A 57,671-nucleotide genomic window follows, 5' to 3' on the forward strand; every position below is an offset into this window, starting at 1 on the left:
GCCTATGCCTAAATGCGCGTATCGCATCTGGGGACATGCTCATGCCGAGCCGATTGGCCGCTTATCTCGATTCGATCCGGGCTCGCGATCCCGCTCCGCATTCGCGTGCGGAGATTTTGCTGTACCCCGGTGTCTGGGCGCTGGCCGGGCACCGGGTCGCGCATCGGCTGTACAAGTCGCGGGCCTTCTTCCTCGCACGGCTGGTCAATCACTTCACCCGCTTCCTGACCGCGATCGACATTCACCCCGGCGCCAAGATCGGCCGCAACTTCTTCATCGACCACGGCTTCGTCGTGATCGGCGAGACGGCGGAGATCGGCGACGACGTCACCATCTATCAGTGCGTGACCCTGGGCGGCACCAGCCCGGACAATGGCGTGGCGGGCAAGCGCCATCCGACCCTGATGGACGGTGCGATCGTCGGATCCGGTGCGCAGGTGCTGGGTCCGATCATCGTCGGTCCGCGTGCCCGGGTCGGCGCGAACGCGGTCGTCACGCGCGACGTGCCCGAGGGGGCGGTGATGGTCGGCATTCCGGCTCGCCCGACGATCGTCGAAGGCGGGGCTGCGCCGGAGAAGCGCTTCGTCCCCTACGGCACGCCCTGTTCCGAAATGTTCGATCCCCAGACCCAGAAGATCGAAATGCTCCGTTGCGAGCTGGAGACGATGCGGCGGCGGCTGGACGCGGTGCTGGCCGAGCAGGGCGAAGAGCGCGACCGGGCCTGATGGGGGTCGTACCCTTTCCCAAGACGGCGGGTCAGGTGGGGTTCGACCGCACGGAACTGACCCGTATCCTCGACCTCTATGGCCGCATGGTCGCAGCCGGGCACTGGCGCGACTATGCGATGGACATGGGCCGCGATGCGGCGATCTTCTCCGCCTTTCGCCGCGCGGCCGAGCGCCCCGAATTCCGGATCGAGAAGCGCCCGGCGTTGCGCAACCGTCAGGGCATGTGGGCGCTGATCGGCGAGGGCGGGGCGGTGCTGAAGCGCGGGCATGAATTGGGGCCGGTTCTGGCCCCGGTCGAGCGACGCCTCATGAAGCTGGTCGAGGAATAACCCGTCCTCATGAAAAGCGCCGGTCCCCGTGTCGGGAACCGGCGCCATTCTTACAGCCGGGTGAGAGGCCGATTACTTGCCGCCACGCTGACGGCACTGGTCATACTGACCCTTTTTGCAGATCGGATAGCTCTTGAGCGGCGCCGGGGCCGGATAGGCCTGGGACGGGCTCGGCGCCTGCTGGAACACGACCGGCGCGCCGGGGGCGGGCTGCGACGCCATGGGCGGCTGGGCGGGCTGATAGCCGCCGGCGGTCATCGTGCCGGCGGTCGCGGCGGCATTGGCCTGCATCGAGCCCTGAGCCGACGTGTCGGTCTGGCTGGTGGTCGTATCGGTCTGCGTCGAGGCGCCAGCCTGCATCCCCGCCTGGGCGGTGGTGTCGGTCTGGGTCTGCTGGGCGAAAGCGGGCGCCGCCATCAGAGCGGTGGCGGCCAGAAAAACGAGCTTCATGCGAATCTCCTGTTCAGAAGCGCAAGTGCGTTAGCGCGTCGGGCAGAACGCCCCATGCCGCACTTGGCTCCCTCGTTTCGCTTGCGACCCGATCCTGACAGGCTTTTAATCAACCACCGGCGTCGAGCGAATAGCCCGCCGAGCGCACCGTACGGATGATGTCGGGGCGGTCCCCGATGTTGATGGCCTTGCGCAGGCGACGGATATGCACGTCGACGGTCCGGCTTTCGATATCCGAGTCATGCCCCCATACCGCGTCGAGCAGCCGCTCGCGCGAGAAGACCCAGCCGGGATGCTCGAGGAAATGCTTGAGCAGGCGGAATTCGGTCGGCCCGAGCGAGACGACTTCGCCCGCGCGGCGGACCTTGTGGCCGACCGTATCCATCTCGATATCGGCATAGGTCAGCGCCTCGCCCGCCAGCGCCGGGCGTACGCGGCGCAGCACCGCGCCGACGCGCGCGACGAGTTCACGCGGGGAAAAAGGCTTGGTGACATAATCGTCCGCGCCCGTCTCCAGCCCGCGTACCCGGTCCTCTTCCTCGCCGCGCGCGGTCAGCATGATGATCGGCACGTTCGCCGTCTCGGCCGAGCGGCGCAGGCGGCGGCAGACCTCGATCCCCGAAATCCCCTCGACCATCCAGTCGAGCAGGACGATGTCGGGCGTGCTCTCCCGCGCCAGCAGCAGAGCCTCCTCGCCGTCGACCGTGTGGGTGACGTCGAAATCCTCGCGCTTGAAATGGAAGACGAGCAGTTCCGCCAGCGCGGCGTCGTCTTCGACCAGCAACATCTTTACCCGTGCCATCGTGCCTGTTCCCTCAAGAAGGCAATGTGCCGCCGCGGTCCCGCTCACCCATCTGGGTGCCGGTGGCGGCGAAATAGACCATCTCCGCGACGTTCGTCGCATGGTCACCGATCCGTTCGAGATTCTTGGCGATGAACAGCAGGTGCGCGACCTGTCCGATCGTCTTGGGATTCTCGACCATATGGGTGACGAGCGTGCGGAAGATGGAATCGTAGAAATCGTCGAGCGCGTTGTCGCTGTCGCGGACCCGGATCGCCGCCTCGGCATCGCGCGCGGCAAAGGCGTCGAGCACGTCGTGCACCATCGCCGAGGCGATCTTGGCCATGGCGGGAAGGATCGAGACGGGCTCGATCCGATCCTCGCTCTCGATCATCGGCACGCGCTTGGCGATATTCTTGGCATAGTCGCCGATGCGCTCGACGACGCTGGCGATCTTGAGCGCCGCGACCACCTCCCGCAGGTCGTTGGCCATCGGCGCCCGGAGCGCGATGGTCCGCACCGCCAGCCGCTCGACCTCCGCCTCGATCAGGTCGATCGCCTTGTCGTCCTCGCGGACCTTTCGCGCCAGTTCCAGGTCGGAGCGTTGCAGCGCCCTGATGGCATTGGCGATCGCCTCCTCGGCCAATCCGCCCATCTGGCTGATCAGCCCGCGCAGGCGGCCGATATCGTTGTCGAAGGCTTTTACGGTGTGGTCCATGATGCTCGTCCTCAGCCGTAACGGCCGGTAATATAGTCCTTCGTCCGCTCTTCCTTCGGGTTCGTGAAGATATCGGACGTCTTGCCGTACTCGACCAAGGTGCCGAGGTGGAAAAAGGCGGTGCGTTGCGAGACGCGGGCGGCCTGCTGCATATTGTGGGTGACGATCGCGATGGCGTAGCGGCCGCGCAGGTCGTGGATCAGCTCCTCGATGCGCGCCGTCGCGATCGGGTCCAGCGCGCTGCACGGCTCGTCCATCAGGATGACTTCGGGGTCGACGGCGATGGCGCGGGCGATGCACAGCCGCTGCTGCTGGCCGCCCGACAGCGCAGTGCCGCTTTCCGACAGGCGATCCTTGACCTCGTTCCACAGGCCCGCGCGGGTCAGCGAGCGCTCGACGATGGCATCCATCTCGCTCCGCGAGGTCGCCAGGCCATGGATGCGTGGACCGTAAGCGACATTTTCGTAGATCGACTTGGGGAAGGGGTTGGGTTTCTGGAACACCATACCGACGCGCGCGCGCAGCTGCACCACGTCCATCTCGGGCGCATAGATGTCCTGCCCGTCCAGCCGCACATCGCCCGACACGCGTGCCGAGGGGATGGTGTCGTTCATGCGGTTCAACGTGCGCAGGAAGGTCGACTTGCCGCAGCCCGACGGGCCGATGAACGCGATGACGTGATCCATGTCGACATCGATCGAGATGTCATGGATCGCATGCTTGTCGGCATAGGACACGCTGACGTTGCGCGCGGTTATCTTGGGGGTATTCACCAGCGTGTCTCGAACCGATTGCGGAGATAGATGGCCAGCCCGTTCATCGCGAGCAAGAAGACGAGCAGGACGATGATCGCGGCCGAGGTCTTTTCGATAAAGCCGCGGTCGACCTGATCCGACCAGAGGAAAATCTGGACCGGCAGCACGGTCGCCGGATCGGTCAGCCCGTGCGGCGGCGCGGCGATGAAGGCGCGCATGCCGATCATCAGCAGGGGGGCCGTCTCGCCCAGCGCACGCGCCATGCCGATGATCGTGCCCGTCAGGATGCCGGGCAGGGCGAGCGGCAGGACATGGTGAAAGATCACCTGCACCCGCGAAGCGCCGACCGCCAGTGCGGCATCGCGGATCGAGGGCGGCACCGCCTTGATCGCATTGCGCCCCGCGATGACGATGACCGGCATGGTCATCAGCGCCAGCGTCAGGCCGCCGACCAGCGGGGCCGAGCGCGGCAGGCCGAAGCTGCCCAGAAAGACCGCCAGCCCCAAAAGTCCGAAGATGATCGAGGGGACTGCCGCCAGATTGTTGATCGACACCTCGATCATGTCGGTCCAGCGGTTCTTCGGCGCATATTCCTCCAGATAGAGGGCGGCGAGCACACCGATGGGGAAGGCCAGCGCCAGCGTGACGAGCATCGTCAGCAGCGAGCCCTTCGCCGCGCCCCAGATGCCGACCCGCGTCGGGTCGGTGGCATCGGCGTCGCGCAGGAAGCCCATGTCCCATCCCGTCGACAGGACCCCGCGCGCCTGCAACTGCGCGACGACGCGCTCGGCCTCCGGCGTACCGACACCCTTGGCGGCGACGTCGTAGCTGCTGGCGATCGGCAGTTCGAAGCGGACGGTGCGACGGAGCAGGCCGGGATCGGCCTTGATCGCGTCGCGCACCACGATCCAGGCGCCGGGCGACAGCAGGTCGGTTCCCATCGGGCCGAAGGCGGTCGTCGCGGCGCTCTCCACCGCATCCTCCAGCCCGGCCCCGGCCAGCGCCAGATCGGCCCCGCGCCCCTTCAGGCGGGCCGGCTCGATCGGCAGTTCGGCGGCGGCGAGGTTGACCGGCATGGCCACCCGCGTCTCGGTAAAGCCGCGAAGCCCCTGCGCCAGCATGGTGATCAGCAGGAAGGCCAGGAACGCCGCCGACAAGGCGACGGCCGCCGCGCCCAGCCGCCGGAAGCGACGCTCGGCGGCATAGCGCCGACGCAGGCGACGGGCCATGGCGGGGCTGTTCCAACCCGTGGCCGGAGGCTGGGAGGGCGGCTTACTCATAGGTTTCCCGATACCGCTTCACCACATTCAGCGCGACGATGTTGAGCAGCAGCGTGATGAGGAACAGCGTCAGGCCCAGCGCGAAGGCGGCCAACGTCTTGGGGCTGTCGAACTCCGCCTCGCCGGTCAGCAGATCGACGATCTGGCGGGTGACGGTGGTCGTGCTGGCAAAGGGATTGGCGGTCAGCGTGGCGACCCCGCTGGCGGCCATGACGACGATCATCGTCTCGCCGATCGCGCGACTGACGGCCAGCAGCACGCCGCCGACCACGCCGGGCAGGGCGGCGGGCAGCATGACGCGGGTGATCGTCTCGGACGGGGTGGCCCCCATCGCCAGGCTGCCGTCCCGCATCGAGCTGGGCACGGCGGCCAGGCTGTCATCCGCCATGGACGATACGAAGGGAATGATCATCACCCCCATGACCAGCCCGGCGGCCAAGGCGCTTTCCGACGAAGCCCACTCGATGCCGATCGCAACCGCGAACTGCCGGACGGCGGGGGCCACGGTCAGTGCGGCAAAATAGCCATAGACGACGGTCGGGATACCCGCGAGCACCTCCAGCACCGGCTTTATGATCCGGCGTGCACGGGGGGCTGCATATTGGGTCAGATAGATGGCGCTCATCAGCCCGAACGGGATGGCGACCGCCATGGCGATGACCGCCCCGATGAAGAAGGTGCCCCAGAACAGCGGGACCGCGCCCAGCGACGCGCCGGGATTGCGCGGATCGATCGACTGGGGGCTCCAATGCGTGCCGAACAGGAAATCGGTAACCGGCACGACCGAAAAGAAGCGACCGGCCTCGTAAAGCAGGGAGGCGACGATCCCGGCGGTGGTCAGGATCGCGATCAGCGACGCACCCAGCAGCAGTCCGAGCACCACCCGCTCGATCCGGGTGCGCGCCGAAAACTCCGGCCGGACGTGCAGATAGGCATAGGCACCGCCCGCCAGCGCCAGCAGCAGGACGATCGCGGTGGCGATCCAGTCGATCCGCGTCTGCGCGGCGTCATAGGCGGGGGCGAGCGTTCGCGACAGGGCATGGAACGCGCCATGCGCCTGTCCCGCCGCCAGCGCTCGCGCCTCGGACAGGATCGCCGCCCGTTCGAACCCGGGCGGGGGAAGCTGTACGGCGGCCGGGGCCTGAAGCACCATGTCGGTGACGAGCGCGGGGGAGGTCGCGGCCCAGATGGCAAGGAAGATCAACGGCGGCACGGCCGTCCACAGCGCGACATACCAGCCGTAATGATGCGGCAGCGAGCTGGTGCGCGTTCCCGACCGACGGCGGAAACCGAGCGCATGCATCCGCGTCGAGGCCCAGGCGATGATGCCCAGCCCGACCGTCAGGATCAGAAGGACGACGCCGTTCATGACGGCAGGCTCGCTGGATCGAGCGTGATTTCACGGGCAATGATGGCGCGCGAACGAGCCTGGATCGCCTCAGGCGAGGCGATCAGACCCCGGCGGACCAGTGGCCCGTCCTTGCCCCAGTTTTCGGCATAAAGCCGCAGGAAAGCGCGCAACCCCGGAATGGCATCGAGATGCGCCTTCTTGGCATAGACATAGAGGGGACGCGATCCCGGATAACGGTCGGCGGCGATGGCGTCATAGGTCGGCTGCACGCCGTTGATCGTCACCCCGTCGACGGTCTGGCGGTTTTCCTCGAGATAGGAATAGCCGAAGACACCCAGCGCATCGGGATTGGCCTGGAGCTTCTGGACGATCAGATTGTCGTTCTCGCCCGCATCGATATAGGCGCCGTCTTCGCGCACGCGCGTGCAGAACAGGCGGTGCGCTTCGGGATCACGAGCGGCCAACGCGGGTGCGCCCGGCTCGACCGCATCACACCCTTTGGCCAGGATCAGCTCGGCCAGTGCGTCGCGCGTGCCGCTGGTCGCGGGCGGACCATAGACCTGGATCGGAATGGCGGGGAGCATCGGATTGACGTCGGCCCAGGTGCGCGCGGTATTGGGCTTGCCGCCGGGATGGGCCGACAGCGCGCGGTAGATGTCGACCGAGGTCAGCGCCATGTGCGGCCCGCGCTTGGATTCGGCAAAGGCGATGCCGTCGATGCCGATCTGAATCTCCAGCAATTCGCCCGCGCCGTGCGCCGCGCAGTCGCGATATTCGCTGGGCTTCATGCGGCGCGAGGCATCTTCCAAGTCCGGATGCCCCGCCCCGATCCCGGCGCAGAACAGCTTCATGCCCGCGCCCGTACCCGTCGACTCGATCACCGGCGCCTTGGCATCGGGATCGGCCGCGACGAAACGCTCGGCGATGATCGTGGTGAAGGGATAGACGGTCGACGAACCGACAGCCGTGATCTGCTCCCGCACGCCCGCGCCGCCGCCATTGGCCTGATCATGGCAGGCCGCCAGCGCGAACATCGCGGCGAGAAGGCAGGGCAGACGCATCGAGATCCTTGGAAACACCGGAACGGGTGCGAACCGGCGCTGCCACGCTCGCCATACTCCCGTGTGACATTTTTATTGTGGTTTTGTGACAGCGCTCTCGGAAGCGTTCTTTTCCGGTGTCTTCAGCGCAGGCAGGCGGACCGTCACGGTCGTCCCGACGCCCACCTCGCTGGCGATTTCCAGCTTTCCACGATGCCGCTCGACGATGTGCTTCACGATGGCGAGGCCTAGGCCCGTACCGCCGATGCTGCGGCTCCGGCCTGAGTCGACGCGGTAGAAACGTTCGGTCAGGCGCGGCAAATGGCTGGCGGCGATGCCTTCGCCCCGGTCGGCGACGCTCAGGCGCAGCATGGGCCCGTCGCGATCCAGCCTGACACGCACCGGCGTCCCGGCCTTCCCGTATTTCATCGCATTGCCGATCAGATTGTGCAGCATCTGCGACAATTGCGCACGGTCACCCGCAATTGGCGGCAAATCTTCCGCCAGTTCGCAGCCAATGTCGTCGGCACGCGACGAACCGGAGTCGAGAAACTCCTCCCAGACATGGTCGACCAGTTCGGCCATATCGACGGGCTGGGCGGGCTGGCGATATTTGTCGGCCTCGATCCGGCTGAGCGAGATCAGGTCCTCGACCAGCCGCTGCATCCGCCGCGCCTCGTCGAACATCACCTTCAGGAAGCGCGCGCGGATTTCAGCATCCTCGCCCGCTTCGTCGCCCAGGGTTTCGATGAACCCGAGGATCGAGGCGAGGGGGGTGCGCAATTCGTGGCTGGCATTGGCCACGAAGTCGACGCGCATCCGCTCGGCGGCGTCGTGCGCGGTCTGGTCGATCAGGTGGACGATACGCTGGCCGCTCGTGGTATCGGCGACGCGCATTTCCCAGCGCTGTTCGAGCGACCCCAGTCCGACGAGCGAGATCGGTTGGCCGGGATCGGTCACGCCTTCCTTGGCCAGCAGACGTTCGGCGGCGGCGGGGTGGCGGATGGCAATGCGCGCATCCTCGCCGACGATATGCTTGCCGAGCAGCCCGCGTGCCGAACGATTGGCCAGGATCACGCGTCCGCCTTCGATCAGCAGCACCGGCTCGACGATCGCGTCCAGTGCTTCTTCGAGCAGCGGAGAGAGGCCAATATGGCCCTCCTCGGCAGCGAGGTCGTCCTCGACGTCGTTCGGCACGCCCTCACTGGCGACCAGGGCGGCCGCGATCCCGCCGACCAGCGCGATGATGGCGGGCGCGGGTCCTGCCGTCAGGAACACGACGGCGGCGGCCACCACGACGACGACGATGGCCCATAAGGTGCGAATGCCGAATCCCATGACGTGTCGATGTAGCGGCGCACGCGCGCCCTGTCTTCACCGCTGAATGGCGGACTTCCCCGGACCCGGCTTCCAGTTTTGGGAAGCGACTGGGCTCGCACAGGTTCTTGTGGCGGGCCGACGAATATGGGAGATCGCTTCGTCATGGACGACACGCCCTCCGAACCCGGCCCCGCATCGGGCTCCGCGCCCGAAGCGCAGGCCGATGCGCCTGCCTCCAGCGTGACCAGCCGCCGGATGCTGATGCTGGGCGCGGTCGGGGCGAGTACGGTCATTGCCGTCCGCCCGGCGCTGGCCCAGACGACGGCATCGGTGCTGAACTGTCAGATTCCCGTGCCCGGTCCGGGCGATGCCGGAAAATACATCGACAGGAACGGCAATGTCGTCAATCCCGGCCCGCTGGGCGCGGCGGGGGCGCTTTTCGGCGGGCCTTATCCCCCGCCGCCGCGTCCCTTTACCGGCGAGGAAGTGCGCAATGCGCTGTACAAGGGCATGTCGCTGCCCGGCACGACCTATTATTCCAACGACGCCTACCTCAAATACATCAAGAAGCTGAGCGGCGGCCAGAGCGGCTATACCTGTTTCCTGTCCGTTCAGAATCCCAGGACCTGATCCGGTGGCCGGTCCGCGCTACCGCGCGGCGGCGGCGGCGCTCTTGATCGTCGAGCCGCTGGATATGTTCACGGCCGTTTTCCATCGCCCGTCCGGCGTGACCCATTTGCTGAACGAACCGGCGCCGCAGATATTGGAGGCACTGGCGGACGAACCCTTGGATAGGGACACGTTGCTCGCTCGGTTGGCGCAGGATTACGACCTGGGTGACGCGGACGGTTCGGCGGTGCTGCAGGCTCGTCTGACCGAACTGGAGGCGGCCGGATTGGTCGACCGGGTGTGAGGCACCAAATCACCTTGCGCGTCGGGCCGGTCGGTTTCCGGATCGGATCGGATTGGCATGCGCCGATCGCGACGCTCGATGCGCTGTATCGCGACTATCCGCGACCCGAATTTGCCGACTACAGCGTCCGGCTGGAGGCCGTATCGCCCTGGCGACGCCGGGTGCGGCCATCCGTTCGGGTGGCGGGGGATTACTGGCTGCCCGATGCGTCGCCATTGCCGTTGGCGCAAGGCGTGCTGGCGGCCGAGATGGGCATGAACCTGCAGGTTGCGCTCGGACATCGCCGTCACCTGCTGCTTCATGCCGCCGTGGTCGCGCGCGGCGATCGGGCGATCCTGATGAGCGGCGTGTCCGGCGCAGGCAAGTCGACGCTGGCGTTGATGCTGTCGCGGCGGGGCTGGCGCTTCCTGGGCGACGAGTTCGCCATGATCGATCCGGACACCGGCCTGACCCATCCCTTTCCGCGTCCGGTCAGCCTGAAGAACGAGAGCCTTTCGCTCATTCCCGAAGGCTATCGCACAGGTCCGTTGCTGACGGGCACGCCCAAGGGCGATGTGCGCCACGTCGCGCCGCCCGCCGCTGCGATCGCTGCGATGGACGAGCCTGCACGGCCTGCGCTGTTGGTCTTTCCGCGCTTCGGTTTTCCCTCCGCCTTGAGCGGCCTCGCGCCGACCGAGACCTTCATGCGACTGACCCAGGCGTCGACCAACTATGTCGCGATGGGGGAGGCCGGGTTCCGGACGCTGACCCGTCTTCGCGCGCAGGTCCCGGCGGTGGCGCTGGATTATCCCGACGGTGAAGCGGGTGTCGCCGCCATCGAAGCCCTGTGGGAGGCGCTGTGAGCGCGGTCCGGACATTGGTCGCGCTGCTGCGTGATCCCGAGCGGGCTGGGGCGGTCGATCCGGCGCACTGGACCGAGGTGCTGGCCGTTGCGCGGGCGGAGACGCTGGCCGGAACCTTGGCGTATCGGTTGGAGGGGCTCGCATTACCCGGTTCGGTCGTCGGGGCGCTGGCGGAGGCGCGGATCGACGCCGCCGAGGCCAGGCGGACGGCGCTGTGGGAGGCGAACCGCGTGGCGCTGGCGCTTCGGCCCCTGGGGCACCCGGTCATCCTGTTGAAAGGCACCGCCTTCGTCGCGGCCGGGCTGGCGGCGGGGCAGGGGCGTGGTATCGGCGACTGCGATATCCTGCTTTCCCGACCCCTGCTTGACCATGCCGAGAAGCTGCTGGTCGATGCCGGATGGGAATGGATGAAATCCGATCCCTATGATGACCTCTATTATCGCCAATGGATGCACGAGCTTCCGCCGCTGGTCCATGGCGAGCGGGGGCGGATGGTCGATGTGCACCACACCATCCTGCCGCTGACGGCGGGGCCCACACCGGATGCGCAGGCGCTGATCGACGATGCCGAAGCACTGGGCGGCGGCTTGGCGGTGCTGTGCCATACGGACATGATCGTCCATGCGGCGGCGCATCTGTTGGCCGATGGCGAACTGGCCGGTGGCCTCCGCAATTTGTGGGATATTCATGCGCTGATCGAGGAAAAGGGCATGGAGGGGCTGGAGGCGCGGGCGGCGCATCACGGCCTTTCGTCCGCCGTCGATCGTGCGCTGCGGTTGACGCATGCGCTTTACGGCACGACCGTTCCTGCCCGGTGGCAAAGGCTGACCATGATCGATCGCCTTTACCGAAGCCGCATGATGGCGCGTGACGGATGGGGGCGGGAACGGCACAAGGCGTTACGGACCGTCTTTTATATCCGCTCGCACCTCATCCGAATGCCGCTGCCGATGCTCATCCGGCATTTGTGGATCAAGTGGCGGAAGGCGAAAGCCGCGTCAGGGTCGGGATAAGCTCGGCATAGCTGTCGATGATCGCATCGCCCCCGAGGGCCTCGACCGACTGGCTCAGGAACCCGAAGGAGCAGGTGATGACCGGCAGTCGCGCCGCACGGGCCGCCTGAACGTCGAAGATCGAATCGCCGACGAACGCCGCTTTTCCCCCGCCGCACTGTTCGACCAGCGCCTGGATCGGTCTGGGCGAGGGCTTTGCGACGCCCAGCGTATCGCCGCCGATGATCGAGGCGAAGCGATCGGTCAGGTCCAGCGCCCCCAGGATCGCCCGGGCGAAGCGCTCCAGCTTGTTGGTCATGATGCCCAGCGTTACGCCGCGCGCCGCCAATTCATCCAGCGCCTCGATCGCGCCGGGGAAGGGCGCGGTATGCACCGCCAGATGCGCCTCGTAATATTCGAGCAGCAGATGGTGCAGCCGATCCAGCGTCTCGGCATCATGGCCGCCGGTCGCGTCCAGCCCGTGCCGCAACATCGCGCGGGCGCCGCCGCCGATCATCGGCTTGACCGCCTCGACGCTCAGGGGCGCACGTCCGATCGAGCCCAGCGCGTGGTTGACGGCGGCGGTCAGGTCGCCGCTGGTATCCAGCAGCGTGCCGTCCAGGTCGAAGCCGACGATGGCGAAGGGAAAACCATGCGATGAATTGACGTCCATGTTCGGTCCCGGTGCAGTCTCCGACTGGCCTTGACCGAAAATCCATGGCAGGCGCAACCGTCATGACGAGACCGATCGCCGCCATCATCCTCGCCGCGGGCAAGGGCACCCGCATGAAGTCGGACCTGCACAAGGTCCTTCACCCCATTGCCGGGCGGCCGATGCTGCTCCACCTGATCGACAGCGTGAAGGCCTTGTCGCCGGAACGCATGGTCGTGGTGACGGGCGCCGGGCGCGAGCAGGTCGAGGCGGCCGTCGCTCCGCTGGGCGTCGCCACCGCGCTTCAGGCCGAACAGCTGGGCACCGGCCATGCCGTCGCGCAGGCGCGCGAGGCACTGGCGGGGTTCGACGGCGATGTGCTGATCCTCTACGGCGACGTTCCGCTGGTGGAGGCACGGACGATGCGTGCGATGATCGACCGGCTGGGCGAAGCCGATGTGCCGGCGGCGGTGGTGCTGGGCTTCCGTCCCGGCGATCCTGCCGCTTATGGCCGGGTCATCGCCGATCGGAACGGGCGTATCGATCGGATGGTCGAGTTCAAGGATGCCAATCCTGAAGAGCGTGCCGTAACCCTCTGCAATTCCGGCCTGATGGCTGTGCGCTCGAGCGATTTGTTCGGCCTGCTCGACCGGGTCGGCAACGACAATGCGGCCGGGGAATATTATCTGCCCGATATCGTCATGCTGGCCGCCGCAGACGGTCGCCACTCGGCCGTTATCGAGACGGGCGCGGGCGAGGTCGCGGGCGTCAACAGCCGGGCCGAACTGGCGGTGGTCGAGGGGGACTGGCAGGTCCGTCGTCGTGCGCGTGCGATGGCCGACGGCGCGACGCTGATCGCCCCCGACACGGTCTGGTTCTCGCACGATACCCGTCTCGGCCGCGACGTGGTGATCGAGCCGCATGTCGTGTTCGGCCCCGGCGTCCATGTCGCCGACGGCGTGACCATCCATGCCTTCAGCCATCTGGAGGGTGCGATCGTCGCGACCGGTGCGGATATCGGCCCCTATGCCCGGCTTCGTCCCGGTGCGGACGTGCGCGAGGGCGCGCGGGTCGGCAATTTCGTCGAGATGAAGAAGGCCGTCCTCGGTCCCGGCGCCAAGGCCAATCATCTGACCTATCTGGGCGATGCCGAAGTGGGTGCGGGCGCCAATATCGGCGCGGGCACCATCACCTGCAATTATGACGGCTTCCTGAAGTATAAGACCGTGATCGGCGAGGGGGCTTTTATCGGCTCGAACTCGGCGCTGGTCGCGCCCGTCGCGATCGGAGCGGGTGCGATCGTGGGGGCGGGTTCGGTCGTGACGAGCGACGTAGAGGCCGATGCCCTCGCACTCGTCCGCGCCGAGCGGCAGACCAAGGCCGGTTGGGCCAAGCGTTTCAGAGACATGATGACGGCCAAAAAGGCCGCGAAAAAGGCTGGGGAGTAAGTAGCTTATGTGCGGTATCGTGGGAATTCTGGGTGGTGACGACGTGGCCGAGCGGCTGCTCGACGGGCTGCGTCGCCTGGAATATCGGGGCTATGACTCGGCGGGCATTGCGACGATCGACCATGGCGAGATCGAGCGTCGCCGGGCGTCGGGCAAGCTAGTCAATCTGGCCAAGGAACTTGCGGCGCACCCGTTGCCCGGCTCCATCGGTATCGCGCATACCCGCTGGGCGACGCATGGCGGTCCGACGACCAACAATGCCCACCCACACGCGACCGATCACGTCGCCGTCGTGCACAACGGCATCATCGAGAACTTCAAGGCCTTGCGCGACGAACTGATCGGGCGCGGCCGGGTCTTCACCAGCGAAACCGACACCGAAGTCGTGGCGCATCTGGTCAGCGAGAAGGTGGAGCAGGGCCTCGACCCCGTTGCCGCCGTCCGCGAGGTCCTGCCGCGCCTGCACGGTGCGTTCGCGCTCGCCATCCTGTTCCGCGACCAGCCCGACATGCTGATCGGCGCGCGGCTCGGCTCGCCGCTGGTGGTCGGTTACGGCGATGACGAGACCTATCTGGGGTCCGACGCGCTGGCGCTGGCGCCGCTGACCCAGCGTATCGCCTATCTGGACGAGGGCGACTGGGTCGTCTGCACCCGCGAGGGCGCCCAGGTCTATGACCGTGACAACACCCCCGTCGAGCGACCCGTCACCCTGTCGGGCGTCACCGGCGCGCTGATCGACAAGGGCAATCACCGCCACTTCATGCAGAAGGAAATCTACGAGCAGCCGATCGTCGTCGCCCAGACGCTGCGCTCGTATCTCCAGCGGCTGGAGGGCAAGGTGGCGCTGCCCATTCCCGACTTCGACCTGTCGGGCATCAAGCGGGTCACTATCGTCGCCTGCGGCACAAGCTTCTATGCGGGCATGGTCGCCAAATACTGGTTCGAGCAGTTTGCGCGCGTGCCCGTCGACCTCGATGTCGCGTCCGAATTCCGCTATCGCGCGCCCGTCATGGAGCCGGGCGGCCTGATGATCGTCATCAGCCAGTCTGGCGAGACCGCCGACACGCTGGCGGCGCTTCGTCATGCCAAGAATGAGGGGCAGACGATCGCGGCGGTGGTCAACGTGCCGACCAGTTCGATGGCGCGCGAGGCGGACCTGCTGCTGCCGACCCATGCCGGGCCGGAGATCGGCGTCGCCTCGACCAAGGCCTTTACCTGCCAGCTCAGCGTGCTCGCCGCGCTGGCCGCCAATCTGGCCAAGGCCAAGGGGCGGCTGTCGGCTGACGAGGAGAAGCAGATCGTCCGTCATCTGGCCGAAGCGCCCGCCGCCATCAACGGCGCACTGGCCTATGACGAAGCGATCGAGGGCATGGCGGGTGCCGTCGCGGGCGCGCGCGACGTGCTCTATCTGGGGCGCGGCACCGACTATCCGCTGGCGCTGGAAGGTGCATTGAAGCTGAAGGAAATCAGCTACATACACGCCGAAGGTTATGCGGCGGGCGAGATGAAGCACGGCCCGATCGCGCTGATCGACGAGCATGTCCCCGTCATCGTCATCGCGCCCTCCGGCCCGCTGTTCGAAAAGACCGTCTCGAACATGCAGGAAGTTCAGGCGCGCGGCGGCAAGGTGATCCTGATCTCCGACTATGACGGGATCGAGGCGGCGGGCGACGGCTGCATCGCCACCATCACCATGCCCAAGGTCCACCCGCTGATCGCGCCGATCGTCTATGCGGTGCCGGTACAGCTGCTCGCCTATCATGTCGCCGTCGCCAAGGGCACCGATGTCGACCAGCCGCGCAATCTCGCCAAGAGCGTTACGGTCGAATAACTGACCATTTACGTCACTTTAAGCCTCTACGGTTACCATCTGTCGTCGTGTTGAGTAATGAAGACGGATGGTAGCCGGATGCGTATTCTGATCGTCGACGACGAACCGGCGGTTCACGAGAGCTACGACCTGTGCTTCTCGGGACGGAACGCCGCGCTGGACGCGATGGCGACCGAGCTGTTCGGTGAGGCCGCCGACGGGTGGGACGACGACTTCGTCCTCGCCCGGCATCATTGCCATCAGGGTCTGGAGGCGGTCGCCGAAGTCGAGCGAGCCCAGGCGGAAGGATCGCCTTTCGCGGTGGCGTTCATCGACATACGGATGCCGCCGGGTATCGACGGTCGCGAAACCGCGCGGCGCATCCGGGCGCTCGATCCCGATATCCATATCGTCATCGTCACCGGCTATTCGGATTTCTCTCCCGCCGAGATCGGCAAGGTGGCGGGGCCGGCCGACAAGATCTTCTACATCGCCAAGCCGTTCGAGGTGATCGAAGTCCAGCAGATGGCGCACGCCTTGTGCCACCGCTGGAACAATGACCGCGAACTGGCCGCCGCCCGGGCATTGCTGGCGACGCAGGTCGCGACGCTGGAGGAAAAGACCGCCGAGCTGGAGGCGAACGAGAGCCGGGCGATGCATATCGCCACGCACGACGCCCTGACCGATGCCCCCAACCGCGTCGCTTTCCTGCGCGGCCTGACCGAGCGCGGGCGTCAGGACCGTTCCTACGTTACCGCAATGCTCGATCTCGACCGGTTCAAGCTGGTCAACGACACGCTGGGCCACCTTGCCGGGGATGAGTTGATCCGCGAGGTTTGCACGACCATCCAGGCCCAAATGCCCGAGGGCGCGATGCTGGCCCGGCTGGGCGGCGACGAGTTCGGCATCTTCTTCGATGCCGAAGACATCGATCTGGCCGTGGTCGCCTGTGACCGGATCGTCACCGCCTGCGCCTCGACCTTCAACGTATTGGGCCATGCGGTACGGTGCGGCGCATCCTGCGGCTTGGTGATGTGCCAGCCGGGCGGGGAGCGCGACCCGACCGATCTTGTCCGACAGGCCGACATGGCGCTGAACGAAGCCAAGCGTTCGGGGCGCGGCACCGTCCGGGTGTTCGATGCCAGCATGGACGAAGGCATTCGCGTCCGCCGCGAGATCGAGGCGGGCTTGAGCCAGGCCATCGTCCGCGACGAGCTGAGCCTGGCCTATCAGCCGATTGTCGCCCGGGGCAGCCTGGACATTGTCGGGTTCGAGGCGCTTGTCCGCTGGAGCACGCCCGAACGCGGCGCGATCAGCCCGGCGATCTTCATCCCGCTGGCCGAGGAAAGCACCCTGATCCATGATCTGGGTGACTGGATCCTGGACCACGCCCTGGCCGAGCTCCAGCATTGGCCGGGTCAGTATGTTTCGGTGAATTTCAGCCCGATCCAATTCCGCCGTTCGCATTTCGTCGGGCATGTCATGGAGAGCGTGCGACGGGCGGGCGTCGAGCCCCAGCGGGTCCAGATCGAGATTACCGAGACGGCGATCTTCGATGACGCCGAACATGCCGCGCAGACCCTTTGCGAACTGCGCAAGCTGGGCTTCCGTATCGCGCTCGACGACTTCGGCACGGGCTATTCCAGCCTCTACAATATCCGCAAATTCGCGCTGGACTGCCTGAAGATCGACCGCAGCTTCATCGACGGCATGGGGCGCGAGCGCGAGTCTGCGGCGATCGTCCATTCCATCATCCATCTGGGTCGGGCGTTGGGCCTGGGCGTGATCGCGGAGGGCGTCGAGACGGAATCCCAGGCACAGGCGCTGCGCGTCGCGGGTGCCAGTCATCTCCAGGGCTATCTCTTCTCCAAACCCGTTCCCGCGACCGAGGCGCGCGCACTGGCCGAACGGAAATTCCTGACGCTGCCCGGCGAGGCTGAAGGATCGGCTCCCAGCATGGCAGGCGCGGGGCGCTGACGCGGCGAAGCATCATGCGCCGGTGGCATGAACGGCGGCAGCGGCCACGGTCGCTTCGTGAGACCATGGTGTCGCTTCTCACCCTGACCGGGATCGGCGGGGCATTGGCGCTGGCCGTCCTGCTGACGCTGGTCATCTCGCCGGGCTTTGCCGAGTTGGAAGAGCGGGCGACGGAGGGCTATCGCGGTCGGGCGCAGACGGTGTTGTCGGATTTCGCGGCGATCAGCGAGGTTGCCGCACGCGAACAGGCCAGTGCCATCGCCTCCCATGACATCGTGTCGACGGGGCCAGCCCCAGGCATCGTGTATCGGCGCGTGGCCGGTCAGAGCGGCGGCATTCAGGGACCCTTGACCAAAGAGACGCGTCAGGTCGAGGCGGCACTGGATCGCCTGGATTTCGAGCGTCTGGTGAACGCGGGCCGCTCGACGCGTTTCTATCTGTCCGTCGGGGAAGACGTCCTGGCCGTTGGCGTGGCGGACAGCCCGCGCGGCGATACCCATGTCGCCGTGGCGCGGCGTCTGACGGGGCAGAATCTGTCTCGCCTGCTTGGACGACCGGTGGCCCTTTCTACCGGGGCTTCGGCCAGTTATGCTGCGACCAGCCGCGGCGCGCAATTCATCGATATCGCCGTGCCGGTCGATGGACCTGATGGGCGGCCGGTCGCCTCGGCCCGGTTCCGGGTTTCACGCGAGGTCGTGTTGCTTGGCCGTCGCGTTCTCCTATTGGCGGCGGCGGCATCGATCCTCTTGCTGGTGCTGCTCCTGCTCATGCTGCGCCGGGCGCTGGGGCGCTTCGTCCTCGTCCCGCTCGACCGGGTCGAGCGGCATATGCAGCGGGTCCAGGCATCGGGCGCGCTGCTGCCGTTCGAGGACGATCTAAGCCAATGCGAGGAGTTCGGATCGCTCGGCCGCAACTTCAACGCCATGCTCAGCCAGCTCAAGGATTTGCGCGAACGCAACGAAATCCAGAGCTTCGCGCTCGGTCGTTCGGAAAGCGCCGTCGCGGTCCTGCACAATGTCCGCAACGCGCTGGCACCCCTGGCGACGATCCTCAGCCACGGCGTTGTTCAGCATGACAGCGCCCGGCGCGACCTGCTCGACCGCGCGCTGGCCGAACTGGCGGGCGGAGAGGTCGAGCCGGAGAGGCGGGCCAAGCTGGTCGCCTTCCTGTCGACCGCCTTCGATGCAGAGGCGCTGGCCCGCACCGAGGTCCGGCGGCAGTTGGAAGTCGGGCGCGATGCCATGCGCCAGACGCTGGAAATCATCGGCGCGCAACAGGCCCGGGCTCATGAGCGGCCCGCCCGCGAACGCTGCGACATCAGTGATATCGTCGCCCGCAATGCGACGATCGCACGCTATGCCCATGCCGTATCGATCAGCTTCACCTTTCCGGCCCACCCCGCCTATGTGATGGCGAACCGGGTGATCCTGAGCCAGGTGATCGGCAACCTCTTCTCCAACGCGGTCGAGGCAATCGTCGCGACGGGGCGCGATCATGGCGCGATCACCGTCGACATTCCGCCGCCCGGCGAAGGGCGGCTGTCGGTACGGATCATCGATGACGGCGAGGGGTTCGAGCCCGCGCAGGCGACCCGGCTGTTCCAGCCCGGCTACTCGACCCGGACCGAAAAGTCCGGCGGGCTCGGCCTGCATTGGTGTGCCAATTCCATGGCGGGGATGGGCGGAACGCTCGAATTGCGCAGCGCGGGCCGGGGCACCGGTGCGGTGGCGATCCTGACGCTCGACGCGGATGGAGAGCGCCAGATCGAACTCGCCGCCTGACCGCCGATCATAGCGGCAGTTCCGCCTGGGTCGGGCCGGACGGTGCGCCGTCATCATCGCTGGACAGGCCGGACAGCGTCAGCCCCAGCAAACGGACCCCGAGCGTCACCGGCAGTTGCTGGTCCAACAGATCGAGCCCGACCGCCAGAAACTCGGCACGGTCACGGATCGGGTGATGGGCCGAGCGAGCTCGTGTAATGGTCCGAAAGTCGCTGTGCCGTAATTTCAGGGTCACCGTCCGGCCCGCGGCGCCGCTTCGTTCGATCCGGGTCCAGGCGGCGTCGACCACCCGCTCCAGCGCGGCTCGCAACCCCTCGCGATCGGACAGATCGGACTCGAAAGTCCGCTCGGCTCCGACCGACTTGGCGATGCGATGGGCACGAACCGGTCGGTGGTCGATCCCGCGCGCGGCCCCGTAGAGATAATCAGCATAGCTGCCGAAATGGCGTTGCAGGAAATCCAACGGCCGGTCGCGCAAATCCTGTCCGGTCAGGATGCCCAGAGCCTCCATCTTGCGTGCCGTGACCGGGCCGACACCGTGGAACCGCTTCACCGGCAGGCCCGCGACAAAGGTCGCGCCGTGCGCCGGTGGAATGATGCATATGCCGTCGGGCTTGTTCTGATCCGAAGCGAGCTTGGCGATGAACTTGTTGTAGCTGACCCCGGCCGAGGCGGTCAGCCCCGTCTCCGCGCGGATCGCCTCGCGAATGGCATTGGCGATGGCGGTGGCCGACCCCAGGGCGGCCCGGTCTTCGGTGACGTCGAGATAGGCTTCGTCGAGCGACAGCGGTTCGATCAGTTCGGTATAGCGGGCGAAGATGGCGCGGATCTGTTGCGAAACCTCGCGATAGACGTCGAACCGAGGCGGCACGAACACGAGGTCCGGGCATTTCCGCAAGGCCGTCACCGAAGGCATGGCCGACCGAACGCCGAAGGTCCGCGCTTCGTAGCTCGCCGCCGCCACGACACCCCTTGCACGCGAACCGCCCACGGCGAGCGGACGCCCACGCAACGCCGGATCGTCGCGCTGCTCGACCGAGGTATAGAAGGCGTCCATGTCGACATGGATGATCTTGCGCCCGTTATGCTGCGCCGTTTCATCGGTAGGAGGTGTTGGCGCTGGCACGCAAAAGCCCGGGACGATTCTCGCGCCCGCACGCTACGGGCTTGAAAACGAAACAGGAACAATGCCGATACGTCAAGCCCCGGGGTCGTCGGGACGACAAAGGGTATGTTGATCAAAATTAACATCCTTTTATCGAACCTTTCCTAAAAGGATCGCGGGATAATGATTTGATGCGCTTCCGATCCTTCGGCGCCGCTGCCCTTTTGTTGCTCCTGTGTCTGCCCGTCATGGTCCGGGGAGAAGCACGCAGCGATCCGTGGGCGGCATGGCAATGGGCCAGCTTCACGCGGCTCGGCGATGCGGTGCGCCTGCCCCACATCACCGCGACGGCGGTTGTCCGCGCCAGCGACGGGACCATGTGGATCGGCACGCGTGGCGGTCTGATCCGCTATGACGGGCAGCGCGTCCGTAGCTTCAAAGCCTTGTCGAGCGATCCCTTTTCGCTTCCGGATAATTATGTCCGCTCGCTTATGGCGCTGCCGGATGGCGGGCTGCTGATCGGCACCAATGTCGGCGGCCTGGCGCGTTACGAACCCGCAAGTGGCCGCTTCATCCGGTTGAGGCCCCGGAACGGCCCGACCGGAAGCCGCGTGTTCGGCTTTACCCCCGATGGATCGGGAGGGGCCTATGTCGCGTCGGACGGCGGCGTTCACCATTATATCGCCGGGACCGATCAACTCGATTCCATGGCGGGTTCGGCGATCCGGTCGGCCGACGGGCGCCGTGAGGGCGCGTTTGCGGTGTACCGCGATGCGGATGGCACGCTCTGGGCGGGGTGTGAAGGCGGACTGTGGGTGCGACCTGCCACGTCTACGCGGTTCCATCCGACGTCGCTCGTGGATGCTGCGGACAGCCGTGACATCTGGTCGATCCTGCGGGATCGGCATGGGCGGCTATGGGTCGGGACCGGTTCGGACGGCGTCTACTTGTCGACCGATCGCGGCATCAGCCCACGTTTTTCGCAAATGCCCGCTCTGCGTGGTGCTGCCCCCCTGATCGGGCATCGGACGATCAGGGCGATCGTCGAAGACGAACGCGGACGGCTGTGGTTCGGCACCGATGGCATGGGGATCGTGCTGATCGATCCCCGCAACGACTTTTCGGCGACCGCGATCCGGCATCTGAGCGCGAATCCGATGTCCCTGGCGGGCGACACGGTGCGCGCCCTGGCGCTGGACGGGTCGGGAGGCGTCTGGGCCGCGACCGAAATGGGCGCGGCGCGGACTCAGGGGCTGGGCGGCGGGACGTTGCGTATCGGATCGGCAATGCCCGATCCGCGCATGTCGCTGTCGGACGACAATGTTCGCGGGATCATGGTCGACCGGCATGATCAGGTCTGGCTGGGTCTGAGCAACGGGACCGTGGATGCGCTCGACCGCAAGGCGGGGCGGGTTCGTCGACTGACCCTGAAAGGCCATCACGGCGGGCAGGATATCAAGGCGCTGCTGGAGGCGTCGGACGGTACCATCCTCCTCGGGGCGCGTGGTGTCGTCGCGATCGATCCGCGCACCCTGTCGCAGCATGCGTTGACCGTGAACGGGCTCGGCGACCTTCCGGTCATCTCATTGGCCGAGACGCCCGATGCGCTGTTGATCGGCACCTACAAGGGCCTGTTCGTTCGACGGCGCCGTGACGGTCAGGTGCGGGTGTTCGAACATGACGCCGCCGACCCGCACAGCCTGCCCAACAACGAAGTCATCAACATCGTGACGCGGCCCGATGGCAGCGTGCTGGTCGCCACACCCGGCGGCATCGGCCATCTCGACCTGCCAGGTGGGACGTTCACCAATTTTTCCAGCCGCTCGCCCGGTCCGGGCAGCTTGCCGCAGGACTATGCCGGTTCGATCATTCCGTCCGGGCGCAGGATATGGGTGGGAACCTATGGCGGCGTAGCCCTGGGGCGGGCGGTGGCAGGCGGCTGGCGCTTCCGTGCGATTGCGGAAGCACAGGGTCTGGCGGGCGACAATGTCGCCTCCCTCGTCCTCGATGCCCAGCAACGTCCCTGGGTCGCGAGTGCCGGCGGTATCTCGGTCATCGACCCGCTGGGCCGCAAGGTGCGGGTCATGAGCCAGCGCGACGGACTGAGCGCCAGCGCCTTCAATCAGCGGGCGGCGGCGCGTATGGCGGACGGGTCGCTTCTGTTCGGCGCACCGGACGGGCTGATCGTCCTGCAACCCGATGTCCTGCTCGGGCGGCTGAGCCACGCCCGTCCGGGGCCGTTGATCGTCAGTTCTGCGGATATCGACGGTCACGCGCTGACCGTGGATTCGGCCGCCGAGTCGCTTTCGCTACGCTGGGGTACGGACGGGCGGACCCTGCGCATCGGTTTTGCCCTGGCCGATTACGACGCGCCGGAGACGATCCGCTACAGCTATCGCCTGGACGGATTCGACCGGACATGGATGACGGTACCTGCCGGTACGCCTGCCAGCGCGACCTATACGAACCTTCCGGCCGGATCCTATAGCCTGGAACTTCGAGCCTATATCCCGGGCCTGGGCGCCCGGATGGTCGAGCGTCGCGTCGAGATCACGGTCGACCCGCAATGGTATGAAAGCTGGCTGGGACGGACCGGGCTGGCGATGCTGTTCCTCCTGTTGCTAGGGGCGACCTTCTGGCTCGTCACCGCAGTCGTCCGCCGTCGCGCGCGCATGCTGGAAACCATGGTCGAGGAGCGGACCAGCGCGCTGCGCGCCGCGAACGAGCAACTCGACCGCCTGGCCAGTACCGATCCGCTGACCGGGTTGGCCAATCGCCGGACGCTGATGGCCGCGCTCCAGGATGCGCGCGACCGTGCAATTGCGGAGGACAACCGCTTCACTTTCGCGCTCCTCGATATCGATCATTTCAAGCGCATCAATGACGGCTATGGCCATAGCGCGGGCGATGAGGTGCTGATGCGCATGTCGGCTCGCCTTCTGAAGGGCGTGAGGTCGAACGACGTCGTGGCGCGCTATGGCGGCGAGGAGATCGCAATCCTCTTTCCCGGCGCGACGCTCGACAGCGCGACGGGCATCGTCGAACGCTTGCGGCAGGAGATCGCCAGCACCCCGCTGCTGGTCGGCAACCAGGCGATCACCGTGACGTTCAGCGCGGGCGTGACGGAGTGGCGTCCGTGCGAAGACGTGGCGGCCATGATCCGCCGTGCCGACGACGCGCTCTACGAAGCGAAGCGTAACGGAAGGGACCGGGTCGCGCGGGCGGCCTGATCCGGAACCCGTGCACGCCCGTCGGCATTGAATGGACATGACGACGAACGACCGCGCCAACACCTCCCCATCGCTCGTTCGAAGCGGTCGTCTGGTCCGCCGGGGCGGCGCCTTTGTGCTGGAAGGCGATGACGGAAGGCATCTGGAGCTGCGCCTGATGCGGGTTCCCGTCGACCATGTCGGAAAATCGGTCGCGGTGACCGGCCACCTGCTGACCCCCGATGTGATGGAGGTCGACGGCGTCAGGGCCGCCTGACCAGGATCAGTGCGCCTTCTTGCCCGGGATCAGGTGCAGCACACCCACGATGACCGCGCCGATGATAAGGCCGACAATGGCCGAGCCGATCGCGCCGATCAGCCACTCCGCCACCGCACCGCCGACCGGCAGCGCCTCGCCCGCGTGATGCGCGGTGCCGTGGATCAGATGGGGCAGGGTGGTCAGCCCGAATTCCTCCATGCCGTGGACGATGATCCCGCCCCCGACCCAGACCATCGCGGCAGTGCCGACGATCGCCAGTACGCGCAGCACGACCGGCATCGCCTTGACCAGGCCACGCCCGATCGCCTGGGCGGTCGCATTGTCGCGTCCGGCCAGATGCAGGCCGATATCGTCCATCTTCACGATCGCGGCGACCACGCCGTACACGCCCACGGTGATCGCGATGCCGACCAGCGCCAGGGCAATGGCCTGGGTGCCGATCGACAGGTCGGGCAGTTCCGACAGGGCGATGGCCATGATCTCCGCCGACAGGATCAGGTCGGTGCGGATCGCGCCGGATACCTGGCGCTCCTCCAGCTGCTTGGCATTGACCGGCGCGGCATCCTCCGCCTCGGCATGATGGCCGGTCAGCGTTTCGAGGATCTTCTCGCTCGCCTCGAAACACAGGAACGCGCCGCCCGCCATCAGGATCGGCGTGATCGCCCAGGGCGCGAAGGCGCTGAGCAGCAGGGCGGCAGGCAGCAGGAAGATCAGCTTGTTGCGCAGCGAGCCCAGCGCGATCTTGCCGATGATCGGCAGTTCGCGCTGCGGCGCCAGCCCGACGACATAGCGCGGGGTGACGGCCGTGTCGTCGATGACCACGCCCGCTGCCTTCGCGCCCGCCCGTGCCGAAGCGCCCGCGACATCGTCCAGCGACGCCGCCGCCAGCTTGGCGATCGCCGCCACGTCGTCCAGCAATGCGACCAGACCACCTGCCATCGACCCGTATCTCCCTAAACCCTGTTACCCCGTGCCTAGAGGCTCCGTGGGGGCGATGCACGGAAAAATGACGGGCGCGTCATGTCATCCATGTTGCGTCGCGCCAGACCTCGCGCAGATGATCGAGCAAGGCGGGTACTGCCATGGGCGCTCCCGCCGCCGCATGGACTGCCCAGATGCCGACCGCCGCCGAGCCTTCATGGCCGGGCAGGAGGCGGACCAGCCGTCCATCCGCCAAGGCATCGCCGACATCCCATAATGAACGAAGCGCAATCCCCGCGCCGCCCAGGACCAGTTCGCGGACCACCTCGCTGGATGGGGTTTCGACCCGGCTCTCGCCGTTCACGGTAGCCCCCGTCAGCCGCCAGGGAAACTGGCCTTGTGCGGCGAGCAGCGCATGGTCGGCCAGATCGGCGATGCTTTGGGGCGTCCCGGCGCGGGCGAGATAGGCCGGGCTCGCGCACAGAACCCGCCGATTGTCGGCCAGGCGATGGGCTTCCAGACCGGAAGGCGGTGTCGCGGTGATCCGGATTGCCAAGTCGATGCCGCCGTCGATCATGTCGATGAAATCGTCGGTCAGATCGAGCCGAAGCCGGATCGCCGGATAACGGTCGAGGAACGGGCTCAAATACGGCGCGATCCACATCCGCCCGAAGGAGGTCGGTGCGCTCACCCGAAGCGGGCCCGCGGGACCGCCGCCATTCTGCGTCACCCGAGCCTCCGCCGTGCGAAGCCCGGCGACGAGCGGTGCCACTTCCGTATGGAAGGCGGCCCCGGCTGTGGTCGGGGCGAGACGGCGAGTCGTACGGTGGAGCAGCCGCACACCCAAACGGCTCTCCAGCCGGGCGATCCGTTTCGAGACCATGGCGGGCGACAGACGCCACAGACGTGCCGCGCCCGCCAGACTGCCCTCGCGAACGACATCGACGAACAGCGCGATATCGGGGTCCATTCGTTCCTCCAGCGATCGACAGCCATTCGATTATGCCGACTACCGGAGCAAATGGCGATGCTCTATCATCCCCCTCATAGGGCAGAGGAGAGTTTCGATGCATCAGGAGAGCCGCATGATCGACCGCCAAGGCCTGTCCGTCGCTCCCGCGCTCGTCCGCTTTCTGGAGAAGCATGCGCTGCCCGGCAGCGGCGTCGACGCGGATCGTTTCTGGGCCGGAGTGGCCGATATCGTCACCCGTTTCGCTCCCGAGAATGACGCGCTGCTGCGTCGCCGCGACGCGCTGCAGGCGCAGATCGATCATTGGTATCGACAGGGCGGGGCGCGCGACGGAGCGGCGCAGCGGGCGTTTCTGACCGAAATAGGCTATCTTGTTCCAGAGCCCGCGCCCTTCACCATCGCGCCGAACGATGTGGATGAGGAGGTCGCGTCGCGCGCCGGGCCGCAGCTGGTCGTGCCGATGCTCAATGCGCGCTTCCTGCTCAATGCCGCCAATGCCCGGTGGGGCAGCCTGTATGACGCACTCTACGGCTCCGACGCCATCGCGCCGGTTTCGGGGGCGATGGACTATGACCCGGAGCGCGGGGCGGCGGTGATCCGCTGGGCGCGCGGCTTTCTGGACGAGGCGCTTCCGATAGCTGGCGGGTGGGACGAGGTCCCCGACCTCGCCACTGCCGTCGAACGGCTCGAGGATCCGTCGCTGTTCCGGGGTCGGAGCGAGAAGGGCTGGCTGTTCCGCCATCATGGCCTGCATATCGAAATCATGGTCGATGCCGACCACCCGATCGGGAGTAACGACCGGGCCGGGATCGCGGACGTCGTGTTGGAGTCGGCACTGACCACCATCTGCGACCTGGAGGACTCGGTTGCGGCGGTGGATGCCGAGGACAAGGTTGCGGGCTATGCCAATTGGCTCGGCCTGATCGACGGCACGCTGTCGGCTCGGGTCGAGAAGGGCGGCCGCTCCATCACGCGAACGCTTGCCGCCGATCGCCAATATCGCAAACCCGATGGCACCGCCTTCGCGCTGCCCGGACGCAGCCTGTTGTTCGTCCGCAATGTCGGCCATCTGATGAGCACCCCCGCGCTCCGGCGGGCGGACGGTCGCGAAGCGCCCGAGGGTATCCTTGACACGATCGTGACCAGCCTGATCGCGATGCGGCGCGGTGGCTCGATCTATATTGTCAAACCCAAGATGCACGGGCCGGAGGAAGCCGCTTTCGCCGATCGCCTGTTCGACGCGGTCGAGGACATGCTGGGCCTGGCGCGGCATCGCATCAAGATCGGCGTGATGGACGAGGAGCGACACACATCCGCGAACCTTGCCGCCTGTATCCATGCGGTGAAGGACCGGATCGTCTTCATCAATACGGGTTTCCTCGACCGTACCGGCGACGAGATCCATACCGCGATGCTGGGTGGCCCGGTGGTGCGCAAGGCGGCGATGAAGGAATGCGACTGGATTGTGGCCTATGAGGATCGCAACGTCCAGATCGGGCTGGCCTGCGGCTTTGCGGGGCGGGCACAGATCGGCAAGGGCATGTGGGCGGCGCCGGATCGGATGGCCGACATGTTGGCCCAAAAGGGCGCGCATCCGCTGTCGGGCGCCTCGACGGCCTGGGTGCCGTCGCCGACCGCGGCCACGCTGCACGCCACCCATTATCACCGGGTCGACGTCGCCGCCCGTCAGGCCGAGCGTGCCGCCGAACCTGTCGCGTCGCTCGAACGGCTGCTCACCTCGCCGATCGCCGAGACGCCCGACTGGTCGCCCGAGGAGATCACGGCGGAACTCGACAACAATGCGCAGGGGCTGCTCGGCTATGTCGTGCGGTGGATCGATCAGGGCGTCGGCTGTTCCAAAGTCCCCGACCTGCACGATATCGGGTTGATGGAGGACCGGGCGACGTTGCGCATCTCGTCGCAGCATATCGCCAACTGGCTGTATCACGGCATCGTCTCGGCCGACCAGGTCGAGGAGGCGCTCGCGCGGATGGCGGCCAAGGTCGATGCGCAGAATGCGGGCGATCCGCTCTATCAGCCGATGGCGCAGGACGGCCTGGCGATGCGGGCGGCCCGTGCGCTGATCTTCGAAGGGTTGGCGCAACCCAATGGCTATACCGAGCCGCTGCTCCACCGCTATCGTACGAAGGCCAAGTCGAAGGAGATGGCCTGATGCCGCTATACGCGCTGGAGGATCGCCGGCCGGTTGTTCATGACACCGCCTGGATCGCCCCCTCGGCGGATGTGATCGGCGAGGTGCTACTGGGCGAGCAGGTCAGCCTGTGGTTCGGGGCGGTGGTCCGGGCCGATAACGGCCCGGTCCATATCGGCGCGCGGACGAACATCCAGGACGGCGCGGTCCTTCATTCCGATCCGGGAAGCCCGCTGACCATCGGGGTGGGCTGCACCGTCGGGCACCGCGCGATCCTGCATGGCTGTACGGTGGAGGATGGGTGCCTGATCGGCATGGGCGCGACCGTGTTGAACGATGCGGTGATCGGGGCCGGGTCGCTGGTCGGTGCAGGCGCGCTGGTTACGGAGGGCAAGGTGTTTCCGCCCGGCAGCCTGATCGTCGGTGCGCCAGCCCGCGCCGTCCGGACGCTGGAGCCCGACCAGATCGCGCGGCTGCGCGCCTCCGCCACCGGCTATGCGGAACGCGGCCGGCTTTACGCCGCCAGGCTGACGCGGCTGGACGCGGAACGGGCGGGCGAAGACGTTGACGCGCGGACGGGACCTGCCTAGCCAAAGGGGGTGACGCCGCCCACCATCCTGATCGTCGAGGACGATCCCGCCCTCCGCACCCTGACCGCGCGCGCGCTGCAGGAGAACGGTTTCGCCGTGAAGCTGGCCAATGCCGCGCCCGAAATGTGGCAGGCGCTGGAGGTCGGGCAGATCGACCTGATCCTGCTCGACATCATGCTGCCGGGCACCAGCGGCATCGATCTCTGCCGCCAGGTTCGCCAGAAAAACGCGGTCCCCATCATCTTCATCAGCGCCAAGGGCAGCGAGGTCGACCGGGTGGTCGGGCTGGAACTGGGTGCGGACGATTACCTCGCCAAGCCGTTCGGCACCCGCGAGCTGGTCGCGCGCATCCGCGCCGTCCTGCGTCGTGGCGGGCTGGAGAACACGCCGGGCGAGCGCGAGGCCGGGATATTGGGCTTCGATGGCTGGACCGCCAATCTTCCTCGCCGCGAGCTCATGTCGCCCTCGGGCGCACAGGTCGAGCTGACGGGCGCCGAGTTCGATCTGCTCGTCGCCTTTCTCGACAATGCGCAGCGTGTCGTCGCGCGCGAGCGGTTGATCGAATTGTCGCGCGCGCGGATCGGGGACAGCTCGGACCGCAGCATCGACGTGCTGGTCAGCCGCCTCCGCCGCAAGCTGTCGGGGGCGGGCGGGGCCGCGCCGATCGTCACGGTGCGCGGCGTCGGCTATATGCTGAACGTGCCGGTGGAACGGCGGTGATCCGCCCCTCGGTCGGCCTGCTCGGCCGGATCGTCGCGATCCTGCTGCTGGCGGTCACGATCGAGTTCGCGATTTCCACCTATCTCTACGAACGCGCCAGCCATGTCTCGGTGCGTGACGACGAAGCCCGGCGGCTGGCCGAGCATCTGATCGTCGCCCGGCGCGTGCTCAACGAACGGCCCGCCGGCGAACGACCGGAGGTGGCGGACGAACTGACCACCGATCGCTATATCGTCAGCTGGTCACCCGTCGCGCCGCCGCGACCGAAGATCGCTCCGGCGATGGACAGCATGCGTCGTCAGATCGTCGACTGGGAACCTTCGCTGGCGGCGACCGACATCCATTTGCGGCTGACCTCGCCGGGGCGGACCTCAGTCGTGTCGGGTGACCTGCGGCTGGACGACGGATCGCTGCTGAGTTTCCGGATGCGCGAGGGCGTTCGTACGCTCGATCTCGCGCTGGGCCGGGTGCTGCTCGCGCTGATCCCGGCGATCGCGCTGATGCTGCTCAGCGGTGCTTTGATCGGGCGTATCCTGCACCCCTTGCGGATGCTGGCGCGCGCTGCCGACAAGCTGGGCCGGGGGCAGGGCGGGCAGGGGGCCGCGCTGATCGTGCCCGAGCGCGGGCCGGGCGAAGTGCGACACGTCACCCGTGCGTTCAACCGGATGCAGGCGCGGATCGGGCGACTGATCGACGAACGCACCCGCGCGCTGGCGGCGGTCGGACATGACCTTCGCACTCCGCTGGCCCGGCTGCGGCTGCGCGCGGACTCGATCCGCGACGACGAGGTGCGCGAGGCGATCGGTACCGATATCGAGGAAATGGAAGCGATGGTCTCCTCGCTCCTCGCCTTCCTGGGCGGCGACGGCGATGTCGAGCAACCCGAACTGACCGACCTGGCGATCCTGTGCGCCAATCTGGCCGACGACGCCGCCGATCATGGCCGCGACGTCCGTTATGTCGGGCCGGACCATTTCGATTGTCGCCTGCGCCGCTTCGGCATGAAGCGCGCCCTGACCAACCTGGTCGAGAATGCGCTGCATTATGGCGAGCATGCGATCATCACCCTGCGCGCCGATCCGGGTGATGACGTGCGTATCCGGGTCGAGGATGATGGACCCGGCATTCCCGACGAATCGCTCGAACTCGTGCTGGAGCCCTTTGTGCGCCTGGATACCGCGCGTCGCCGCGATACGGTGGGTTTCGGTCTGGGATTGTCGATCGTCGCCCGCGTGGTCGCGGCGGAGGGCGGCGAACTGACCCTCGCCAACCGCCCCGAAGGTGGGCTTTGCGCCGAAATCCGTCTTCCGCATTGTCGGACATGATTTGTCACGCACTCGCTGCACGGCAGCAAAAAAGGGTGCGTATATCCTGAACTCAGAGGAAGAGACGGCCTCCGCAGAAGCGGGGCGGCCCCTTCTCTGACGAGTTTAGACAAGTTCAGTCGGGAGAATGACCGATGACGATGGAGTTCGATTTGACCGCACTGGAATTGCAGGGCGCCCTGCTCGTGCTCGCGGTGATCATCACCTTCGCCGCGATCGAGGGCTGGAAGGCCCGCTAACCCGCTTTACTGGTTTCGCAAGGGCTCCTCTGCTGTCCCCTCCGGCATGGGCCTGACCGGAATGGAGCAGGCGGCTCGGCTCAGCGCCGGGTCGCCTGCTCTACGATTTCCAACCGACCGCGGATTGCATTGATCAACTGAGCCGCCGAATAGGGCTTGGTCAGCAGCGCCGCATCCATGTTCGCCGCCTCGGCCGCCATGCCGCCATCGCCCGTTGCGAAGATGATCGACAGGGTCGGCCGCAACTGCCGCGCCCGCCGCGCCAACTCCACGCCCGACTCACCCGGCAGGTTCAGGTCCGTCACCAGAACGTCGATCTGTGCCGTCTGAAGCGCGGTCATCGCTTCCTCCGCCGTGACGGCGTGAACCACCACGAAGCCCGCATCCTGAAGCGTCTCGGCGGTGTTGGCGCGGATTAGGTCATCGTCCTCGACCAGCAGGATCGTGCGGCCGTCATGCAGGGGCTGCGCAGCAGGCTCGCTCGCCTGGATTTCCCGCGCCGGAACGGAAACCTCGGCCTTCGGCATCTGGCGCTGCCGCTGATTGGCGAGAACATGCCGGAACTTCCGGGCGAGCGCCTCGCGGGTATAGGGCTTGGACAGCAGCTCGACACCCTTGTCCAACCGCCCGCCATGGACGATCGAATTCTCGGTATAGCCCGAGGTGAAGAGGACTGCGATGTCGGGAAGCCGTTCGCGGGCCTTGCGGGCCAGCTCCGGGCTCTTCAGCGTGCCGGGCATCACCACGTCGGTGAAAAGGATATCGATCGGGATACCGCTCTCGACGACGCTCAGCGCGCTCTGTGCATCGACCGCCTTCAGGACACGGTAGCCCAGGTCCGACAGCAGTTCGACGACGGTGGCGCGCACTTCGGCATCATCCTCGACGACCAGTACGGTTTCGGTGCCGCCGGTGATCGGTCCGGTATCGACCGCGACCTCGACATCCTCCGCTTCCATGGCACGCGGCAGATAGAGCTTGATCGTGGTCCCGTGGCCGACCTCGGAATAAATCTTCACATGGCCGCCCGACTGTTTGACGAAGCCATAGACCATCGACAGACCCAGGCCCGAACCCTTGCCCTCACTCTTGGTCGAGAAGAAGGGTTCGAAGACCTTGTGGATGATGTCGTCGGACATGCCGCTGCCGGTGTCGGACACGGCCAGCATGACATATTGGCCCGGCGTCACCTCGTCATGGGTGCGGGCATAATCATCGTCGAGATGGGCGTTGCCGAGCTCGATGGTCAGCTTACCCTGGCCGTCCATCGCATCGCGCGCGTTGATCGCGAGGTTCAGCAGCGCATTCTCGATCTGCGCCGGATCGATGAAGGTGTTCCAGAGACCGCCGCCGACGATCGTCTCGATCTCCACGCCCTCGCCGATGGCGCGGCGGAGCATGTCGTCCATGCCCTGCACGAAGCGGGTGACGTTGACGACCTTGGGCTCCAGCGCCTGGCGCCGCCCGAAGGCGAGCAGCTGCGAGGCCAGCTTCGATCCGCGCGACACGCCCGCCATGGCGTTGGCGACGCGCTGTTCGGCGCGTTGGTTGCCCGCAACGTCCTTGCCCAGCAGCTGGAGATTGCCCGACACGACCTGAAGCAGATTGTTGAAATCATGCGCGACGCCGCCGGTCAGCTTGCCGATCGTCTCCATCTTCTGCGCCTGGGCGAGCTTCATCTCGGCCTGACGCCGTTCGGCGATCTCCTCGATGACGCGGCTTTCCAACGTTTCGTTGAGCTGGCGAAGCTGCGCTTCGGCCCGTTCGCGGTGATGGACCTGACGGGCGAGCAACGTAGCCTGATCGCGCAGGGCCTGTTCGGCGGCCCGCTGCTCGGTGATGTCGGTGTGGACGCCGACCCATTCGATGAGCTCGCCATCGGCCGCCATGATCGGCAGGCCACGGATCGCGAACGTCCGCCACTCCCCGTCGTGACGACGGACGCGGTGTTCGTGGATGAACATGCCCTTGGCGGTGACCGCCTCGTTCCATGCCACGACCGAGGCGGCGGCGTCGTCCGGGTGCACCGCGTTCGACCAGCCGAAGCCCTGATATTCGTCGAAGGTCTGCCCGGTGATCGCCGCCCAGCCGGGCTGTTCGCCGACCATCCGGCCATCGGCGCTGTTGGTCCAGAGAACGCCGTGCACCGCATCCATTGCGGCCCGGAAACGCCGGTTGCTGCGTTCGATCGCCTCGGCATGGCGGGTCCGTTCGTCGACGTCGAAGACGAGGATATGGAAACCCATCACCTCGCCATCATCGTTACGGCGCGGGATATAACGGGTTTCGGCCCGGCGTCGGCTGCCGTCGCGGTGATGCAGGTGCACGTCGGCGACGATGGCTTCCCCGGCCAGTGCACGCTCGATAAGCGGGCGACGCTCGGCATAATCCTCTGCCGTCAGCACGTCGCTGAGCCGCTGGCCCAGCATCCCCTCGGGATCGGTGCCCAGAAACTCGCGGTAATAATCATTGGCGAAGCGATAGCGTTCTTCGCGATCGACAAAGGCGACGAGCACGGGCAGCGAGTCCGTGATGATCCGCAGTTCCGCCTCGCTCTCGGCCAGCCGTCGTTCGGCTGCCACGCGACCGGTATTCTCCACGACGGTGCACATCACGCCGCCGACCTTGCCGCATTCGAGATAGACGGGGGTGTAATAGAGGTCGAACACGACCTCCTCCTCGACGCCCGCACGCGTGACGATCAGGGCCTGGTCGCGATAGGCGATGTCTTCCCCGCGAAAGCCACGGTCCAGGATGTCGCGGTTCCAGTCCCAGATTTCGGGCCAGACGTCGGGAACCAGACCGCCGAAAGCCTCCGGGTGGCGGGGCCCGGCGATGCTGCGATAGGCATCGTTATAGATCATGACATGAGCCGGTCCCCACATCAGGACCTTCGCGATCGGCGAATGGACGATGTTGGCGACCGTCGTGCGCAACACGCTCGGCCAGCCGCCGATCGAACCCAGCGGGCTTGCCGACCAGTCGATGTCCCGCACCCGCTGACCGCACTCGCCCCCGCCGATCAGCCAGGTGTCGACGTCCGACACCGGCCCGTCGGTCCGCATACGCTCGATCGCGGCGAGCAGCAGCGCCTGATCGTCGGGAAAGTCGCCCGCATCCACGGCTTCGGCAACATATCGTTCGAGCTGCGGCGGGAGCGACAGCATTCGCGACAGGGGAGTCATCATCGGTTGACGCATGAGTAAGCTGTACCGTCAAGTCAATCGGCGACGGCACCGATCGCGTTGATTTGTATCACTTTGCCTATCATGGCGGTCATGACCGCCCGGTTAATGGCTGAGGGTGGTGCGGCTCCAGGATCAGGGTCGAGCCCTCGACCCGCCAGCTTTTCAGGCGCGACAGGAAGTTCATGCCCAGCACGTCGGTCTCGCCGAATGCGGGCGACACGACCACCGGCACCTTGTCCGCACGAATGGTGCCGATGCGCAGCGAGTCGACGCGCGCCGTTTCCGCCCGGATCATCCCGTTGGCGGTGTTGAGCACCACCGGGAAGGCGGGCATGCTGGGCTTCAGGCCAGCCGCCTGTGCCGTTGCGCTGGACAGGGCGGTCAGCGTCGCGCCGCTGTCGACCAGCATCCGCCGGTTGACGCCGTTCACGGTGACGCGCGCCCAGAAATGGCCGTCCGGCGCCATGCGGATACGCACCGTGTCGCCGACGACGCTCTGGTCCTGCAAATTCAGGATCTGCATCGCGCGCTGGATATAGGGATCGAATTGCTGGCGTTGCTGTAGCAGGACGAACAACAAGCCGCCGAGCAAAAGCCAGGACAACAGGCTGATCGCCACGCGCAAGATGGGCACGCGACGAGCGATGATGCCCGCCAGCACGACGGCAAGGACGACGGCCAGCAGGGGTAGGGGGACGCCCAGATCGGCAAACATTGCGGTTCCATTCCTTCGTCCTCCCATATGGGAAGGGCGAGGGCCGGGAGATAGGGGCGTCCGTCTTTACCGTTGCTGACCGTGCGGGATCAGCCCTGTTCGGTCATCCCGACTTCGGATGCGCTAAACCGACGGCCGCCATACCAGCGGCGAAAACTTCCATCGGGTTGGCGGAAATAACGCGAGCCTTCGTGAAGAACTGGTGCGCCCAGTGACTGATAGGCCGCCCAGATTCCATAGACCATGGCAACCAGCGCCAGGACCTTGATCCACTCCATCGACTCGCCCTTTTATCTATTATGAGTCGAGGCTCGCTGTTGTCGTGGTCAATATCAAGTAAATACGTCGCTGCATCGCAGTAGGTTTATGCTGCGATGCCGTATTCAGTCGCCGATAGGTCGACTGAGCCACGGAGAATTCTTTAAGCCGAAGCGGCGTGGCCGTTCCGCCGCCCGTGTGATGCCGATCCGCGGCCCGACAACGACCGGCGCAGCCCTCGGCGTTCCGGTCAGCGCGAAAGGTGGCTCCAGAAGCGACGCGCCGTTCAGGCTCAGGTCGATGCCAAGCGCGCTGCACAATTTGCCCGGTCCCGAACAAAGCTGCCTTATCGGAAGCCCAAAACCGCGCCGTTCCTGCATGACATCCAGACCATGCAGGGGCTCCAACGCCCGGATCAGGACGGCGCTGCCCGAAGTACCGCATACGACATTCAGGCAGTGATGAAGGCCATAGATACGATACACATAAGCGTGGCCGACCAGTCCGAACATCGCCGCGTTCCGCGCCGTTCGCCCCGCAAAACTGTGCGAGGCCGGGTCGGCGGCATCATAGGCCTCCGTCTCGACGATCACCCCGCCGACGCCGTCGACGGTTAGCGTCACGCCGATCAGCGCGCGCGCCGCGTCGTCCACCTCGCTCTGATAAAAGTCGAGGGGGAGCGGTGTCATTTCTCTCCCGCGCGTAGATCGTACCAGACCGGTCCCTCCGCCAGAAGGTCGCCGAGACGCAGCACCGCTCCATCACGGACGACGGCCGTATCGCGCCAGTCGATGGTACCGTGCTCGTCCATCAACGGCTCCAGACGCAGACCGAAGACACAGGTCAGGACGGCGTCATCGTACCGCCGCTCGAAGGCGATGACCCGGTCGCGACCATGGCCGGTGACGGCAAGCGGATGATAGGTGCCGTGCGTGAACAGGTCGGGATGCTGGCGACGCAGGCCTAGCAGATCGGCCATAAGCTTTTGTTTCGGCGCCGACCCGTCAGCCAAGGCCGCCTCGCGCGCAGGATAGTCGACAGGACGGCGATTGTCGGGATCGACTAGGCTCAGATCGGCGAACTCCGTCCCCTGATAGCAGTCCGGCACACCCGGCACCGTATAGCGCAGCGCAACCTGGACGAGCGAATTCGCGTCGGCGGACGGACGGATGCGGTGGAGGAGTGCGGCCATTCCTTCCCGGAATTCCGCCCCTTCGTCGCCATCGATCAACGTCTTTGCGAGACGGTTGCAGCGTGCCTCATAGTCGGTGTCGGGGTCTTCCCAGGACGACCGGAGCTTGGCCTCCCGCAGCGCCTTTTCCTGCCAAGCGGCAATCCGTTCGGCAAAGTCGCCCAGTTCGCCGGGTTCGGGCCAAGTGCCGACCAGCGTCTGGATCAGCATATACCAGTCGGCCGGATCGACCCCTTCGGCAAGATTCAGCGTCTGCATCCGCCAAGCCTCGACCTGGCGTCGCCAATCCTCCGGCATGGCGCTGAGGACCGCCAGCCGGGCGCGGACATCCTCTCCGCGCTTGTGATCATGGGTAGCGGTGGTCAGCATCGCCAGCGGAAAGCGCTCCGCACGGCCCTTCATCCGGTCATGAAAAGCTGCGATCGACAGGCTGAGCCGCGCTGCGTCGAACCCGACATCGTTGCGAGAGAGCAAGGTCGCGTGACGATAAAAGGCGGTGTCCTCGACCGCCTTGGCCGCGATGGGGGCCGAAAGCTGCTGAAAACGCCTGACCGCTTCTCCAAGCCGTTCGCGGTCGCCGGGCCCGGACCCCGCCAGCCATTCCAGCATCTGGTCGACGACAAAGGCCTCTCCGGGGGGCAATAGCGGCTCGACCCGTTCGCGCGCCATTCGGCGGATGGCTTCATCGGACGAAGGCGCATCCGGGCCATAGGTCCGATAGACCGGAAAGACCCACAGCAGCCGCTCGATTGCCCGTCGCAGCATCGGGGTGGTGATCGCCCCCTCCAGTTCCCGCGCGGAAGTGGTCAGCGCTGCGAAGGCCGCGACGCACTGGTCCAGTTGTCCGGCGAACTGCCACGCGAGCAGGTCCTGCCGCGCCTGGAGTTCCTCCGGCGCGAACTGGTCCGAACGGCCGCTCAATTGTGCCCAGAGCTCGGCGAGCGGCCTGGTGCCCTCGGGCGCGTGGAGCAGGGCCGATACCTCCTCCATGAAGTCATAGCCGCTGGTGCCGTCGACGCCCCAATCTTTGCCCATGGACTCGTCGGCCGCGAGGATTTTTTCGACGACGATATAGGCGCGGTTGCCATCGTCTCGCGCGATGGCGTCGAAGCGCGCGCGCAGCTTGCGGCAATAGCCGATCGGGTCGGTCAGTCCGTCGACATGGTCGATCCGGACGCCGTCGATCCATCCTTGCTCATAAAGCCGGAAATAAAGGGCATGGGTGTCTTCGAAGACCTGATCGTCTTCGACGCGCAGCCCCGCCAGATCGTTGATCGTGAAAAAGCGCCGCCAGTTGAGTTCGTCGTTTGATACCCGCCACGACGCCAGGCGATAATGCTGGCGATCGAGCAAGGCCGCTAGGTCCTGCGTCTCGGCCCCGTCCTGATCCTCATCCCGGATCGGCAGGCGATGCTCGCCATAGGCGACGACCTCGGCACGGCCGTCGCGGCGCTCGACGACGATCTGGCCCTCCGCCAAGACCTTGTTCAGCGGCTCGCCAAGGATCGGCAGGACGAGCTTGCGGGACCAGTCGATATCGAAAAAGCGTGCGAAGCGGCTTGCCTGACCTTTGGCCAGCACGTCGTTCCACCAGCCATTGCCGCCGCCCGCCACGCCCATATGATTGGGCACGATGTCGATGATGACACCCATGCCGCGTGCCCTGGCGGCCTCGGCGAGGGACCGGAAGGCTTCTTCGCCGCCCAGTTCCGGATTGATCCGCGTCGGGTCGATGACGTCGTATCCGTGCATCGATCCAGCCGCCGCCGTGGTGATCGGCGAGGCATAGACATGGCTGATCCCCAGCGTGTCGAGATAGGGCAGCAGGGCTTCCGCTCGGGCGAAGGGGAAGTCCTTGTGAAACTGAAAGCGATGGGTGGCGCGCGGCGTCATGGGCGACGTCCTTCGATAAAGCGGGTCAGCGGGCTTTGAGTATGGCGATGCGCGTCGCGACCTCGGGCGTGGCGAGCGAGCGATCGAGCGTATCGGGCAGGCGACGACGCCAATTCGGATGCTCGTCGATGGTGCCGGGGAGATTGGGCTGCTCGTCCAGCCCCAGCAGATCCTCGACCGGCACGATGGCCAGCGGACACGGCGTTTCCGCGACGGCGGCGATGGCGGCATCGACCGTGACGGCGGGTTCGTCGGGTTCCGGTGCGCCGTTGCCGATCGCCTGCCATAGGGCGGTGCGTTCCCGGGCACGGTCCGCGCTGTCATCCGGCGAGACGGGCCGCCCGGCGATATGCGCGCGCCATTCCAGATCGCGGCTCTTCCACCATCCGGCAACGGTCGCGATGTCGTGGGTGGCGGTCATCGCTATCGCCTGCTCGCTCCACGTCTCGGCTGGAAGGAACGCGCCGTCCGCATCCCGCTCGAACGGCAGGACGCGCATGCCGAGCATTCCGGCCTTCGCCATGATGTCGCGAAAGCCGGGCGGCACGGTGCCCAGGTCCTCACCGATCACGATGGCTCCGCGCCCCTGATTGGCCCGATGCGCCTCGATGCGCAGGATGCGCAGCATGTCGGCAAAGGGCATCGCCAGATAGGCACCCTGATCGGCTGGAGCGCCGTCCGGCACGACCCAAAGGCGACATAGCCCCAACGCATGGTCGATGCGGATGCCGCCAGCATGGGCGAAGACCGCACGCAGCGTATCGATGAACGGCGCAAAGCCCTGTCGCCGCAGCGCGAAGGGCGACAGGGCGGTGATCCCCCAATTCTGGCCATCGGGACCGAGCGGATCGGGCGGGGCACCGATCGACAGCCCGTTCAGCAACTCACCGCGTCGGCTCCAGCCATCCGCGCCGTTCATGGCGACCCCGATGGCGAGGTCGGCGATCAATCCAATCGCCATGCCGTTGCCGCGTGCCGTGTCCGCCGCGTCGCGAAGCGCCCGGTCGGCCCACCATTGGGCAAAGGCGTAGAAGCGAATGGCGTCGACATGCTCGGCGGCGAAACGCGCGACCGTTTCGCTGGCGGGATCGCGATACTCTTCCGGCCAGTCGGGCCAGCCGCTCGCCCGGTCACGGCCATGGAAATAGGCGTGGAGCGCATCGAACCGAGCCTGCAATTCCAGCCGTTCACCGCCCTCCGCCCGCCAGCGTTCAAAGGCTTGGCTTTGCAGCGTGTCGAGCTGATCGTAAACGATGCGTAGGTCCCGCATCCGATCCGGCGCGGCGCTTTGCCAGTCGATCAGGGCAGGGGTGTCAGCCACCGGCTCGCCGGCGGGGGCCAGCCAGACGTTGCGGAACAACCGGCTGGACGGGGCATAGGGGCTGAAGCGCGCGGCGTCGGCGGGGAACAGCGCGTGGACGGGGCTGATCGCCAGAGCGGCAGCACCGGCTCGGCCCAGCGCCTTGGCGGCGCTGGCCAGACCGGCGAAGTCGCCAAAGGCTCCGCCGCCTTCGCGCAAGGATGGGATCTGGACGGCGCTGCCCCAATGCCTGCCCGACGGTGGGACCGGACAGCGGTGCGGGGCGATGGCAATCGTCCATTGCCGCTCGCCCTGTTCCAGCCGGTGATAACCAGGCTGGAGAATGGCTGGCAGCATCCGGGCCCGGATCGAGACCGACACTATTTCGCCACCCTCCAGGGTCAGCCGTGCGGCCCCGTCGCGGCAGACGTCGGGAAGGGGGATTTGCTGGCCGAGTTCACCAGAGACGAATACAGGCTCGCCGATATCGGTATCGAGCCGATCCAGGATCGCCGCCAACGCCTCGTCGGAGACGGTCTGGTCCTGTCCCTTGGCGTCCTGCCAGTGACGTGACAGTCCGGCGGCTTCGGCGCGGGTGTGGAGATCGCTCATTTGGCGATCCATGCGGCGAAGCGATCGCCTTCCTGGTAGATCAACTGGCCTTCATCCGCGGCGATCGCTTCGGGCGCTTCGCCCAGGTCGATCAGGATGGTCAGCGTCGCGCCATCGGCCATGCGCCATCGTGCCTTGACCTGGGCGGTCCCGATCACATCGGCCGCCAGACCCACCGCCCCCTTCAGGCGCGGCATGATATGAACTTGCCGGAGCGCCAGCAGTTCGCGGTATAGCGCGCGCCACTCCCCGGCCTGGGGACCGGGCTCGGGGATCGAGCTGTCGAAAGTGCTGCGGGCATTGGGGTCGGGGATGCGCTTGCGCGCTTCCTCGTCGGCGAAGGCGTCGAACTTGGCGAACTCGCGTCGGCGCCCTTCACGCACCGCATCGGCCAGTTCGTCATGGAAGTCGGTGAAGAACAGGAAGGGACTTTCACTCCCCTCGTCCTCGCCCATGAACAGCAGCGGGATTTGCGGACCGAGCAGCAGCAACGCGGTCGCCGCGCGGAGCCGCTCGCGATCGGTCAGGCGGATCAGCCGCTCGCCCATCGCCCGGTTGCCGACTTGGTCATGGTTCTGAAGAAACGCGACGAAGGCCGTGCTGGGCAGATCGCCCGACGGTTTGCCGCGTGGGCGGCCGTCATGATTGGGCGAGCCTTCGCCCTGATAGATGAAGCCCTCCTTCAGGCAACGCGCCAACCGCTCGGCCGCATGATCGGCGAAGTCACCATAATAGGCGCTGGTCTCGCCGGTCAGTAGAACGTGCAGGACATTGTGGAAATCGTCATTCCACTGAGCGTCATAACAACCGGCGCGCAGGCGGTCGGCGTCGTTCTTCTCATTCTCCAGGACCAGATGGACGTGCCGTTCGGGGAAAGCGGCGCGGATCTCGCTCGCCATCCGGTCGAGGAAGCCGTCATTCTCGATGGCGTGAACCGCATCGAAACGTAATCCGTCGATGCGATAATCGCGCAGCCACATCAGGGCATTGTCGACAAAGAAGCGATGCACCGGATCGGCATCGACCGCCACCGCGCCGCCCCAGGGGGTGTCGACCTCCTTGTGGAAGAAGGCACTGGCATAGGCGTCCAGATAATTTCCGTCCGGCCCGAAGTGATTATACACCACGTCGAGGAAGACCGAGAGGCCCAGGCCATGCGCCGTGTCGACCAGCGTCTTCAGCTCGGCGGGTGAGCCATAGGGCTCGGCCACGGCATAGGGCAGGACGCCGTCATAGCCCCAGTTGCGGGTGCCGCCGAATGCGTTGACCGGCATCAGTTCGATCGCGGTGATCCCCGACGCCGCGATGGCGGGCAGCTTCTGGCGAATGCCCTCAAAGCCACCCAGCGTCCCGGCATGGACTTCGAGCAGCACCGTCTCCTCCCAGGGCCGCCCGCGCCATTCGGTGGCGCTCCAGGCAAAGGCCGGGTCGACCACCACGCTCCATCCATGGACGCCGCCCGTTTGAAGCCGGGAGGCGGGGTCGGGCACCGCCAAATCCTTATCGAGGCGGAAGCGATAGCGACTTCCCGCAACCGCTGGGGCGGTGGCGGAAAACGATCCCTCTTCGTCGCGATCCATCGATACCGAAGGCGCGCCGTCGATCTCCAGCGTCACCGCGTCACGATCCGGCGCCCAGAGCCGGAACAGCGTATCCGCGCCCTCGCGCAGTTCAGGCCCCCAGTTGGTCATGCCTCGGCCGTGTCCCGCCAGGTGATGAGCACCGCACTCTGCGGTCCGACCTCATAGCTGTCGCCGATCTCGACCTCGCCCTGTTCGGGCTTGGCGCTGTCGATCAGCACGGTACGCGCGGCATGGGGCGGGGGCAGGGTGAAGGTGATCGGATCGGGCGACGCATTGAGCAGCAGCGAAACCGCCTCGATGCCGCCATCCTCGGTCGCGGACGCGCGCCGCATCATCAGGGCACGCCCCTCGGGATTGTCCCAATCCTCGGGGCTCAGCTGCTCGCCGCGCTCGTCCCACCATTCGATGTCGTTGATGCCATGGCCAGGCGTATCCTGCCCATAGAGGAAGCTGGGCGAGCGCAGGACGGGATAGCGGCGGCGCAATTCGGCCAGTCGCGCGGTGAAGGCGATCATCCCCTCACCCTCGTCCGATGCGGCAGCCTTCCAGTCGAGCCAGCTGATCTCGTTATCCTGGCAATAGGCGTTGTTGTTGCCGTGTTGCGTGCGGCCGAACTCGTCGCCCGCCACGATCATCGGCGTGCCCAGCGAGGCAAGCAGGGTCGTCATCATCGAGCGCATCACACGGCCACGCGCCGCCTTGATATTCTCGTCCTCGGTCGGCCCCTCTGCGCCCCAATTGCGCGAGTAGTTCTCCGAATGACCGTCGCGATTGTCTTCCTTGTTCGCTTCGTTGTGACGCTGTTCGTACATGACGGTATCGGCCAGCGTGAAACCGTCATGGGCGGCGAGCATGTTCAGGCTGGCCCAGGGACGCCGCGCGCGACGGTCGAACAAGTCACCGGAACCCGACAGCCGCGCCGCCAGATCGCCGCGCTGCCCGGCATCGCCGCGCCAGAATTTGCGCACCGTGTCGCGATACTTGTCGTTCCATTCCGAAAAGCCCGGCGGGAAATTGCCCAGCTGATAGCCGCCCGGCCCGACATCCCATGGCTCGGTCAGCAGCTTGAGCCGCCCGAGCACCGGGTCCTGCCGCAGCACGTCGAAGAACGCCGCACCCGGATCGAAACCCGTCGCCTCGCGACCCAGCGTCAGGCCGAGATCGAAGCGGAAACCGTCGATCCCGAAGCTCGTCGCCCAATAGCGCAGCGAGTCCGTCACCATCTGAATTACCCGCGCCTTGGACAGGTTCAGCGTGTTGCCGGTGCCGGTATCGTTGATCGTATAGCGCGGCTGATCCTGGACCAGTCGGTAATAGCTGGCATTGTCCAGCCCGCGCCACGACAGCGTCGGTCCCTTCTCCGACCCCTCGCAGGTGTGGTTGTAGACGACGTCGAGAATGACCTCGATCCCCGCCTTGTGCAGCTTGTGAACCGCGCGACGCAGCTCGTCCTGAGTGTCGGTCGCGAAATAGGCCTGCTCGGGCGCGAAGAAACCGAGGGTGTTGTAACCCCAATAATTGCGCAGGCCCTTTTCCTGAAGGAAGCGGTCCTGGGTGAAGCTGTGGATCGGCAGCAGTTCGATCGCGGTGACGCCGATCCGCTTCAGATGCTTGATGACCGCCGGATGGCCGAGCCCCGCATAGGTGCCCCGCTCACGCGGAGGAACCAGTTCCATCAGCTTGGTCAGGCCCTTCACATGGGCTTCGTAGATGACCGTTTCGGACCAGGGCGTGTTCGGCTTCACGTCGCGGGACCAGTCGAAATGATCGTCGACCACCACGGCCTTGGGCATGGCGGCGGCGCTGTCGCGCTTGTCGAAGCTCAGATCCTCTTTCTTCGACCGGATTTGATAGCCATGGAGCGCATCGGTCCATTTGATCTCCCCGTGCAGCTTGCGGGCATAGGGGTCGAGCAGCAGCTTGTTCGGGTTGAAGCGATGCCCGGCCTCCGGCTCGTAGCGACCATGCGCGCGATAGCCGTAGAGCAGACCCGGCCCAACATCGGGCAGATAGCCGTGCCAAACCTCGTCGGTGCATTCGGGCAGCGTATAGCGCTTGAGTTCGCGCTTCCCTTGGGGGTCGAAAATGCACAGTTCGATCCGGTCGGCATTGGCGGAAAAAACGGCAAAATTCACCCCTTCGCCGTCGAAGCTGGCACCCAACGGATAGGCGGAGCCGGGCAGAATCTGTTCGGGCAAATCGGTCAAAGGGGCTCTCCGGCAAAAGTCGAACGACTATGCGTGTGGCAGTTTCGATAAGAAGCGGGGTGCTATGGCCCGGTGGCGTTCCGCAAACGGAAGCCACCGGGCATAGGTCATGCGGTCTTGGTGCGCGGCTTTCGGGGCGCCTTGGGCTTCGGCTCCGCCGCGATGGTCTGCGGTGCAGCGTCGGCCTTCTTCCGCCGTGCGGCCGGTTTGGCCGGGGCGGCGGGGTCTTCCGGGGCCACTTCGGTCAACTCCCGTTCGGCCTGCTCCCAATGGTCGCAGTCACGACCATGCGGTTCGCCTTCCGATTGCCAGATGCCATATGCGCGTTGCCGAAGCTGGTCTTCCCGGTCTTTCATCGTCACCTCCCTATCGTGACTCGCAATTTGTTATCGCGACCGTAACGATTGGATCGGCCATAACGCTCCCGGAAAAACGCGTTGATGCGGATCAATTGCCCGTCGGCGATTTCGCTTTCACCTGTTCGGGCGGGGTGACGGCCGACAGCGTCTGACGCTGGCTTTCGGGATCGATGCGGCGCGTGCGGGTGAAGGGGGGCAGTTCGACGCGCCCGCCGGTCTTCATCGCGGTCACGATACCCTCGATCACGCGCAGGTCGGAAAGGCCTTCCTCGGCATCCGGCTCGGGATCGCGGTCGTTCAGGATGCAATCCGAGAAATAGCGCATCTCGCCACCAAAATGGTCGGTATGCTTGAACTTCTCGTGGCTTTGCTTGTCGCCGATGGTCAGGTTCTGCTCGATGCCCGACTGGAAGCCATAGGCCGGACTCATATGGATCGAACCCTTCATGCCCGCGATGATCAGGCTGTCGATATTGTTCATCGCATAGCTGACGGTGAAGCTGGCCAGCTTGTCGCCCGGCATCCGCAGCACGACCGCGAAGGTATCGTCCAGATCGCCCAGGCCCGCGCTCGGCTGGCGCGTGGCGACCGCGCTCTCGACGGCGACCGGTTCGGCCCCGAACAGATAGCGGATCGCGTTGATGGGATAGGGGGCCATGTCGAACAGCGGCCCGGCCTCCAGACCGTGCTTCGCCCGATGATTATCGGGGTCGAGCTTCTGCCCGAAACAGGACGTGAAGCCGACCAGCTCGCCCAGATCGCCATTGCGGATCTTCTCGATCGCATCGAGCGTACCCGGCTCGAAATGCAGGCGATAGGCCGTCATCAGCTTGGCCTTGGAACGGCGCTCGGCATCCTGGATCGCGCGCGCCTTCTCGCTCGAGATTTCCAGCGGCTTTTCGCACAGGACATGGATACCGGCATCGAGCGCGGGGATGGCGAACTCCGCATGGCGCCAGTTGGGCGTGCCGAGATAGATCGCATCGCAGACTCCGGCGGTCAGCAGCTTGTCGAACTCGTTATAGGAATAGACATGCTCGACGCCGTATTTTTCGGCCAGCAATCTGCCCTTCTCCGCATCGCCCGTGACGATCGCGGTCAGCTCCGAATTACCGGTGTGCTTGATGCCGGGCAGCATCGCCGATTGGGTGATGTCGCCCGCGCCAACGACCGCATAGCGAACCTTCTTCGTGCCGAAACCGAATGCCGATGCCAGGCTCATGGCCGTTCTCCCAAATATAAGACGCCAAATTTCGTAACGGTTGCTGCAACGCGCCAATCCGGGGAAGGTCCCACGGAGATATTATGGTTTTGGCGAGTTTCCATCGCCTAACCTGCATCAACGGAGACGCGCCCTCGTGACTTTACCCGATCAGCATCCCGAGCCGCTTCGTGACGCCGACGGGTTTCTGGACCTAGAAAACTATGCTGCGCTGGGCGACGGGCGCAGCGTCGCTTTGAGCGGTGCGGATGGCGCCATCGACTGGTGGTGCGTACCCAATATGGACTCCGCGCCTCTTTTCGACCGGCTGCTCGACGGCGCACGCGGCGGCACTTTTTCCATCACGCCGATCGAACCGTTCACCGTCGAGCGACGCTATCGGCCGGACAGCAATGTGCTGGAAACGATCTTCATCACGGCGAGCGGTCGCGCGAAGCTGGTCGAGTCGCTGAACAGCGGCCCGGCGGGGCGGCTGCCCTGGGCGGAACTGGCGCGGCGGGTGGAGGGGCTGGACGGATTTGTCCGCTTCGCCATCACTTTGCGCTTCAGCCGCCGGGCGGATACGGTCAGCCCCTATTTTGCGCCTGCGGGCGGGCATAACGTCTTTCACGTCGACCGGGTGCTGGGCGTGTTCCGCCATTGCGGCGGCGTGACGATCGATACGGTCGAGGACGGCCTGGTCACCGGTACGGCGGCGGTCGGGCCGGGGGATCGCGCCCGGATCGCCATCATCGCAGGCGAGGACGAGCCGCTGGTCTGTCAGGATATCGAGCAGATCGACGCGCGGATCGACCTGTCGGATTTCGAATGGCGGCAATGGACCCAGGGGCTGAAGGTGCCGGAGATGCACCGCGATCGCATCCTGCGCAGCGCGTTGGCGCTCAAGCTGCTGCTCTATTCACCCACGGGCGCGATCACGGCGGCGGCAACGACCTCGTTGCCTGAGGGGATCGGCGGCGAGAAGAATTACGACTATCGCTACGCCTGGGTCCGCGACGCAGGCTATACGATCAAGGCGTTCCTGCGCATCGGCGCGCATGGCGAGGCCAAGGCTGCCTTTACCTGGCTGCTCAAGCGGCTGGGCGAGGGCGATCCGCAGGTCTGCTACACGCTGGACGGTTGCCCGGTCCCTGAGGAGCGCGAAATCGCCGTCAGTGGTTATCGACAATCCAAGCCGGTGCGCGTCGGCAATCTGGCGGGCGGCCAGCACCAGCATGGCATCTACGGCGATATTTTCGAGACCGCGAGCCGTTTCGTTGCGTGCGGCAATTTCCTGGATACCTCCAGCGCCGAGACGCTGTCGCATCTGGCCGATGCGTGCGCCGATCACTGGCGGCTCCCCGATGCGGGCATCTGGGAACTGCCTGAGGAACGGCATTACACCATGTCCAAGATCAGCTGCTGGCAGGCGCTGGCCCGTGCGGTCGAGCTGGCGGACGAAGGACAGATTCCGACGACCTGCCGCGACCGCTGGATGCGCGAGCGCGACAGGATCGAGGCATGGATCGGCGAGCATTGCTGGTCGGAAAGGCGCGGGGCCTATCTGATGCACCCCGACAGCGACGCGCTCGATGCCAGCCTGGCTTTGGCGGTACGCTTCCGTTTTGATGGGCAGGATCGCCTGGCACGCACACTCGACGCGCTGGACAGGGAGCTCGCGTCGGGCGCTTTCCATTACCGCTATACCGGCGTCGAGAAGGAGGAGGGCTGTTTCCTCGCCTGCACCTTCTGGATGATCGAGGCGCGTGCGATACTCGGGCAGCATGAGGTGGCACAAGCTGCGTTCGACGCCGCGACCAAGGCGTTGGATAGCCATGGCGCGGGGCTCTATGCCGAAATGATAGACCCCAAGACGGGGCATTATCTAGGGAATATGCCGCAGGGCCTCACCCATCTTGCGGTGATCCAGGCTGCGGCGACCTTGGCCGGCGAGGAATTGTAGCGGTGGCCCCTAATCCGTAAAACGGCCCCGCTGCGCAAATCCTGAACCGTGTCGGGATCTGCGCAGCGGGATGGTCAGCGGTTCGGCTGACGGGCCTTCTCAGTCCAGGTCATTCTCGCTGACGACGACCAGCGATTGCTCCATGTCGCGGCCGAGGGCAGTCAGCGCCGCTTCGAGAATATCGTCGGAATAACGCTCGAACAGTTCGACCGCGTCGCCTTCGGGCACGTCCCCGCTCAGCGCTTCCAGCATGTCATACTGGACCGCGAACTGATATTCCTCGCCGTCGAGTTCCCCGACGAACTCGACCTGCCGGTCCGACACATTGTCCTCGACCGTGCCGCTTACGATCGTCAGCGTTTCTTCCGCCATGGCATTCCTTCCCGAGAGTTGCTGCGTCGGGGACGCCGCAAACGGCCTTGGGTTCCCTCATTCCCGGCTTATTTGACCCGGCGCCAGCGTTGTTCGCGGCAACCCAGGCTGCCCAGCAGGCATCCCTCGCCGACCAAGGTGCGGGCGTCGATCTGGGTGATCGTGCCCTGAACCTCACGGCCGATATCGGGGACATAGACCGTGCCCGACCAACGGCCCGGCTCTTCCTCCTCGAAGTCGCTGAACAGCTGCGTGCCGACCAATCGTGGCGAGCCGCCCCGCGCGGCATCCGCCTTGGCCTGCTCGCTCGCCCAGACGACCGTCCCGCACATCAGTTCGGCATCGGGCCCGCGTCCGCACGGCGCAAAGCGGACCTGCACCGTGTTCGACGGATTGGCCCAGGTCCCGGCCGGAACCCGCGCATCCGCCGCACTCGTCGTCAACCCGATCCCCATGACGGCCGCCACGATACCCGTCGCCCGCAAAAGACCCATCTTCATTGCCTGTCCTATCCCGATGCAAGTCACTGTCAGAACGGGAATATGGGAAGCCGCCTGTATGAAAGCAAAACGGCCGACGGGTTGCCCCGTCGGCCGCTTCGATCAGACCAGAGCTGGTCCTATTACGACGCGCGCTTGGCGAGTTCCTTGTTGATGCCCAGCGCCGCCAGCGTGCCGATCGCACCCGACAGCAGATAGGCGCCCACGGCCATCAGCCCGAAATTGCTCGACAGCAGCAAGGCGGCCAGCGGCGCAAAGCCTGCACCGATCAGCCAGGCGAGATCCGACGTGATCGCCGCACCCGTATAGCGACGCAGCGGCGAGAAACCCGAATTGATCGCACCCGACGACTGGCCGAAGCCCAGGCCGAGCAGCAGGAAGCCGAGGACGATGTAGATCGTCTCGCCGGTGCCGCCCTGGCTGAGCAGCTGCGGCGCGAAACCGGCATAGGCGGCGATTGCGGCGGCCGACAGGCCCAGCAGCGTACGGCGACCGACCCGGTCGGCGATCTTGCCCGACGCCAGGATCGCGAACACGCCGACGATGCTGCCGACGATCTCGATCATCATGAAGTCCTGCGGGCGTTCCTTGTTGAACAGGACGACCCAGGACAGCGGGAACACGGTGACGATGTGGAACATCGCGAAGCTGGCCAGCGGCGCGAACGCACCCAGGAACACCGTGCGGCCCTCGGTGCTCAGCGTCTCGCCGACCGGCGCAGGCTGAAGCTCGCGGGTTTCGAACAAGCGCTGGAACTCGGGGGTCGCAACGATACGCAGGCGGGCGAACAGCGCCACCACGTTGATCGCGAACGCCACGAAGAACGGATAGCGCCAACCCCAGTCCAGGAAATCGGCGGTGCTGAGCGTCGTCAGGAAGAAGGCGAACAGGCCGTTGGCGACCAGCAGGCCGAGCGGCGCGCCCAGCTGCGGGATCATCGCATACCAGCCGCGACGACGCTCCGGCGCGTTCAGCGACAGCAGCGAGGGCAGACCGTCCCAGGCACCGCCCAGCGCCAGACCCTGCATGATACGGAAGATGCCGAGCAACACCGCGGCCGAACTGCCGATCTGGGCATAGCCGGGCAGGAAGGCGATCGCCATGGTCGAGCCACCGAGCAGGAACAGCGCGATGGTCAGCTTGACGCCGCGGCCCAGATTGCGGTCGACCGCCATGAAGATGAAGGTCCCGATCGGACGTGCGATGAACGCCAGCGAGAACAGCGCGAACGAATAGATCGTGCCGGTCAGCGCATCGACATACGGGAAGATCAGCGACGGGAACACCAGCACCGAGGCGATGGCGTACACGAAGAAGTCGAAGAACTCCGACGTACGCCCGATGATGACGCCGATGGCGATATCGCCCGGCGCGACATGGTGCGGATCGCGGGCATTGACCAGCCGCGCGTCCCGCTCAAGGGGCGTCGAGGTCGATGCGGTTAACTCTGCGCTCATCAGCTGCCAGTCCTGACTTCTTCCAAGTTATTGAAGCGGATCAGTTGCAGTGCAAAAAGACCACGCATGACCGCCATTGTGCTGCGCCTATGCGCCTTTCCGGGCGATGGGGGGATTGGACAAACTGTCCAATGTGCGCAGGTGCAGCAAAGGCGTAGCGGCCCCTGTCATATGTCTCATTCGTCGAGCCTTGCGCGCCTGCGCCCTCTTCGCTGGGCCGCCTTGCCCCTCCTGGCCATGCTGGGGGGATGCGACGCGGTCGTGCTCAACCCTGCCGGTGACGTCGCCGTGCAGCAACGCGATCTGGTGCTGATCGCGACGGCCCTGATGCTGCTCATCATCATTCCGGTGATGGCGCTGACGGTGCTGTTCGCGTGGCGCTATCGCAAGAGCAATACCGAAGCCGAATATGATCCGGAGTTCGACCACTCCACCATGCTGGAGCTGGTGATCTGGTCGGCGCCGCTGCTCATCATCATCTGCCTGGGCGCGGTGACGTGGACCAGCACCCATCTGCTCGATCCCTATCGCCCGATCGAGCGCACCGCGCCGGGTCAGCCGGTCGCGGCGGGCGTCAAGCCGCTTGAAGTCCAGGTCGTCGCGCTCGACTGGAAGTGGCTGTTCATCTATCCGGAGCAGGGCATCGCGACGGTCAACGAACTGGCGCTGCCGGTCGACCGGCCCGTCGAGTTCCGCCTGACCGGCACCTCGGTGATGAACGCCTTCTACGTGCCCGCGATGGCAGGCATGATCTACACCATGCCCGGCATGGAGACGAAGCTACACGCGGTCCTGAACCGCGAGGGCACGTTCAAGGGGCTGTCGTCGCACTATAGCGGTGCGGGCTTCTCGGGCATGAACTTCCCGGTCTTCGCGCTTCAGTCGAGCGGCTTCGACCAGTGGGTCGAGAAGGTCCGCACGTCGCAGGCCGGGCAGGGCAAGGGCCAGGGTCAGCTGACCCGTGCGGCCTTCCTGACGGTCGAGAAGCCGAGCGAGTATGTCCCCGCGATGTACTATAGCGGCGTTCAGGGCGGCCTGTTCGACCGCGTCGTCAACCGCTGCGTCGCGGACAATACCCCCTGCATGTCGGACGTGATGATGCACGACCGCATGACCGGTGGCGGCGATCCGCACAAGATGAAGGTCGGCGAGGGCAATCCGCCCGTCAACAACACCGGCCCGATGCACGGGGATCGGACCAAGGGCGCGCTCGAAAAGTCGCCCGAGGAAATCGAGGTCTCGCCGCACCAGAGCCTGGAGCCCACGCCGTCGAACGGCGCGCAGGATGCCGGTGAGATGAAGAACCGCCGCATGTCCTTCCTTTCCATCCCGCAGACCCCCGGCCCGCAGACCTTTGGTCATGCCGGTGCGGGTCGCGGCTGAGGCACGCCATCATGGAACACATCATAAAGACCATCTTCGGACGGCTATCGATCGAGTCGCTGCCGATCCACGAGCCCATCGTCGTCGGCACCTTCCTGGGCGTCGCGGTCGGCGGGATCGCGGTGCTGGCGCTCATCACCAAGTTCAAGCTGTGGGGCTATCTCTGGAAGGAGTGGTTCACCACCGTCGATCACAAGCGGATTGGGATCATGTACATGATCCTGGGTATCGTGATGCTGCTGCGCGGCTTTGCCGACGCGCTGATGATGCGTGGGCAGCAGGCCATCGCGTTCGGCGACAACCAGGGCTTCCTGAACTCGCACCACTATGATCAGGTGTTCACCGCCCACGGCGTCATCATGATCTTCTTCGTGGCGATGCCGATCATCACCGGCCTGATGAACTATGTCGTGCCGCTCCAGATCGGCGCCCGCGACGTGTCCTTCCCGTATCTCAACAATCTGAGCTTCTGGATGACCGCGGGCGGCGTTGTGCTGGTCATGGCATCGCTGTTCATCGGCGAGTTCGCGCGCACCGGCTGGCTGGCCTTCCCGCCCTTGTCGGAGCTCGATTTCAGTCCCGATGTCGGTGTCGACTATTATATCTGGGCCTTGCAGGTGGCGGGTGTCGGTACGACCCTGTCGGGCATCAACCTGATCGCGACCATCATCAAGATGCGCGCGCCGGGCATGACCATGATGAAGCTGCCGGTGTTCTGCTGGACCTCGCTGTGCGCGAACGTCCTGATCGTCGCCAGCTTCCCCGTGTTGACCGCCACGCTCGTCCTGCTGTCGCTCGACCGTTATGTCGGCACCAACTTCTTCACGAACAATCTCGGCGGCAACCCGATGATGTACGTGAACCTGATCTGGATCTGGGGCCACCCGGAGGTGTACATCCTGATCCTGCCGCTGTTCGGCGTGTTTTCGGAAGTCACCTCGACCTTCTCGGGCAAGCGTCTGTTCGGCTACACCTCGATGGTCTACGCCACGATCGTCATCACGATCCTGTCGTACCTGGTCTGGCTGCACCACTTCTTCACCATGGGGTCCGGCGCCAGCGTCAACTCGTTCTTCGGCATCACCACCATGGTGATCTCGATCCCGACGGGGGCGAAGATCTTCAACTGGCTGTTCACCATGTACAAGGGGCGCATCCGGTTCGAGCTGCCGATGATGTGGACCATCGCGTTCATGCTGACCTTCTCGATCGGCGGCATGACCGGCGTTCTGCTGGCCGTTCCGCCTGCCGACTTCGTGCTGCACAACTCGCTGTTCCTGATCGCGCACTTCCACAACGTGATCATCGGCGGCGTGCTGTTCGGCGCCTTCGCCGCGATCAACTACTGGTGGCCCAAGGCCTTCGGGTTCAAGCTCAACCAGTTCTGGGGCAAGGTGTCGTTCTGGCTGTGGGTCATCGGCTTCTGGGTCGCCTTCACGCCGCTCTATATCATGGGTCTGATGGGCGTGACGCGTCGTCTGCACCATTTCGAGGACCCGTCGCTCCAGATCTACTTCATCGTCGCCCTGCTTGGTGCGCTGATGATCGCGGGTGGCATCGGGGCCTTCCTGGTTCAGATCGGCGTGTCGATCTGGAAGAAGGAAGAACTGCGCGACGTGACCGGCGATCCCTGGGACGGCCGCACCCTGGAATGGGCGACCTCGTCGCCGCCGCCGGACTACAACTTCGCGTTCACGCCCGTCATCCATGAGTTGGATGCCTGGTACGACATGAAGGACAAGAAGGCGGAGGCGCCGGTGGACGGCTATCGTCCGATCCACATGCCGAAGAACACGGGCACCGGCGTTATTATCGCCGCCCTGTCGACGGCCGCCGGGTTCGGCATGATCTGGTACATGTGGTGGCTCGCCGCCTTTGGCCTGATCGGTGTCGTCGTCGTCGCCATCTGGCACACGTTCAACTATGACCGCGACTATTACATTCCCGTCGAGGAAGTCGTGGCTACGGAAAGCGAGCGGCGCCGTCTGCTCGGGCAGGGGGCCTGATCCATGTCGACCGACGTTCTGAGCGCCGATCCGGCCAAGAACCCGACCTATTATCTGGTCGAGGACGAGGATCATCATCACGAATCCGGTGGCTCGACGGCCATCGGCTTCTGGATGTACCTGATGAGCGACTGCCTCATCTTCGCCATCCTGTTCGCCACCTATGGCGTGCTGGGCACCAGCTATGCCGGCGGTCCGACCCCGCGGGAGATTTTCGAGCTCCCGCTGGTCGCGCTCAACACCTCGATGCTGCTGCTGTCGTCGATCACCTATGGCTTCGCCATGATCGCGATGGAGAAGAACCAGAAGTCGAACACGCTGATCTGGCTGGGCATTACCGGCTTGTTCGGTCTCGCCTTCCTGTCGATCGAACTCTACGAATTCGCCAACCTCATCCATGAGGGTGCGGGTCCGCAGCGTTCGGCCTTCCTGTCGTCCTTCTTCACGCTGGTCGGTACGCACGGTCTGCACGTCACCTTCGGTTCGATCTGGCTGGTCACGCTGATGGTGCAGGTCGGTCGCTTCGGCCTGATCGAGGCGAACAAGCGCCGCCTGATGTGCCTGTCGATGTTCTGGCACTTCCTGGACGTCGTCTGGATCGGCGTCTTCACCTTTGTCTATCTGCTCGGAGTTCTCCGGTGAGCGCGCACAAGCCCCACGGTCACGGCGATCACGCCAATCTGGACCATGATCTCCACTCGCATGGCGACACGCACGGTCATGGCTCGATGAAGGGCTATATGATCGGGTTCGTGCTGTCGGTGATCCTGACCGCCATCCCGTTCTGGGCGGTCATGACCGGTGCGCTGGGCGATACCCAGACGACCGCGCTGGTCATCATGGGTCTCGCCTTCGTCCAGATCGTCGTCCACATGATCTACTTCCTCCACATGAACACCAAGTCGGAGGGTGGCTGGACGATGATGGCGCTGGTCTTTACGGCCGTGCTGGTCGTCATCACGCTCAGCGGATCGATCTGGGTCATGTATCACATGAACACCAACATGATGCCGGACATGGCCGCCCAGCTGGGCGGCGGCATGTAATGGCCGATGCTGGCGTGAGCGGCGAGCGGCGTGGCCGTTCGCCACTGACGCTGGCGATCCTGACTGCGATCGGCGTGGCGCTGATCGCGGCTTTTCTTTCGCTCGGGCTCTGGCAGTTGCAGCGCCGGGTCTGGAAGCTAAACCTGATCGCGACGGTGGAGGCGAGGCTCCAGGCCCCTCCCGTCGCGGCTCCCCCCACGGCTCAGGCCTCCGACGCCTATACCCGCGTGACGGCCGAGGGGCGTTTTCGCAACGACCGCGAAACCTATGTCCAGGCCGTGACCGAGCGAGGGCCGGGTTTCTGGGTACTGACCCCGTTGGTCGGCCCCCGGTTTACCGTGCTGGTCAATCGCGGCTTCGTGCCCGCCGAAAAGCGGGCCGATCATAGCCGCCCCGATGGTCCCGTTCGTGTCACCGGGTTGTTGCGCGTTACGGAGCCGGGTGGTGCCTTCCTCCGGTCGAACGACCCTGCGGCCGATCGCTGGTATTCGCGCGATGTCGCCGCGATTGCCGAGGCAAAGCGGCTCGGCCGGGTCGCGCTCTATTTCATAGATGCCGACAAGACGCCCAATCCCGGCGGTTATCCGGTCGGCGGGCTGACCGTCGTGGCGTTCCGGAACAGCCATCTTTCCTATGCCCTGACCTGGTTCGCCCTGGCGATCCTGACGGCGGTCGGCATCGTCATTCTCTGGCGGCGGGGCCGGGAGTGACGTCGGGCGATCCGCCCTTCCTGCCCTTTACCGTGCGCCCCCGCGAGCCCGACGCGGCTGCGGGCACCGCCAATATGCGCCAGCTTATCCACCTGCGCTGGATGGCGGTGGCGGGGCAGTTGATAACCATCCTGTTCGTCAACCGCGTCATGGGGGTTCAGCTCCCCATTCCGGCGATGATGGGCGTGCTGGTGATGGCGGCCGCGATCAATCTGCTCAGCTATTTCCGGCTGCGCTTCCACCGGATCACCAATACCGAATTGCTTTTCGCGCTGATGTTCGACGTCGGCACGCTGACGCTTCAGCTGTTCCTGGCGGGCGGTGCGACCAATCCGTTCATATCGCTCTATCTGATCCAGGTGGTCCTGGGCGCGGTGCTGCTGGAGACGTGGTCGGCCTGGGCGCTGGCGGGGATTACCGGGCTTTGTTTTGGCTTGCTGTCGCTCCATCACCGGCCGCTCGCCTTTCCGCCATGGCTGTTCGGCGACATTGCCGGACTGCATACGCTGGGCAACTGGCTGGGCTTTGCGCTGGTCACGGGGTTGCTGATCCTGTTCGTCACGCGGATCAGCCACAATATGCGCCTCAGCGCCGCCCGGTTGGCGGACCTGCGTCAGCAGGCGTCGGAGGAGGAGCATATCGTCCGCATGGGCCTGCTCGCCTCGGGCGCGGCGCATGAGCTGGGCACACCGCTGGCCAGCCTGTCGGTGATCCTCAGCGACTGGCGGCGCGTCCCCAAGCTACGCGACGATGCCGAACTGATGGGCGAGATCGCCGAGATGCAGGCCGAGGTGCAGCGCTGCAAGGCGATCGTGACCCGCATCCTGCAATCGGCGGGCGAACCCCGCGGCGAGGCGGCCGAACTGTCGGAGGTCGGACGCTTCATCGACACCATCGTCGACGAATGGCGACAGAGCCACGCCCAGGTCGCGCTCGATTACCAGCGGAGCGACGACGACGCCGCGATCGTCTCCGACCCCGCGATCAAGCAGGCGGTCTGGAATGTCCTGGACAATGCCGCCGAAGCCTCGCCGCAGTGGGTCGGCCTGACTGTTGCGCGCGAGGGCGGGGCGGTGGCGGTTCGCGTCACCGATCGCGGGCCGGGCTTTACCCCGGCGACATTGTCGCAGGTCGGGCGACCACAACAATCGACCAAGGGCGAGGGGCACGGCGTCGGCCTGTTCCTCGTGTCCAGTGTCGTCCGCAAGCTGGGCGGCCGGGTCGAGGCGGCGAACCGGGCCGAGGGTGGCGCGATCGTCACGCTCACCCTACCTTTGAGTATGATCGGCGTATCGGATCGGGAGTAGAAATGGACGAAGACCGTTCATTGGTGATCGTCGAGGACGACGAGACCTTCGCACGGACCCTGCAACGTTCGTTCGAGCGTCGCGGCTACCGGGTCTGGGTGGCCGCCAGTCCAGATGCGCTGCGCGAGGTGCTGAGCACGACCACGCCGCGCTACGCGGTGGTCGACCTGAAGCTGGGGCAGGCGTCGGGTCTGGCCTGTGTGCAGACGCTGCACGCGCATGACCCCGAGATGCTGATCGTCGTGCTGACCGGCTTTGCGAGCATCGCGACGGCGGTGGAGGCGATTAAGCTGGGCGCGTGCCACTATCTCGCCAAGCCCTCCAATACCGACGATATCGAGGCGGCGTTCCACAAGGCGGGCGGCGACGCGACGACGGCGATCACCGACCGGCCCAGCTCGATCAAGACGCTGGAATGGGAGCGGATCAACGAGACGCTGGCCGAGACGAACTTCAACATCTCGGAAACCGCAAGGCGCCTCGGCATGCACCGTCGCACCCTCGCGCGGAAATTGGAGAAGCGCCACGTCCCCTGACGTGGCGCTTGCCCCGATCAGCGGCGCTTTTCGGCCGCGATCCAATCGGCAATCTTCTTTTCCAGCACCGGCATCGGCAGCGCGCCGGTGTCGAGCACCTCGGCATGGAAGCGGCGAGGGTCAAACTTCGCACCCAGCTCGACCTTGGCCTGCGCCTTCAACCGGCTGATCGTCAGCTGGCCGATCTTATAGGCCAAGGCCTGGCCCGGAATGGCGATATAACGCTCGACCTCGGCGGTCGCGTCGGTGCGCGCCATGGGCGAGTTGGCGAGCATATAGTCGATCGCCTGATCGCGGGTCCAACCCTTGGCATGGATGCCGGTATCGACGACCAGCCGCATCGCGCGCAGCATTTCGTCGTTCAGGCCGCCCATCCGCTGATAGGGATCGGTTTCCATGCCGAGTTCGGGCCACAGCGTCTCGGCATAGAGGGCCCAGCCCTCGGCATAGGCGGTGTTGCCGCCGAAGCGCATGAAGGCGGGGAGCGCCGCATTTTCCTGCGCCAGGCTGATCTGGAAATGATGCCCCGGCACCGCTTCGTGCAGATACAGCGTCTCCATCTCCCACATATAGCGTGAGGGGAGGTCATAGGTGTTGTAGTAGAAGACGCCCGGCCGCGTCCCGTCCGGGGTGCCGCCCTGATAGGAGCCACCGGCATCGGTCTTTTCCTTGAAGGCCGGGACCGGACGGATTTCGAGCGGTGTCTTGGGGATCAGCGAGAACTGCTCACGGATGCGCGCATCGACGCGGCGGCCGATCGCTTCATAGCCTTCGCGAAGCTGTGCCGCGCTCTTGGGCGCGAAACGCGGGTCGGTGCGCAGGAAGGTAAAGAACTCCGCCAAGCTGCCCTTGAAGCCGACCGCCTGTTTCTGGACCTCCATCGCCTTCAGGATACGCGCGACCTCGGACAGGCCGAGCTGATGCACGTCCTCGGCCTTGAGGGGCAGGGTGGTGTTCTGCTCGATCAGATAGGCATAGAGCTTGTCGCCGCCCGGCATCCCCGACAGGCCGACCGTATCGCGCGCCACCGGCAGATAGGTGTCGGCCAGGAAGGCCCGCATCCGCTGCTCGGCGGGGACGATGACGTCGCGGATCTGCGCGGCATAGGCGGCCTTCAGCCGTGCCTGCTCGGCCGCCGGAACGGTGGCTGGGAAATTCATGACCGGGCCGTAGAAGGTCGACTTCTCGACCGGCACGGCAAGCAG

Annotated in this window: 50 protein-coding genes (1 of these 50 cut by a window edge); 24 read left to right on the forward strand and 26 right to left on the reverse strand. The window is 65.8% G+C overall.

Annotated elements, in window-relative coordinates:
• Positions 1 to 41 precede the first annotated feature (41 nt).
• Entirely contained in the window at positions 42 to 725 is a 684-nt protein-coding gene (gene epsC, locus ACQR50_RS08295) for a serine O-acetyltransferase EpsC (protein ID WP_058745292.1), read from the forward strand.
• The gene (locus ACQR50_RS08300) at positions 725 to 1,057 is read left to right on the forward strand and encodes a DUF2794 domain-containing protein (RefSeq protein WP_428970568.1); all 333 of its coding nucleotides are present in this window, start codon (positions 725 to 727) and stop codon (positions 1,055 to 1,057) included. Before epsC ends, ACQR50_RS08300 begins: the two co-directional genes overlap by 1 nt.
• Positions 1,058 to 1,129: 72 nt before the next feature.
• Here ACQR50_RS08300 and ACQR50_RS08305 read toward each other — a convergent pair whose 3' ends face one another.
• The 8 genes from ACQR50_RS08305 to ACQR50_RS08340 all read right to left on the reverse strand — a co-directional run bounded on the left by ACQR50_RS08305 (position 1,130) and on the right by ACQR50_RS08340 (position 8,770).
• On the reverse strand, positions 1,130 to 1,507 hold the full coding sequence (locus tag ACQR50_RS08305; protein WP_428970569.1) for a hypothetical protein: 378 nt from the start codon (positions 1,505 to 1,507) through the stop codon (positions 1,130 to 1,132).
• Between the two features lie 109 nt (positions 1,508 to 1,616).
• Entirely contained in the window at positions 1,617 to 2,309 is a 693-nt protein-coding gene (gene phoB / locus ACQR50_RS08310) for a phosphate regulon transcriptional regulator PhoB (RefSeq protein WP_042488715.1), read from the reverse strand.
• 13 nt (positions 2,310 to 2,322) lie between these two features.
• Positions 2,323 to 3,009, reverse strand: a complete 687-nt coding sequence (phoU, locus tag ACQR50_RS08315) for a phosphate signaling complex protein PhoU (protein ID WP_428970669.1) — start codon at positions 3,007 to 3,009, stop codon at positions 2,323 to 2,325.
• Between the two features lie 8 nt (positions 3,010 to 3,017).
• Entirely contained in the window at positions 3,018 to 3,779 is a 762-nt protein-coding gene (gene pstB, locus ACQR50_RS08320; RefSeq protein ID WP_428970570.1) for a phosphate ABC transporter ATP-binding protein PstB, read from the reverse strand.
• Complete coding sequence (gene pstA, locus ACQR50_RS08325; RefSeq protein ID WP_428970571.1) at positions 3,776 to 4,990, reverse strand: phosphate ABC transporter permease PstA; 1,215 nt, start codon at positions 4,988 to 4,990, stop codon at positions 3,776 to 3,778. The genes pstB and pstA overlap by 4 nt, the downstream gene beginning before the upstream one ends.
• A gap of 43 nt (positions 4,991 to 5,033) precedes the next feature.
• Positions 5,034 to 6,410 (reverse strand): phosphate ABC transporter permease subunit PstC, encoded by a 1,377-nt coding sequence (pstC, locus tag ACQR50_RS08330; RefSeq protein ID WP_428970572.1) that lies wholly within the window; start codon positions 6,408 to 6,410, stop codon positions 5,034 to 5,036.
• A complete protein-coding gene (locus ACQR50_RS08335) occupies positions 6,407 to 7,453 on the reverse strand; it encodes a substrate-binding domain-containing protein (RefSeq protein WP_428970573.1) in 1,047 nt (348 codons plus the stop codon). Before ACQR50_RS08335 ends, pstC begins: the two co-directional genes overlap by 4 nt.
• 72 nt (positions 7,454 to 7,525) lie before the next feature.
• Positions 7,526 to 8,770 carry a sensor histidine kinase gene (locus tag ACQR50_RS08340; RefSeq protein ID WP_428970574.1) on the reverse strand — a complete coding sequence of 415 codons (1,245 nt, stop codon included), beginning with the start codon at positions 8,768 to 8,770 and terminating at the stop codon, positions 7,526 to 7,528.
• A 144-nt stretch (positions 8,771 to 8,914) separates the two neighbouring features.
• Between ACQR50_RS08340 and ACQR50_RS08345 the strand changes: the two genes are divergently transcribed.
• The 4 genes from ACQR50_RS08345 to ACQR50_RS08360 are packed head-to-tail and all read left to right on the forward strand — an operon-like array spanning position 8,915 to position 11,520.
• A complete protein-coding gene (locus ACQR50_RS08345; protein WP_428970575.1) occupies positions 8,915 to 9,382 on the forward strand; it encodes a hypothetical protein in 468 nt (155 codons plus the stop codon).
• 4 nt (positions 9,383 to 9,386) lie between these two features.
• A complete protein-coding gene (locus ACQR50_RS08350) occupies positions 9,387 to 9,665 on the forward strand; it encodes an HPr-rel-A system PqqD family peptide chaperone (RefSeq protein WP_428970576.1) in 279 nt (92 codons plus the stop codon).
• Positions 9,662 to 10,507: an HprK-related kinase A gene (locus ACQR50_RS08355; protein ID WP_428970577.1), complete on the forward strand. Its 846-nt coding sequence runs from the start codon at positions 9,662 to 9,664 to the stop codon at positions 10,505 to 10,507. The genes ACQR50_RS08350 and ACQR50_RS08355 overlap by 4 nt, the downstream gene beginning before the upstream one ends.
• Positions 10,504 to 11,520, forward strand: a complete 1,017-nt coding sequence (locus ACQR50_RS08360; RefSeq protein WP_428970578.1) for a nucleotidyltransferase domain-containing protein — start codon at positions 10,504 to 10,506, stop codon at positions 11,518 to 11,520. The genes ACQR50_RS08355 and ACQR50_RS08360 overlap by 4 nt, the downstream gene beginning before the upstream one ends.
• On the opposite strand, the gene ACQR50_RS08365 is transcribed toward ACQR50_RS08360, so the two are convergent.
• Entirely contained in the window at positions 11,480 to 12,172 is a 693-nt protein-coding gene (locus ACQR50_RS08365; protein WP_428970579.1) for an HAD-IA family hydrolase, read from the reverse strand. The genes ACQR50_RS08360 and ACQR50_RS08365 overlap by 41 nt on opposite strands.
• Positions 12,173 to 12,234: 62 nt before the next feature.
• On the opposite strand from ACQR50_RS08365, the gene glmU reads away from it, so the two are divergent.
• The 4 genes from glmU to ACQR50_RS08385 all read left to right on the forward strand — a co-directional run bounded on the left by glmU (position 12,235) and on the right by ACQR50_RS08385 (position 19,167).
• A complete protein-coding gene (glmU, locus tag ACQR50_RS08370; protein ID WP_428970580.1) occupies positions 12,235 to 13,599 on the forward strand; it encodes a bifunctional UDP-N-acetylglucosamine diphosphorylase/glucosamine-1-phosphate N-acetyltransferase GlmU in 1,365 nt (454 codons plus the stop codon).
• Between the two features lie 7 nt (positions 13,600 to 13,606).
• Positions 13,607 to 15,430 (forward strand): glutamine--fructose-6-phosphate transaminase (isomerizing), encoded by a 1,824-nt coding sequence (gene glmS, locus ACQR50_RS08375; RefSeq protein ID WP_428970581.1) that lies wholly within the window; start codon positions 13,607 to 13,609, stop codon positions 15,428 to 15,430.
• 78 nt (positions 15,431 to 15,508) lie between these two features.
• On the forward strand, positions 15,509 to 17,386 hold the full coding sequence (locus tag ACQR50_RS08380; RefSeq protein WP_428970582.1) for a putative bifunctional diguanylate cyclase/phosphodiesterase: 1,878 nt from the start codon (positions 15,509 to 15,511) through the stop codon (positions 17,384 to 17,386).
• Between the two features lie 65 nt (positions 17,387 to 17,451).
• Positions 17,452 to 19,167, forward strand: coding sequence for an ATP-binding protein (locus ACQR50_RS08385; RefSeq protein WP_428970583.1), 1,716 nt, complete (start codon positions 17,452 to 17,454; stop codon positions 19,165 to 19,167).
• Between the two features lie 7 nt (positions 19,168 to 19,174).
• Here ACQR50_RS08385 and dinB read toward each other — a convergent pair whose 3' ends face one another.
• Positions 19,175 to 20,224: a DNA polymerase IV gene (gene dinB / locus ACQR50_RS08390; protein ID WP_428970670.1), complete on the reverse strand. Its 1,050-nt coding sequence runs from the start codon at positions 20,222 to 20,224 to the stop codon at positions 19,175 to 19,177.
• Between the two features lie 239 nt (positions 20,225 to 20,463).
• Here dinB and ACQR50_RS08395 point away from each other — a divergent pair, with 239 nt between their 5' ends.
• Positions 20,464 to 23,502, forward strand: coding sequence for a ligand-binding sensor domain-containing diguanylate cyclase (locus ACQR50_RS08395; RefSeq protein ID WP_428970584.1), 3,039 nt, complete (start codon positions 20,464 to 20,466; stop codon positions 23,500 to 23,502).
• 37 nt (positions 23,503 to 23,539) lie between these two features.
• The gene (locus tag ACQR50_RS08400; protein ID WP_428970585.1) at positions 23,540 to 23,758 is read left to right on the forward strand and encodes a DUF5818 domain-containing protein; all 219 of its coding nucleotides are present in this window, start codon (positions 23,540 to 23,542) and stop codon (positions 23,756 to 23,758) included.
• Positions 23,759 to 23,764: 6 nt separating this feature from the next.
• On the opposite strand, the gene ACQR50_RS08405 is transcribed toward ACQR50_RS08400, so the two are convergent.
• Both ACQR50_RS08405 and ACQR50_RS08410 read right to left on the reverse strand, forming a co-directional pair.
• On the reverse strand, positions 23,765 to 24,700 hold the full coding sequence (locus tag ACQR50_RS08405) for a DUF808 domain-containing protein (protein ID WP_428970586.1): 936 nt from the start codon (positions 24,698 to 24,700) through the stop codon (positions 23,765 to 23,767).
• A gap of 79 nt (positions 24,701 to 24,779) precedes the next feature.
• The gene (locus tag ACQR50_RS08410; protein WP_428970587.1) at positions 24,780 to 25,652 is read right to left on the reverse strand and encodes a LysR family transcriptional regulator; all 873 of its coding nucleotides are present in this window, start codon (positions 25,650 to 25,652) and stop codon (positions 24,780 to 24,782) included.
• A gap of 115 nt (positions 25,653 to 25,767) precedes the next feature.
• Here ACQR50_RS08410 and ACQR50_RS08415 point away from each other — a divergent pair, with 115 nt between their 5' ends.
• The 4 genes from ACQR50_RS08415 to ACQR50_RS08430 are packed head-to-tail and all read left to right on the forward strand — an operon-like array spanning position 25,768 to position 30,439.
• A complete protein-coding gene (locus ACQR50_RS08415) occupies positions 25,768 to 27,825 on the forward strand; it encodes a malate synthase G (protein WP_428970588.1) in 2,058 nt (685 codons plus the stop codon).
• A complete protein-coding gene (locus ACQR50_RS08420; protein ID WP_428970589.1) occupies positions 27,825 to 28,394 on the forward strand; it encodes a gamma carbonic anhydrase family protein in 570 nt (189 codons plus the stop codon). The genes ACQR50_RS08415 and ACQR50_RS08420 overlap by 1 nt, the downstream gene beginning before the upstream one ends.
• Positions 28,395 to 28,403: 9 nt before the next feature.
• Positions 28,404 to 29,114, forward strand: coding sequence for a response regulator (locus tag ACQR50_RS08425; protein WP_428970590.1), 711 nt, complete (start codon positions 28,404 to 28,406; stop codon positions 29,112 to 29,114).
• On the forward strand, positions 29,111 to 30,439 hold the full coding sequence (locus ACQR50_RS08430; RefSeq protein ID WP_428970591.1) for an ATP-binding protein: 1,329 nt from the start codon (positions 29,111 to 29,113) through the stop codon (positions 30,437 to 30,439). Before ACQR50_RS08425 ends, ACQR50_RS08430 begins: the two co-directional genes overlap by 4 nt.
• Positions 30,440 to 30,758: 319 nt before the next feature.
• Here the strand turns inward: ACQR50_RS08430 and ACQR50_RS08435 are convergent, their stop codons facing one another.
• From ACQR50_RS08435 to ACQR50_RS08480, 10 genes are all read right to left on the reverse strand, one after another.
• Positions 30,759 to 33,866 (reverse strand): response regulator, encoded by a 3,108-nt coding sequence (locus ACQR50_RS08435; RefSeq protein WP_428970592.1) that lies wholly within the window; start codon positions 33,864 to 33,866, stop codon positions 30,759 to 30,761.
• An 88-nt stretch (positions 33,867 to 33,954) separates the two neighbouring features.
• The gene (locus ACQR50_RS08440; RefSeq protein WP_184104422.1) at positions 33,955 to 34,581 is read right to left on the reverse strand and encodes a retropepsin-like aspartic protease family protein; all 627 of its coding nucleotides are present in this window, start codon (positions 34,579 to 34,581) and stop codon (positions 33,955 to 33,957) included.
• Positions 34,582 to 34,670: 89 nt separating this feature from the next.
• Positions 34,671 to 34,859 carry a hypothetical protein gene (locus ACQR50_RS08445; protein ID WP_428970593.1) on the reverse strand — a complete coding sequence of 63 codons (189 nt, stop codon included), beginning with the start codon at positions 34,857 to 34,859 and terminating at the stop codon, positions 34,671 to 34,673.
• A 105-nt stretch (positions 34,860 to 34,964) separates the two neighbouring features.
• Complete coding sequence (locus ACQR50_RS08450) at positions 34,965 to 35,528, reverse strand: DNA-3-methyladenine glycosylase (protein WP_428970594.1); 564 nt, start codon at positions 35,526 to 35,528, stop codon at positions 34,965 to 34,967.
• Entirely contained in the window at positions 35,525 to 37,924 is a 2,400-nt protein-coding gene (gene treY, locus ACQR50_RS08455; RefSeq protein WP_428970595.1) for a malto-oligosyltrehalose synthase, read from the reverse strand. The genes ACQR50_RS08450 and treY overlap by 4 nt, the downstream gene beginning before the upstream one ends.
• Positions 37,925 to 37,949: 25 nt before the next feature.
• Positions 37,950 to 39,836, reverse strand: coding sequence for a 4-alpha-glucanotransferase (gene malQ, locus ACQR50_RS08460; protein WP_428970596.1), 1,887 nt, complete (start codon positions 39,834 to 39,836; stop codon positions 37,950 to 37,952).
• The gene (gene treZ, locus ACQR50_RS08465; protein WP_428970597.1) at positions 39,833 to 41,527 is read right to left on the reverse strand and encodes a malto-oligosyltrehalose trehalohydrolase; all 1,695 of its coding nucleotides are present in this window, start codon (positions 41,525 to 41,527) and stop codon (positions 39,833 to 39,835) included. Before treZ ends, malQ begins: the two co-directional genes overlap by 4 nt.
• The gene (glgX, locus tag ACQR50_RS08470; protein WP_428970598.1) at positions 41,524 to 43,626 is read right to left on the reverse strand and encodes a glycogen debranching protein GlgX; all 2,103 of its coding nucleotides are present in this window, start codon (positions 43,624 to 43,626) and stop codon (positions 41,524 to 41,526) included. Before glgX ends, treZ begins: the two co-directional genes overlap by 4 nt.
• 107 nt (positions 43,627 to 43,733) lie before the next feature.
• Positions 43,734 to 43,982 carry a DUF2934 domain-containing protein gene (locus tag ACQR50_RS08475; RefSeq protein WP_428970599.1) on the reverse strand — a complete coding sequence of 83 codons (249 nt, stop codon included), beginning with the start codon at positions 43,980 to 43,982 and terminating at the stop codon, positions 43,734 to 43,736.
• Between the two features lie 91 nt (positions 43,983 to 44,073).
• Entirely contained in the window at positions 44,074 to 45,207 is a 1,134-nt protein-coding gene (locus ACQR50_RS08480; protein WP_428970600.1) for a Gfo/Idh/MocA family protein, read from the reverse strand.
• 136 nt (positions 45,208 to 45,343) lie between these two features.
• Between ACQR50_RS08480 and ACQR50_RS08485 the strand changes: the two genes are divergently transcribed.
• Complete coding sequence (locus ACQR50_RS08485; RefSeq protein WP_428970601.1) at positions 45,344 to 47,149, forward strand: glycoside hydrolase family 15 protein; 1,806 nt, start codon at positions 45,344 to 45,346, stop codon at positions 47,147 to 47,149.
• Between the two features lie 99 nt (positions 47,150 to 47,248).
• Here the strand turns inward: ACQR50_RS08485 and ACQR50_RS08490 are convergent, their stop codons facing one another.
• The 3 genes from ACQR50_RS08490 to ACQR50_RS08500 form a co-directional block, all read right to left on the reverse strand.
• Complete coding sequence (locus ACQR50_RS08490; RefSeq protein WP_428970602.1) at positions 47,249 to 47,521, reverse strand: DUF1488 family protein; 273 nt, start codon at positions 47,519 to 47,521, stop codon at positions 47,249 to 47,251.
• Between the two features lie 68 nt (positions 47,522 to 47,589).
• On the reverse strand, positions 47,590 to 48,021 hold the full coding sequence (locus ACQR50_RS08495) for a DUF2147 domain-containing protein (protein WP_428970603.1): 432 nt from the start codon (positions 48,019 to 48,021) through the stop codon (positions 47,590 to 47,592).
• A 122-nt stretch (positions 48,022 to 48,143) separates the two neighbouring features.
• Positions 48,144 to 49,478: an MFS transporter gene (locus tag ACQR50_RS08500; RefSeq protein ID WP_428970604.1), complete on the reverse strand. Its 1,335-nt coding sequence runs from the start codon at positions 49,476 to 49,478 to the stop codon at positions 48,144 to 48,146.
• 237 nt (positions 49,479 to 49,715) lie between these two features.
• Here ACQR50_RS08500 and cyoA point away from each other — a divergent pair, with 237 nt between their 5' ends.
• The 7 genes from cyoA to ACQR50_RS08535 are packed head-to-tail and all read left to right on the forward strand — an operon-like array spanning position 49,716 to position 56,466.
• Positions 49,716 to 50,861: a ubiquinol oxidase subunit II gene (cyoA, locus tag ACQR50_RS08505; protein WP_428970605.1), complete on the forward strand. Its 1,146-nt coding sequence runs from the start codon at positions 49,716 to 49,718 to the stop codon at positions 50,859 to 50,861.
• 11 nt (positions 50,862 to 50,872) lie between these two features.
• A complete protein-coding gene (cyoB, locus tag ACQR50_RS08510) occupies positions 50,873 to 52,867 on the forward strand; it encodes a cytochrome o ubiquinol oxidase subunit I (protein WP_428970606.1) in 1,995 nt (664 codons plus the stop codon).
• A 3-nt stretch (positions 52,868 to 52,870) separates the two neighbouring features.
• On the forward strand, positions 52,871 to 53,509 hold the full coding sequence (gene cyoC / locus ACQR50_RS08515; protein ID WP_007403230.1) for a cytochrome o ubiquinol oxidase subunit III: 639 nt from the start codon (positions 52,871 to 52,873) through the stop codon (positions 53,507 to 53,509).
• Positions 53,506 to 53,913 (forward strand): cytochrome o ubiquinol oxidase subunit IV, encoded by a 408-nt coding sequence (gene cyoD, locus ACQR50_RS08520; protein WP_076716231.1) that lies wholly within the window; start codon positions 53,506 to 53,508, stop codon positions 53,911 to 53,913. Before cyoC ends, cyoD begins: the two co-directional genes overlap by 4 nt.
• The gene (locus ACQR50_RS08525; RefSeq protein ID WP_428970607.1) at positions 53,913 to 54,623 is read left to right on the forward strand and encodes an SURF1 family protein; all 711 of its coding nucleotides are present in this window, start codon (positions 53,913 to 53,915) and stop codon (positions 54,621 to 54,623) included. The genes cyoD and ACQR50_RS08525 overlap by 1 nt, the downstream gene beginning before the upstream one ends.
• Positions 54,620 to 55,930, forward strand: a complete 1,311-nt coding sequence (locus tag ACQR50_RS08530) for an ATP-binding protein (RefSeq protein WP_428967969.1) — start codon at positions 54,620 to 54,622, stop codon at positions 55,928 to 55,930. Before ACQR50_RS08525 ends, ACQR50_RS08530 begins: the two co-directional genes overlap by 4 nt.
• A 2-nt stretch (positions 55,931 to 55,932) precedes the next feature.
• Positions 55,933 to 56,466: a response regulator transcription factor gene (locus ACQR50_RS08535; RefSeq protein ID WP_428967970.1), complete on the forward strand. Its 534-nt coding sequence runs from the start codon at positions 55,933 to 55,935 to the stop codon at positions 56,464 to 56,466.
• Positions 56,467 to 56,483: 17 nt separating this feature from the next.
• Here the strand turns inward: ACQR50_RS08535 and ACQR50_RS08540 are convergent, their stop codons facing one another.
• Positions 56,484 to 57,671, reverse strand: partial view of a DUF885 domain-containing protein gene (locus ACQR50_RS08540; RefSeq protein WP_428970671.1) — the 3' portion only. Its footprint extends 642 nt past the window's final position; 1,188 of the gene's 1,830 nt are visible here — the last part of the coding sequence; the start codon falls outside the window, past its right edge — the gene reads right to left on this strand; its stop codon occupies positions 56,484 to 56,486.

The sequence above is a fragment of the Sphingomonas sp. Xoc002 genome (genome assembly GCF_050408055.1).
GTDB lineage: Bacteria > Pseudomonadota > Alphaproteobacteria > Sphingomonadales > Sphingomonadaceae > Sphingomonas > Sphingomonas yabuuchiae.

What these genes read in the sequence shown, in the direction of transcription:
- ACQR50_RS08340 (WP_428970574.1), bottom strand. Translation starts at nt 8,770, where the DNA reads ATGGGATTCGGCATTCGCACCTTATGGGCCATCGTCGTCGTCGTGGTG.
- ACQR50_RS08410 (WP_428970587.1), bottom strand. Translation starts at nt 25,652, where the DNA reads ATGGACCCCGATATCGCGCTGTTCGTCGATGTCGTTCGCGAGGGCAGT.
- ACQR50_RS08495 (WP_428970603.1), bottom strand. Translation starts at nt 48,021, where the DNA reads ATGAAGATGGGTCTTTTGCGGGCGACGGGTATCGTGGCGGCCGTCATG.
- treZ (WP_428970597.1), bottom strand. Translation starts at nt 41,527, where the DNA reads ATGACCAACTGGGGGCCTGAACTGCGCGAGGGCGCGGATACGCTGTTC.
- ACQR50_RS08395 (WP_428970584.1), top strand. Translation starts at nt 20,464, where the DNA reads ATGCGCTTCCGATCCTTCGGCGCCGCTGCCCTTTTGTTGCTCCTGTGT.
- treY (WP_428970595.1), bottom strand. Translation starts at nt 37,924, where the DNA reads ATGACGCCGCGCGCCACCCATCGCTTTCAGTTTCACAAGGACTTCCCC.
- ACQR50_RS08445 (WP_428970593.1), bottom strand. Translation starts at nt 34,859, where the DNA reads ATGGAGTGGATCAAGGTCCTGGCGCTGGTTGCCATGGTCTATGGAATC.
- ACQR50_RS08475 (WP_428970599.1), bottom strand. Translation starts at nt 43,982, where the DNA reads ATGAAAGACCGGGAAGACCAGCTTCGGCAACGCGCATATGGCATCTGG.
- ACQR50_RS08450 (WP_428970594.1), bottom strand. Translation starts at nt 35,528, where the DNA reads ATGACACCGCTCCCCCTCGACTTTTATCAGAGCGAGGTGGACGACGCG.
- ACQR50_RS08380 (WP_428970582.1), top strand. Translation starts at nt 15,509, where the DNA reads ATGCGTATTCTGATCGTCGACGACGAACCGGCGGTTCACGAGAGCTAC.
- cyoB (WP_428970606.1), top strand. Translation starts at nt 50,873, where the DNA reads ATGGAACACATCATAAAGACCATCTTCGGACGGCTATCGATCGAGTCG.
- ACQR50_RS08385 (WP_428970583.1), top strand. Translation starts at nt 17,452, where the DNA reads ATGGTGTCGCTTCTCACCCTGACCGGGATCGGCGGGGCATTGGCGCTG.
- ACQR50_RS08525 (WP_428970607.1), top strand. Translation starts at nt 53,913, where the DNA reads ATGGCCGATGCTGGCGTGAGCGGCGAGCGGCGTGGCCGTTCGCCACTG.
- cyoC (WP_007403230.1), top strand. Translation starts at nt 52,871, where the DNA reads ATGTCGACCGACGTTCTGAGCGCCGATCCGGCCAAGAACCCGACCTAT.
- dinB (WP_428970670.1), bottom strand. Translation starts at nt 20,224, where the DNA reads ATGGACGCCTTCTATACCTCGGTCGAGCAGCGCGACGATCCGGCGTTG.
- ACQR50_RS08300 (WP_428970568.1), top strand. Translation starts at nt 725, where the DNA reads ATGGGGGTCGTACCCTTTCCCAAGACGGCGGGTCAGGTGGGGTTCGAC.
- ACQR50_RS08400 (WP_428970585.1), top strand. Translation starts at nt 23,540, where the DNA reads ATGACGACGAACGACCGCGCCAACACCTCCCCATCGCTCGTTCGAAGC.
- glmS (WP_428970581.1), top strand. Translation starts at nt 13,607, where the DNA reads ATGTGCGGTATCGTGGGAATTCTGGGTGGTGACGACGTGGCCGAGCGG.
- malQ (WP_428970596.1), bottom strand. Translation starts at nt 39,836, where the DNA reads ATGAGCGATCTCCACACCCGCGCCGAAGCCGCCGGACTGTCACGTCAC.
- pstA (WP_428970571.1), bottom strand. Translation starts at nt 4,990, where the DNA reads ATGGCCCGTCGCCTGCGTCGGCGCTATGCCGCCGAGCGTCGCTTCCGG.
- pstC (WP_428970572.1), bottom strand. Translation starts at nt 6,410, where the DNA reads ATGAACGGCGTCGTCCTTCTGATCCTGACGGTCGGGCTGGGCATCATC.
- ACQR50_RS08500 (WP_428970604.1), bottom strand. Translation starts at nt 49,478, where the DNA reads ATGAGCGCAGAGTTAACCGCATCGACCTCGACGCCCCTTGAGCGGGAC.
- ACQR50_RS08420 (WP_428970589.1), top strand. Translation starts at nt 27,825, where the DNA reads ATGCCGCTATACGCGCTGGAGGATCGCCGGCCGGTTGTTCATGACACC.
- cyoA (WP_428970605.1), top strand. Translation starts at nt 49,716, where the DNA reads ATGCTGGGGGGATGCGACGCGGTCGTGCTCAACCCTGCCGGTGACGTC.
- ACQR50_RS08335 (WP_428970573.1), bottom strand. Translation starts at nt 7,453, where the DNA reads ATGCGTCTGCCCTGCCTTCTCGCCGCGATGTTCGCGCTGGCGGCCTGC.
- ACQR50_RS08435 (WP_428970592.1), bottom strand. Translation starts at nt 33,866, where the DNA reads ATGATGACTCCCCTGTCGCGAATGCTGTCGCTCCCGCCGCAGCTCGAA.
- ACQR50_RS08490 (WP_428970602.1), bottom strand. Translation starts at nt 47,521, where the DNA reads ATGGCGGAAGAAACGCTGACGATCGTAAGCGGCACGGTCGAGGACAAT.
- ACQR50_RS08305 (WP_428970569.1), bottom strand. Translation starts at nt 1,507, where the DNA reads ATGAAGCTCGTTTTTCTGGCCGCCACCGCTCTGATGGCGGCGCCCGCT.
- ACQR50_RS08365 (WP_428970579.1), bottom strand. Translation starts at nt 12,172, where the DNA reads ATGGACGTCAATTCATCGCATGGTTTTCCCTTCGCCATCGTCGGCTTC.
- epsC (WP_058745292.1), top strand. Translation starts at nt 42, where the DNA reads ATGCCGAGCCGATTGGCCGCTTATCTCGATTCGATCCGGGCTCGCGAT.
- ACQR50_RS08345 (WP_428970575.1), top strand. Translation starts at nt 8,915, where the DNA reads ATGGACGACACGCCCTCCGAACCCGGCCCCGCATCGGGCTCCGCGCCC.
- ACQR50_RS08535 (WP_428967970.1), top strand. Translation starts at nt 55,933, where the DNA reads ATGGACGAAGACCGTTCATTGGTGATCGTCGAGGACGACGAGACCTTC.
- glmU (WP_428970580.1), top strand. Translation starts at nt 12,235, where the DNA reads ATGACGAGACCGATCGCCGCCATCATCCTCGCCGCGGGCAAGGGCACC.
- ACQR50_RS08480 (WP_428970600.1), bottom strand. Translation starts at nt 45,207, where the DNA reads ATGAGCCTGGCATCGGCATTCGGTTTCGGCACGAAGAAGGTTCGCTAT.
- ACQR50_RS08415 (WP_428970588.1), top strand. Translation starts at nt 25,768, where the DNA reads ATGATCGACCGCCAAGGCCTGTCCGTCGCTCCCGCGCTCGTCCGCTTT.
- ACQR50_RS08405 (WP_428970586.1), bottom strand. Translation starts at nt 24,700, where the DNA reads ATGGCAGGTGGTCTGGTCGCATTGCTGGACGACGTGGCGGCGATCGCC.
- ACQR50_RS08440 (WP_184104422.1), bottom strand. Translation starts at nt 34,581, where the DNA reads ATGTTTGCCGATCTGGGCGTCCCCCTACCCCTGCTGGCCGTCGTCCTT.
- phoB (WP_042488715.1), bottom strand. Translation starts at nt 2,309, where the DNA reads ATGGCACGGGTAAAGATGTTGCTGGTCGAAGACGACGCCGCGCTGGCG.